Origin of the sequence: Mucilaginibacter sp. Mucisp86 (assembly GCF_047324315.1) — a bacterium.
GTDB lineage: Bacteria > Bacteroidota > Bacteroidia > Sphingobacteriales > Sphingobacteriaceae > Mucilaginibacter.
Window position 1 is genome coordinate 3,456,690 of the sequence record NZ_CP168503.1, and the last position, 57,671, is coordinate 3,514,360.

49 protein-coding genes and 1 tRNA gene (1 of these 50 only partly in view) are annotated in these 57,671 nt (G+C 44.7%); 23 read left to right on the forward strand and 27 right to left on the reverse strand.

Features of this window, described 5'->3' with window-relative positions; genetic code table 11:
- On the forward strand, positions 1 to 4 hold the 3' portion of the coding sequence (locus ACEN9X_RS14690) for a Y-family DNA polymerase (protein ID WP_413671063.1). 1,499 nt of this gene lie to the left of the window's left edge; the window shows 4 of its 1,503 coding nt (coding positions 1,500-1,503); its start codon lies off the left edge, out of view; it ends in the stop codon at positions 2 to 4.
- Positions 1 to 3,204 (forward strand): error-prone DNA polymerase, encoded by a 3,204-nt coding sequence (locus ACEN9X_RS14695; protein ID WP_413671064.1) that lies wholly within the window; start codon positions 1 to 3, stop codon positions 3,202 to 3,204. The genes ACEN9X_RS14690 and ACEN9X_RS14695 overlap by 4 nt, the downstream gene beginning before the upstream one ends.
- A 124-nt stretch (positions 3,205 to 3,328) precedes the next feature.
- Here ACEN9X_RS14695 and ACEN9X_RS14700 read toward each other — a convergent pair whose 3' ends face one another.
- Genes ACEN9X_RS14700 through ACEN9X_RS14710 form a run of 3 tightly spaced genes read right to left on the reverse strand, consistent with a single transcriptional unit; the run spans position 3,329 to position 5,366 of the window.
- On the reverse strand, positions 3,329 to 4,243 hold the full coding sequence (locus ACEN9X_RS14700; RefSeq protein ID WP_413671065.1) for a helix-turn-helix domain-containing protein: 915 nt from the start codon (positions 4,241 to 4,243) through the stop codon (positions 3,329 to 3,331).
- An 8-nt stretch (positions 4,244 to 4,251) separates the two neighbouring features.
- A complete protein-coding gene (locus ACEN9X_RS14705; protein ID WP_413671066.1) occupies positions 4,252 to 4,509 on the reverse strand; it encodes an Atu4866 domain-containing protein in 258 nt (85 codons plus the stop codon).
- Positions 4,509 to 5,366, reverse strand: a complete 858-nt coding sequence (locus ACEN9X_RS14710; RefSeq protein WP_413671067.1) for an SDR family oxidoreductase — start codon at positions 5,364 to 5,366, stop codon at positions 4,509 to 4,511. Before ACEN9X_RS14710 ends, ACEN9X_RS14705 begins: the two co-directional genes overlap by 1 nt.
- A 204-nt stretch (positions 5,367 to 5,570) precedes the next feature.
- Here ACEN9X_RS14710 and ACEN9X_RS14715 point away from each other — a divergent pair, with 204 nt between their 5' ends.
- The gene (locus ACEN9X_RS14715; RefSeq protein WP_413671068.1) at positions 5,571 to 5,927 is read left to right on the forward strand and encodes a hypothetical protein; all 357 of its coding nucleotides are present in this window, start codon (positions 5,571 to 5,573) and stop codon (positions 5,925 to 5,927) included.
- Positions 5,928 to 5,942: 15 nt separating this feature from the next.
- Complete coding sequence (locus ACEN9X_RS14720) at positions 5,943 to 6,518, forward strand: Crp/Fnr family transcriptional regulator (protein ID WP_413671069.1); 576 nt, start codon at positions 5,943 to 5,945, stop codon at positions 6,516 to 6,518.
- 169 nt (positions 6,519 to 6,687) lie between these two features.
- Here the strand turns inward: ACEN9X_RS14720 and ACEN9X_RS14725 are convergent, their stop codons facing one another.
- The gene (locus ACEN9X_RS14725) at positions 6,688 to 7,515 is read right to left on the reverse strand and encodes an SOS response-associated peptidase family protein (protein WP_413671070.1); all 828 of its coding nucleotides are present in this window, start codon (positions 7,513 to 7,515) and stop codon (positions 6,688 to 6,690) included.
- Positions 7,464 to 7,766: a hypothetical protein gene (locus tag ACEN9X_RS14730; protein WP_413671071.1), complete on the reverse strand. Its 303-nt coding sequence runs from the start codon at positions 7,764 to 7,766 to the stop codon at positions 7,464 to 7,466. The genes ACEN9X_RS14725 and ACEN9X_RS14730 overlap by 52 nt, the downstream gene beginning before the upstream one ends.
- A gap of 161 nt (positions 7,767 to 7,927) precedes the next feature.
- Between ACEN9X_RS14730 and ACEN9X_RS14735 the strand changes: the two genes are divergently transcribed.
- On the forward strand, positions 7,928 to 8,116 hold the full coding sequence (locus tag ACEN9X_RS14735) for a hypothetical protein (protein ID WP_413671072.1): 189 nt from the start codon (positions 7,928 to 7,930) through the stop codon (positions 8,114 to 8,116).
- A gap of 36 nt (positions 8,117 to 8,152) precedes the next feature.
- Here ACEN9X_RS14735 and ACEN9X_RS14740 read toward each other — a convergent pair whose 3' ends face one another.
- Together ACEN9X_RS14740 and ACEN9X_RS14745 are read right to left on the reverse strand one after the other, a co-directional pair.
- Positions 8,153 to 8,392, reverse strand: a complete 240-nt coding sequence (locus tag ACEN9X_RS14740; RefSeq protein WP_413671073.1) for a hypothetical protein — start codon at positions 8,390 to 8,392, stop codon at positions 8,153 to 8,155.
- A gap of 5 nt (positions 8,393 to 8,397) precedes the next feature.
- Positions 8,398 to 8,868, reverse strand: coding sequence for a hypothetical protein (locus tag ACEN9X_RS14745; protein WP_413671074.1), 471 nt, complete (start codon positions 8,866 to 8,868; stop codon positions 8,398 to 8,400).
- A gap of 463 nt (positions 8,869 to 9,331) precedes the next feature.
- Between ACEN9X_RS14745 and ACEN9X_RS14750 the strand changes: the two genes are divergently transcribed.
- Genes ACEN9X_RS14750 through ACEN9X_RS14760 form a run of 3 tightly spaced genes read left to right on the forward strand, consistent with a single transcriptional unit; the run spans position 9,332 to position 13,862 of the window.
- Complete coding sequence (locus tag ACEN9X_RS14750; protein WP_413671075.1) at positions 9,332 to 10,318, forward strand: AAA family ATPase; 987 nt, start codon at positions 9,332 to 9,334, stop codon at positions 10,316 to 10,318.
- Complete coding sequence (locus ACEN9X_RS14755) at positions 10,311 to 12,932, forward strand: S8 family peptidase (protein WP_413671076.1); 2,622 nt, start codon at positions 10,311 to 10,313, stop codon at positions 12,930 to 12,932. Before ACEN9X_RS14750 ends, ACEN9X_RS14755 begins: the two co-directional genes overlap by 8 nt.
- 12 nt (positions 12,933 to 12,944) lie before the next feature.
- On the forward strand, positions 12,945 to 13,862 hold the full coding sequence (locus ACEN9X_RS14760) for a restriction endonuclease (protein WP_413671077.1): 918 nt from the start codon (positions 12,945 to 12,947) through the stop codon (positions 13,860 to 13,862).
- A gap of 9 nt (positions 13,863 to 13,871) precedes the next feature.
- Here the strand turns inward: ACEN9X_RS14760 and ACEN9X_RS14765 are convergent, their stop codons facing one another.
- From ACEN9X_RS14765 to ACEN9X_RS14775, 3 genes are all read right to left on the reverse strand, one after another.
- Positions 13,872 to 14,372, reverse strand: a complete 501-nt coding sequence (locus ACEN9X_RS14765; RefSeq protein ID WP_413671078.1) for a hypothetical protein — start codon at positions 14,370 to 14,372, stop codon at positions 13,872 to 13,874.
- Entirely contained in the window at positions 14,372 to 16,393 is a 2,022-nt protein-coding gene (locus tag ACEN9X_RS14770) for an AAA family ATPase (RefSeq protein ID WP_413671079.1), read from the reverse strand. The genes ACEN9X_RS14765 and ACEN9X_RS14770 overlap by 1 nt, the downstream gene beginning before the upstream one ends.
- Before the next feature lie 660 nt (positions 16,394 to 17,053).
- Positions 17,054 to 17,287, reverse strand: a complete 234-nt coding sequence (locus ACEN9X_RS14775) for a helix-turn-helix domain-containing protein (protein WP_243482910.1) — start codon at positions 17,285 to 17,287, stop codon at positions 17,054 to 17,056.
- A 334-nt stretch (positions 17,288 to 17,621) separates the two neighbouring features.
- On the opposite strand from ACEN9X_RS14775, the gene ACEN9X_RS14780 reads away from it, so the two are divergent.
- The 4 genes from ACEN9X_RS14780 to ACEN9X_RS14795 all read left to right on the forward strand — a co-directional run bounded on the left by ACEN9X_RS14780 (position 17,622) and on the right by ACEN9X_RS14795 (position 24,144).
- Entirely contained in the window at positions 17,622 to 17,882 is a 261-nt protein-coding gene (locus ACEN9X_RS14780) for a hypothetical protein (protein WP_413671080.1), read from the forward strand.
- A gap of 171 nt (positions 17,883 to 18,053) precedes the next feature.
- Complete coding sequence (locus ACEN9X_RS14785; protein WP_413671081.1) at positions 18,054 to 21,323, forward strand: SusC/RagA family TonB-linked outer membrane protein; 3,270 nt, start codon at positions 18,054 to 18,056, stop codon at positions 21,321 to 21,323.
- A 6-nt stretch (positions 21,324 to 21,329) separates the two neighbouring features.
- Positions 21,330 to 22,715 (forward strand): RagB/SusD family nutrient uptake outer membrane protein, encoded by a 1,386-nt coding sequence (locus tag ACEN9X_RS14790; RefSeq protein ID WP_413671082.1) that lies wholly within the window; start codon positions 21,330 to 21,332, stop codon positions 22,713 to 22,715.
- A gap of 10 nt (positions 22,716 to 22,725) precedes the next feature.
- The gene (locus ACEN9X_RS14795; protein WP_413671083.1) at positions 22,726 to 24,144 is read left to right on the forward strand and encodes a TlpA family protein disulfide reductase; all 1,419 of its coding nucleotides are present in this window, start codon (positions 22,726 to 22,728) and stop codon (positions 24,142 to 24,144) included.
- A gap of 42 nt (positions 24,145 to 24,186) precedes the next feature.
- On the opposite strand, the gene ACEN9X_RS14800 is transcribed toward ACEN9X_RS14795, so the two are convergent.
- From ACEN9X_RS14800 to ACEN9X_RS14835, 8 genes are all read right to left on the reverse strand, one after another.
- A complete protein-coding gene (locus tag ACEN9X_RS14800; RefSeq protein WP_413671084.1) occupies positions 24,187 to 24,450 on the reverse strand; it encodes a hypothetical protein in 264 nt (87 codons plus the stop codon).
- Positions 24,451 to 24,539: 89 nt separating this feature from the next.
- Complete coding sequence (locus tag ACEN9X_RS14805) at positions 24,540 to 24,971, reverse strand: MauE/DoxX family redox-associated membrane protein (RefSeq protein ID WP_413671085.1); 432 nt, start codon at positions 24,969 to 24,971, stop codon at positions 24,540 to 24,542.
- A gap of 4 nt (positions 24,972 to 24,975) precedes the next feature.
- Entirely contained in the window at positions 24,976 to 27,579 is a 2,604-nt protein-coding gene (locus ACEN9X_RS14810) for a lanthionine synthetase LanC family protein (protein ID WP_413671086.1), read from the reverse strand.
- 233 nt (positions 27,580 to 27,812) lie between these two features.
- Positions 27,813 to 29,750 carry a conjugal transfer protein MobC gene (mobC, locus tag ACEN9X_RS14815; RefSeq protein WP_413671087.1) on the reverse strand — a complete coding sequence of 646 codons (1,938 nt, stop codon included), beginning with the start codon at positions 29,748 to 29,750 and terminating at the stop codon, positions 27,813 to 27,815.
- A 10-nt stretch (positions 29,751 to 29,760) separates the two neighbouring features.
- Positions 29,761 to 30,993 carry a relaxase/mobilization nuclease domain-containing protein gene (locus ACEN9X_RS14820; RefSeq protein WP_413671088.1) on the reverse strand — a complete coding sequence of 411 codons (1,233 nt, stop codon included), beginning with the start codon at positions 30,991 to 30,993 and terminating at the stop codon, positions 29,761 to 29,763.
- Positions 30,960 to 31,370 carry a plasmid mobilization protein gene (locus ACEN9X_RS14825; RefSeq protein ID WP_413671089.1) on the reverse strand — a complete coding sequence of 137 codons (411 nt, stop codon included), beginning with the start codon at positions 31,368 to 31,370 and terminating at the stop codon, positions 30,960 to 30,962. The genes ACEN9X_RS14820 and ACEN9X_RS14825 overlap by 34 nt, the downstream gene beginning before the upstream one ends.
- A gap of 166 nt (positions 31,371 to 31,536) precedes the next feature.
- The gene (locus ACEN9X_RS14830) at positions 31,537 to 31,794 is read right to left on the reverse strand and encodes a hypothetical protein (protein WP_143065315.1); all 258 of its coding nucleotides are present in this window, start codon (positions 31,792 to 31,794) and stop codon (positions 31,537 to 31,539) included.
- 201 nt (positions 31,795 to 31,995) lie between these two features.
- Entirely contained in the window at positions 31,996 to 32,601 is a 606-nt protein-coding gene (locus tag ACEN9X_RS14835; RefSeq protein WP_413671090.1) for an AAA family ATPase, read from the reverse strand.
- A 330-nt stretch (positions 32,602 to 32,931) separates the two neighbouring features.
- Here ACEN9X_RS14835 and ACEN9X_RS14840 point away from each other — a divergent pair, with 330 nt between their 5' ends.
- Positions 32,932 to 33,462 carry a hypothetical protein gene (locus tag ACEN9X_RS14840; RefSeq protein ID WP_091221020.1) on the forward strand — a complete coding sequence of 177 codons (531 nt, stop codon included), beginning with the start codon at positions 32,932 to 32,934 and terminating at the stop codon, positions 33,460 to 33,462.
- A 366-nt stretch (positions 33,463 to 33,828) separates the two neighbouring features.
- On the opposite strand, the gene ACEN9X_RS14845 is transcribed toward ACEN9X_RS14840, so the two are convergent.
- Positions 33,829 to 34,287 (reverse strand): DUF1003 domain-containing protein, encoded by a 459-nt coding sequence (locus tag ACEN9X_RS14845; RefSeq protein WP_413671091.1) that lies wholly within the window; start codon positions 34,285 to 34,287, stop codon positions 33,829 to 33,831.
- Positions 34,288 to 34,637: 350 nt separating this feature from the next.
- On the opposite strand from ACEN9X_RS14845, the gene ACEN9X_RS14850 reads away from it, so the two are divergent.
- Positions 34,638 to 36,281, forward strand: a complete 1,644-nt coding sequence (locus ACEN9X_RS14850) for a PAS domain-containing protein (RefSeq protein ID WP_413671092.1) — start codon at positions 34,638 to 34,640, stop codon at positions 36,279 to 36,281.
- A gap of 311 nt (positions 36,282 to 36,592) precedes the next feature.
- Here ACEN9X_RS14850 and ACEN9X_RS14855 read toward each other — a convergent pair whose 3' ends face one another.
- The gene (locus ACEN9X_RS14855) at positions 36,593 to 36,772 is read right to left on the reverse strand and encodes a histone H1 (protein WP_091221007.1); all 180 of its coding nucleotides are present in this window, start codon (positions 36,770 to 36,772) and stop codon (positions 36,593 to 36,595) included.
- Between the two features lie 283 nt (positions 36,773 to 37,055).
- On the opposite strand from ACEN9X_RS14855, the gene ACEN9X_RS14860 reads away from it, so the two are divergent.
- The 4 genes from ACEN9X_RS14860 to ACEN9X_RS14875 all read left to right on the forward strand — a co-directional run bounded on the left by ACEN9X_RS14860 (position 37,056) and on the right by ACEN9X_RS14875 (position 39,739).
- On the forward strand, positions 37,056 to 37,370 hold the full coding sequence (locus ACEN9X_RS14860; RefSeq protein WP_112575077.1) for a hypothetical protein: 315 nt from the start codon (positions 37,056 to 37,058) through the stop codon (positions 37,368 to 37,370).
- A gap of 254 nt (positions 37,371 to 37,624) precedes the next feature.
- Positions 37,625 to 38,017 carry a hypothetical protein gene (locus ACEN9X_RS14865; RefSeq protein WP_413671093.1) on the forward strand — a complete coding sequence of 131 codons (393 nt, stop codon included), beginning with the start codon at positions 37,625 to 37,627 and terminating at the stop codon, positions 38,015 to 38,017.
- A gap of 7 nt (positions 38,018 to 38,024) precedes the next feature.
- Positions 38,025 to 39,011: a cytochrome-c peroxidase gene (locus ACEN9X_RS14870; protein ID WP_413671094.1), complete on the forward strand. Its 987-nt coding sequence runs from the start codon at positions 38,025 to 38,027 to the stop codon at positions 39,009 to 39,011.
- 149 nt (positions 39,012 to 39,160) lie between these two features.
- Positions 39,161 to 39,739 carry a cupin domain-containing protein gene (locus ACEN9X_RS14875; protein WP_243482877.1) on the forward strand — a complete coding sequence of 193 codons (579 nt, stop codon included), beginning with the start codon at positions 39,161 to 39,163 and terminating at the stop codon, positions 39,737 to 39,739.
- Positions 39,740 to 40,494: 755 nt separating this feature from the next.
- Here ACEN9X_RS14875 and treY read toward each other — a convergent pair.
- The 3 genes from treY to glgX are packed head-to-tail and all read right to left on the reverse strand — an operon-like array spanning position 40,495 to position 48,578.
- Positions 40,495 to 44,628 (reverse strand): malto-oligosyltrehalose synthase, encoded by a 4,134-nt coding sequence (gene treY, locus ACEN9X_RS14880; RefSeq protein ID WP_413671095.1) that lies wholly within the window; start codon positions 44,626 to 44,628, stop codon positions 40,495 to 40,497.
- Positions 44,621 to 46,444, reverse strand: a complete 1,824-nt coding sequence (treZ, locus tag ACEN9X_RS14885) for a malto-oligosyltrehalose trehalohydrolase (RefSeq protein ID WP_413671096.1) — start codon at positions 46,442 to 46,444, stop codon at positions 44,621 to 44,623. The genes treY and treZ overlap by 8 nt, the downstream gene beginning before the upstream one ends.
- Complete coding sequence (gene glgX, locus ACEN9X_RS14890; protein WP_091220971.1) at positions 46,434 to 48,578, reverse strand: glycogen debranching protein GlgX; 2,145 nt, start codon at positions 48,576 to 48,578, stop codon at positions 46,434 to 46,436. Before glgX ends, treZ begins: the two co-directional genes overlap by 11 nt.
- An 896-nt stretch (positions 48,579 to 49,474) precedes the next feature.
- Between glgX and ACEN9X_RS14895 the strand changes: the two genes are divergently transcribed.
- Together ACEN9X_RS14895 and ACEN9X_RS14900 are read left to right on the forward strand one after the other, a co-directional pair.
- Positions 49,475 to 50,413: a DUF6624 domain-containing protein gene (locus ACEN9X_RS14895; RefSeq protein ID WP_413671097.1), complete on the forward strand. Its 939-nt coding sequence runs from the start codon at positions 49,475 to 49,477 to the stop codon at positions 50,411 to 50,413.
- Between the two features lie 6 nt (positions 50,414 to 50,419).
- Entirely contained in the window at positions 50,420 to 50,839 is a 420-nt protein-coding gene (locus ACEN9X_RS14900) for a hypothetical protein (protein WP_143065312.1), read from the forward strand.
- Positions 50,840 to 51,465: 626 nt separating this feature from the next.
- Here the strand turns inward: ACEN9X_RS14900 and ACEN9X_RS14905 are convergent.
- From ACEN9X_RS14905 to ACEN9X_RS14920, 4 genes are all read right to left on the reverse strand, one after another.
- On the reverse strand, positions 51,466 to 51,729 hold the full coding sequence (locus tag ACEN9X_RS14905) for a helix-turn-helix domain-containing protein (RefSeq protein ID WP_091220957.1): 264 nt from the start codon (positions 51,727 to 51,729) through the stop codon (positions 51,466 to 51,468).
- A 157-nt stretch (positions 51,730 to 51,886) separates the two neighbouring features.
- A complete protein-coding gene (locus ACEN9X_RS14910) occupies positions 51,887 to 52,894 on the reverse strand; it encodes a PDDEXK nuclease domain-containing protein (protein WP_413671098.1) in 1,008 nt (335 codons plus the stop codon).
- A gap of 45 nt (positions 52,895 to 52,939) precedes the next feature.
- Positions 52,940 to 54,154, reverse strand: a complete 1,215-nt coding sequence (locus tag ACEN9X_RS14915; protein WP_413671099.1) for a site-specific integrase — start codon at positions 54,152 to 54,154, stop codon at positions 52,940 to 52,942.
- A gap of 250 nt (positions 54,155 to 54,404) precedes the next feature.
- A tRNA-Ser gene (locus tag ACEN9X_RS14920) sits at positions 54,405 to 54,492 on the reverse strand.
- A gap of 261 nt (positions 54,493 to 54,753) precedes the next feature.
- On the opposite strand from ACEN9X_RS14920, the gene ACEN9X_RS14925 reads away from it, so the two are divergent.
- The 3 genes from ACEN9X_RS14925 (at position 54,754) to cdaA (ending at position 57,168) form a co-directional block, all read left to right on the forward strand.
- Entirely contained in the window at positions 54,754 to 55,725 is a 972-nt protein-coding gene (locus ACEN9X_RS14925) for a polyprenyl synthetase family protein (RefSeq protein ID WP_413671100.1), read from the forward strand.
- A gap of 77 nt (positions 55,726 to 55,802) precedes the next feature.
- Complete coding sequence (locus tag ACEN9X_RS14930) at positions 55,803 to 56,273, forward strand: group II truncated hemoglobin (protein ID WP_413671101.1); 471 nt, start codon at positions 55,803 to 55,805, stop codon at positions 56,271 to 56,273.
- Between the two features lie 103 nt (positions 56,274 to 56,376).
- The gene (cdaA, locus tag ACEN9X_RS14935; RefSeq protein WP_112575059.1) at positions 56,377 to 57,168 is read left to right on the forward strand and encodes a diadenylate cyclase CdaA; all 792 of its coding nucleotides are present in this window, start codon (positions 56,377 to 56,379) and stop codon (positions 57,166 to 57,168) included.
- Positions 57,169 to 57,671: the final 503 nt, after the last annotated feature.

The following is a 57,671-nucleotide window of genomic DNA, read 5'->3' on the forward strand; positions in this document are numbered from 1 at the left end:
ATGAGCTACGTCGAATTACAGGTAACCAGCAATTTCAGCTTCCGGCGTGGGGGGAGCCACCCGGAAGAGCTTGTCGACCAGGCGGCTGATCTGGGGTATGATGCGATTGGCATCACCGACCGCAATACTTTCGCGGGTTTAGTCCGCGCTTATGTGGTTGCCAGGGACAGGAATATCCGCTTGATACCGGGAGTCCGGCTTGACCTGGTTGACGGTCCTTCGCTTTTAGCTTACCCGAAAGACAAAGTAGCCTACGCCCGTTTATCAGCCCTGCTTACTAAGGGTAACCTGCGGGCGGAAAAGGAAAAGTGCTATCTCTATAAGAAAGATGTGTATGAACATAGTGAGAGCAGCATTTTTATCATTATTCCCCCGGGGAAACTGACCAATGACTTTGAATTTGAGCTCGTGTTTAAAACTCATGTAAAGGAATACCAGTCCAATTTGCAGGAGCTGTTTGTAGTGGCTACCCGGTCTTACCTCGGGGACGATATGAAAAGGCTGTTCCTGCTGTCGGAGCTGAATGTGCCCCTGGTCGCTACTAATGATGTCCATTATCACGCACCCGAGCGGCGGGAACTTCAGGATGTGCTCACCTGTGTTCGTGAAAAATGTACGATTTTCAATGCCGGTTACAAACTACATCAAAACGCGGAGCGTTTCCTGAAACCGGCAACAGAGATCGACCGGCTTTTCAACCAGTACCCCGAAGCTGTAGCCAATGCGCGAAAGATCGCCGATGCCTGTCATTTTGATCTGAAAACCTTAAAATACCAGTACCCGCATGAACTGACCACCGATGGCCGTACGCCCCAACAGCAGCTGGAATGGCTGACCTGGAAGGGGGCGGAAGAGATATACCCGGAGGGCATACCAAAAAAAGTTAAAGCATCGCTCATCGATGAACTGAATATCATTCAAGAAACGGATACGGCCAATTATTTCCTGACGGTGGAAGATTATGTCCGATGGGCGAGAAACAGGCGCATCCTGTGCCAGGGCAGGGGATCGGCAGCCAACTCAGCGGTATGCTTCGTACTGGGCATCACCTCGGTAGCACCGGATAAGTTCAACCTGCTGTTTGCCAGATTCCTTTCGATGGAGCGGAATGAACCGCCAGACATCGATGTGGATTTTGAGCATGAACGCCGGGAAGAAGTAATCCAATATGTTTTTGAGCGGTTCGGCCGTGACCGTGCCGCCATTTTACCCACCGTGACGATGCTGCACTTTAAAGGCGCGGTAAGGGATGTAGGCCGGGCGATGGGACTTTCGGTGGACGTTGTCGGCAAGCTCTCCGAAGCTTTTGGCGACTTTTCGGAAGAAGATATGAATACCGGCCAGTTGCGGTCCTTTGGCCTGAACGCCAAAGAACCGCTGTTGCTCAAAGTAATGCAGCTGACTTCCCAGATGATCGGGTTCCCCCGCCAGTTGGGACAGCACACCGGCGGTTTTGTAATTACGGACGGTAAGCTGAGCGACCTTTGCCCGATCTTTCATGCCCGCATGGAAAACCGTACCAATATCGAATGGAATAAGGATGATATCGATGCATTGGGTTTTATGAAGGTGGATATCCTGGCTTTGGGCATGCTAACCTGTATCCGTAAGGCCTTCGACCTCGTTGAAAAGCACTATGGCAAACAGCTTACCCTGGCTAATATCCCCCAGGATGACCCCGCTGTTTACGAGATGATCACCGAAGCTGATACGCTCGGTGTTTTTCAGATCGAAAGCCGGGCACAAATGTCCATGCTGCCGCGGATGAAACCCAACTGTTTTTATGACCTCGTCATCGAAGTTGCCATAGTCAGGCCCGGTCCGATCCAGGGCGATATGGTGCACCCGTATATCCGGAGACGAAACGGGGAGGAGGCGGTAGATTACCCGTCCGATGAGATCCGGTCAATCCTGGAGCGTACCCTGGGTGTCCCGCTCTTCCAGGAACAGGCGATGGAACTGGCCATCGTCGCAGCGGGCTTTACGCCGGGTGAGGCTGACCTGCTCAGACGGAGCATGGCGACCTTTAAATTCAACGGGCTTGTCACCAAATTTGAGCATAAGCTGATTAATGGCATGACCTCCCGCGGCTACAGTAAGGACTTTGCGCAACGGATCTTTAAGCAACTGGAAGGGTTCGGCAGCTACGGTTTTCCGGAAAGCCATGCGGCCAGCTTCGCGCTATTGGTCTACGTCTCCTGCTGGCTGAAGCACTATTATCCAGACGTTTTCGCGGCAGCGCTGCTGAACAGCCAACCGATGGGATTTTATCAGCCTGCTCAAATTGTACGGAACGCACAGGAACATGACGTTAAAATATTGGAGATCGATGTCAACCACTCGTACTGGGATAATACGCTTGAAGCGAAAAGCGGCCGCTATTGCCAGTTACGCCTCGGTTTCCGGCAGATCAAAGGCATCCGTGAGGAAGAAATGGAAAAACTGGTCAGGGGAAGAGTTAAACCATATACCGAAGTTCACCAGCTTTGTGACGCAGGCGTCAGCGTCGCTACCATGGAGAAATTGGCCAACGCGGATGCATTCCGGTCCATGGGGCTTGACCGCAGGCAGGCCCTATGGCAGGTCTCGGCTTTGCATGACCGTCCGGTTGCGCTGTATGAAGGACAGCCTTCGGAAAGTAATTATGAACCGCAGGTGGACCTTCCCCTGCTGCGTCAATCGGAGCATGTCGTGCAGGATTATGCCACAACCGGTTTATCGGTTAAGGGCCATCCTATTAGCTTCGTACGGGATAAACTGGAGCTATTACATATTATCACTGCCAGCCAGGCCAATAAAACAGAAAACAAAAAATTGATTAAAACTGCCGGCCTAATCCTGATCCGCCAGCGGCCCGGTACCGCCAAAGGCGTTTGTTTTATCACGCTGGAAGACGAAACCGGTACCACCAACCTGGTTGTCTTCCCAAAACTCTTTGATAAATACCGCAAAGAGATCCTTCACGCCCGGCTCCTGATGGTCGAAGGCGTGGTTGAACGCACCGAAGTAACGCACATCATTGTCAGGCGGGTTTTCGATATTACCAAATTGTTAGGGGACCTGACCGCAATCAGAAACGAAAAACAACCGGTGTTGACCTTATCAAGGGCCGATGAAAAAGCAAGCCCTTTTATTCCAATGGAAAAGCCACTAAAAACACAGCAACCAGAAGAGCATTTTCATAAAGGGCGAAATTTTAAATAATTCCATGCCGATCTGCAAAGCGATTGATATGTGAGTTTATGACATCCACAATAAATTCCTTCTTCAAACCTGCTTCGTCTGAATATGGAAATCAATTCAAACCTAATTAAATACGAATTCCTATTTAGTTATGGATTTGCCGGAATTCCATGGGTGTTAGATCAGTTTTTGCTTTGAAAAGTTTGCTAAAGGATTGGGAATGTTCGAACCCTAGTTGATAAGCGATCTCCGAAACCGAAAGATCAGTTTCCGATAACTTTTCTTTCGCTTTTTCTATCACCTTATCATGAATGAATTGCTGGGTGCTTTGACCGGTCAGGGTTTTGAGTAAGGTGCTTAAGTAGTTCGCGGAAATATTAAGTTCGTCCGCTACCTGCGTGACTGTCGGCATTCCAAGATCGATAAGCGAGTCCTCTGCAAAATAATTTTTCAACCATGTTTCCAGCTTATCAAGAATCTGATGATTCGTGATTTTTCGCGTCAGGAACTGCCTGTTATAAAAACGATCCGCGTGGATCAGCAGGTTTTCCAGTTGGTTTATGATCAGTGACTGACTGAAACGGTCCATGTTCGACCGGTATTCGGACTCAATCTTGTGAAAGATCTCTGCAATTGCCGTTTCTTCCTTTTCCGAGAGAAATAATGCTTCGTTCACTTTGTACTGAAAAAAATCGTAATTTTTGATCTGGGCGGCCAGGGAGGTGTTCCAAAGGAAATCCGGGTGCAGCAACAGAAGCCAACCTGTCTGGTTGACCCGAACATCCGGTTTGATCTCGACCCGGAGCAATTGCTGCGGCGAAAAGAATGACAGCACGCCGGAATTGAAATCATAAATCTGCTGTCCGTAATTAAATTTGGCCTGTACATTTCGCTTCAAGGCGATCATATAGAAATCCTGCAACCATTTCAGGTCGGCTACATCGTCCGGATATTTAACTTTACTGTAATCAATGACGCTGACCAGCGGATGCTCCGGTCCGGGCAAGCCGTAATAGTCGTGCAGGTCTGACAGCGTACGGAAGCGAAATGTATCGGCCATTTTTAAAATTAATTATTTTCTTTATAAAATACCATGCCGCCATGATACAAAACCCCGCCACTAAATTCGCCGTCGGCGTCAAATCCAGTGTCGTCTTTGTATGCGATGTGGTTTCCGGTTACCCGGTAAGCACCCCGGTAAGCACTTCGGCGATTGCCACGAGCTTCGTCATAACGGCCCTCAGGTAATAACTCCTGGCGCACATGACCATCTTTTGTCACCCACATGCCCAGGTATTCTCCGGTTTCTTCAATAGTTTTCGTCATTATTCGATAATCGCTGTTGATTCTGTAAGCTCCAAATTATCGGCCAGGGCCTGTTCAATGATGGCAATCTTTTCTTTTACCAATACAGCAGTATCGATACCCATAAAAAAATGTACCGGTGGCCTGGACTGATTGCTTAGTTCAATGAGCGCTTTCGCGGCTTTTTTTGGATCGTTAGGCTGACGGCCGCTGATCACGTTCAGGTGCTGCGCTTCGATCTCACGGGCATTAGCATAGGCGTCAATTACATGTGCAGGCAACATGACGGAGTCTTTTTCAAGGAAACTGGTGCGGAAATATCCCGGGTAAACGAGGGTTGTGTGGACGCCGAAAGGTTCCATTTCTACTGCCAGCGCCTCTGTATAACCGGCCATCGCAAATTTGGTAGAACAATAGATACCGAAGGCGGCGTAATTCCCAACATAACCGCCGATTGATGCAATGTTAAAAATATGTCCTGAGCGCTGCTCCCGCAAGTAAGGAGCTGCGTGACGGACCACATGCAGCGGGCCGAAAACATTGACATCGTAGTTCCTTTGCACCTCTTCTGCCGTCAGCTCTTCGATGGCACCGATCTGGCTGAACCCTGCGTTATTTACAATGATATCGATACGGCCGAATTTGTCAACCACTTGTTCGATCGCGCGCTTTACATCATTATTGTCGGTTATATCCATGTTGAGCGGCAGGAAATCATTCCGTTCTCCGATCAGGTCGATAAGCGCCTGCTTTGTTCTGGAGGTAGCAGCAACCTGGTAGCCTTCCGCCAATAATTGCTGAACAAGGTCCGCGCCTAACCCTTTGGAGGCCCCGGTCACGAACCATACTTTTTCTGTTTGTTTTGTTTCCTTTGTCATCGCGTAATATTTAATGACACAAAGGTCTGCGGTTGTGTATGAGGTATTGTGACCAATTCCTGGAAAATTGTAGTCATATCTCAGGTTATTTATTTGCCTGAATATGAATTCAGGTCTCTATTACATTGAAAAGACGGTCCCTGTTTTTGGAAACTCTTCAACTACATGAACTTTTTTCCGGAAAGGGCTGGCGACCTTTGTGGTATGGAAGAGATCAAATTTCCCGTAATTGAAGCAGGTCAAGGACCTGTCGTCATGCTGAACCTGATCGGGTTCAAAGACAAAAAAGTTTATTTCGACGAATATATACCTGCATTCGGGCAGGTGGTCAAACAATTGGGTATCGAGGGCGTAAATGTCAAGTTTGTTGGCGAGGTTGCGGCGAACATCATTGCTGGTGAGAACGAACAATGGGACGAGGTCTTTTTGGTAGAATACCCCAGCGCTGAAGCGTTCATGACCATTGCGAGTAGCGAGGTCTATCAAATGACCGCCAACCCGCTACGCATCGCCGGTACAGCAGAGCTGAAACTGATCATGACAAGGCAAATTGCGTTTTAAAAGTTAACTTGCACTATGTCTGAACTGATCCTGCGTAACTTCGCTTTGCATGTAATGCTTGATTCGGAAGAACAGGAGCAAATACTTGCTTTGTTACAACGAAAAAATGTTACCCGGCGAACCGTGTTGGTTCGGCCGGGGCAAACTGAAAGGCACATTTATTTTGTTGATCAGGGCTGTCTGCGTATGTACCACACCGATGAGAACGGCCAGGAGCATAACCTTTGCTTTTATCCGGAAAACTGCTGGGCCTGCGATAACGTAAGCTTCTTTAAGGCAAAGCCTGCGACGCATACCATACAGGCGCTGGAGGATTCAGCGCTCTGGTATTTTACTTTACCGGATCTGGAGGAACTTTTCGTCCGTGTTCCAAAACTGGAGCGTTTTTTCCGGATCCTGATCCAGAATGGATTTGATATGTTCCAGCGCCGGGTAACCTCTAATCTTTCTTTATCTGCCGAACAGCGTTATTTGGAATTCCGCCGGCATTACCCGGGACTTGAACAGCGTATAAATCAAAAGCTCATTGCCAGCTACCTGGGTATAACCGCCGTTTTTTTGAGTATGATGCGCAAAGAAAAAGATCTCTGATATATTTGATAAAGGTGATCTTAAATTATCATTATTTTCATTAGCGGGTATCAGAAAGTAAGGTTTTTCCGGGCGTTGCTGGCGTTTTTTGAAAGAGTCATCGAGTTTATCGGATAACGAAAGCAATCCGTTATAGACGTTGGTTAGCCTGATCGCCTTAGCACTTCAGCTATGCAGCCGGATACAGCAATTCCTCTGCGATATCCATATAAGCCATATCAATGGGAGGCAACGTATCGTATTGTGTAGGATTTGCTACGCGATCTGAAAGGTATTCCTTAGTGATTGTACAGTATTCCATGTCTTTAGATGGAACCTGTATCCGAGCAAGTTCCTGCATTCTTTCCACCGAGGGACTTCCTAATAACCATTCGTAAGCCTGGTCATCGTTAAGTATTGCCGGCATTCGCCACTTGTTATCTTTGTTATGGATTTGACGCATTAATGCATTTGCTTTTGTTGTCGCAAACGCGAAAGTGTAAACTAATTCACCTGTCTCTTTATCGAGCACCTGGTTATATAATCCGGCCATCCACCAGTATTCGCGGTCTTTCATGGTCACCATATACGGGAATGCATCAGTCGTTGTTAATTGCTGACCTTTTTTGCCGATCTTATTGATGTGCCTGTTTTCTATCATACCTGTGGATAACACCAGGCAGGTTTTCCCTTTTTCAACCGAACTGGCCCACATCGACCGCTCTTTTTTTTCATTGAGCAGCATATTCTCTGATTTGAAATTCATCGTCGTGTATCTCCTCAAGAACTCTTGTGCTTTTTCGTGCGAGTCGATGCCATACGGCATGAATCCCCACTGTGCCTGTACCAGCTCAAAATCAGTTTTGTCAGAATTGGCAATCGCTATAGCAGCGGGTTCGAACATGAATCCATTATGAACGCCTACATTTAGGAAGTTGTAGCGTCTCACCTCTTTTTCCAGGTTTTTCAGTCGAATAAACTCAGAACGGGTGACTTTTTGACCGTTGTAGTAGCACATATTTCTTTTTTCTTGTTTCTGATATAGCCGGCAACAAGTTTGCCAACCTCTTCAGCCAGCTCCTGGCGGCCTTCCGGAATTGACGTCCAAAATTTTTTATCATCGGAGTCATAAGCGACCGTGATCACCAGCGGCATCATTGTCGGTTGCGTGAAGTCAATATGAAAGACCCTGCCATGTTTCAGGCTGTGTTCCGCAACCGTCGCCGCTAAACCCTGATAAGTTATTTCAAATTCCTGTATCGCTGCCATGTTAAAGTTACACATTAACCAGAAAAAACAATAATGCTAAATTAATTAGTATTATTGTAAATTCAAAATGCTGTATCAAATTTTGATGTTCCTTCGTAAATTGTATACGAGAAAAATATCGAATAATCGAACTTATCCCAATCTACTAAAGATCAATTAACATGGAAGCCAATCTTGAAGCACAGATGATTTCAAAGCCCCGCTGCCCACGCTGCGGTAACAAGTTGGTTCATGAAGTGAAAATAGGATGGTTTTTTATCTTGCTCAGAAAGATTTTTGCAGTTCGTAAATTCTTTTGCGTAAACTGCATGTCAGGGAAGTATGTTTGGGGAAAAGATGTCAATCACTAACAGGAAGCCTACTTATTCTGCAAAACGCAAGAAAGACTAAAAACTGCTCAATTCTGCATCGATCTGCTCTCCGATCGCGTCTATATCATCCCTGCTCAATTCCGTGTGGCCAATGATGATGTAAACCCCTTCCACTGTTTTGCAGATCGTCCCCAAGACAACGCTGTCCTGAACCAGTTCGAAGCACGGACCTTTGTGTCCGGCACACTCCATTTCATTAGCATCGATATCGCAATACTGTGTGCCTATGATGCAGTTGATTCTGATCGTATCCATAGTTTTCAATCTCTGCGTCCTTCAATTTTTGATATGATCTTATTGAACAAATTAGCATTTAAAGGTTTGCCTTCAGTTTGTTTCCATTCTTCGAACTGTTCAATAACTGCGATGAATATGCCATCCCGTTCAATACCAAAATGACCTTCATTATCCGTTATGCGAAAATGATGCTCGACATTATCAATTTTTTCGGCAAACGTGAACGACTCAAACGGTTCTTTTTGCCTGATAAATTCTATGATTTGCTCCTGCTCGGCATCCGAGAAATAATCGCCTGTGAATTCCCATTGACTTGGATCTTCCAAGTGAAATGCAACTTCACCCAACTCTTTCCCGTTCATATCGGTTTCCAAAATCCGGTATACGCCTGTAAACTGCCTGACTTCGGGTAGGCCAATGAAAATTGGATCGATAGTAATCGTTTTATCACCATTATCTTCCTTCGAGACCGTAAAAGTTGTTAAGTCAATCATTTCCCAAGAGTTTTATTTATAATAAAAATTCAGTCAGAAATGTTTGCGGTGTACTCTGATGTCCCTCGTCCCAACTGCCTACATTGTTTGGCTTTATATAGTTAGTTAAGTCTCTGTCTATCCAAATTATTAATGATAATAAATAGTTATCTATTATTAAACAATCTTATTTGGTTCAGTGGATGAATATTTGGTCATCAATCTTACCGAAAGCATTGATTCCCATGCGTCAAATGCGTATCGAGTCCTTTTGTATGTGCGTACTGTTTCCAATAGAGTTAACGTTATAAATTATTTAATGATGTCGACTCTGTAATAAATGCTATTATTCGCTTTGTGTCAGTTTGTTGATAACATTTTACTTTTAAAGCCATTAAAATAATGTTAGTTTAACTGATTAAAATTTTAACATTTGCAGATTATTTACGACATTGGCTAAAGCCTAACACTCAATCAAACTTTCATGGCAAGAGCTGACTTATTATTAAAACTGGTTAAAGCCGGAAGTGTTGGAGATAAAAGCCTCTTTACGAAAGTTGTGGAATCTCTAATTGCCGAAGAACGCAACAAGCAACACCACATCGTCGCAGACCAGTTAACGGATATTCTCAAAAATCAGCAATTTTCAAAAGATCAAAGTTCTAAGGTCGTTCCCAAAACATTACTTGATGAAAAGCTGGAAAGCTTTCTTTTTAGGATTTATCCGAGCAAATCTCTTGATGATATTGTCTTAAAGCGAGAAAATCGAGGGATTATCGACGAAATGGTTCAAGAACACCATAGAGGCGACCTACTACGATCCTATAATTTAGAACCAAGAAACCGTGTTTTGTTGGCCGGCGCTCCTGGTAATGGCAAAACTTCATTAGCCGAAGGTATTGCACAATCTCTTATGGTACCGTTTTATGTAATCAGGTATGATGGTATAATTGGAAGTTACCTGGGGGAAACTGCGTCAAGACTAAAAGCCATGTTTGATTTTATCAGAACACAGGAATGTGTCCTGTTTTTTGATGAATTTGACGCTATTGGTAAAGAAAGAGGAGACACCCATGAAACGGGAGAGATCAAGCGTGTGGTAAGTTCGTTGCTATTGCAAATAGACCGTTTACCGAGCTATGTGGTAGTTGTTGCTGCAACTAATCATCCTGAACTATTGGATAGAGCGGTTTGGCGCCGTTTTCAAATCCGTATGGAACTTGAAAAACCAGATCGGTTAATGATTGAAAACTGGCTTAAAAAGTTTGAATCTCGCGTAAAATATAGCTTAGAGCACTCCCATAGGACTATATCGGGAAAATTGGAGGGTTTAAGTTTCTCTGAGATAGAGGAATTTGTATTGGATATTCAACGGAAATATATATTGTCGCTTCCAGAAGTTGACGTGAAAAAAATAGTTGACGAGTCCCTAAACCAGATATCCAATAAGTACCAACTTCGAAATGGCTAAAAAACCTCTCCTTATTTTCCCGCGCACTTCTGCGGGTTCGCGGGATACTTTACCCCCTTTTACAGGCAATATCAAATACCCTGGAAAAGAAACGCAAATCCAAAACCTCGAAAATCGAATTACCGAATTAGATCGTGTGCTTGAAAACCAAACGGCGTATTTAGGAGCTAATCCAGCCAACCTGATTGCAGAAATGATCTTAGTATTAGAGATAGCCGGAAACTTAGATGATTTTTTTCGGGCGGTGGCTGCCACGCCTGGAATGGAATTTTTAAGCGAATTGCAATCCGAAATTGAACCTGATGAGAATTTTTTTACAGTAAATCGCAGAGGCGAGCCTTCAAACAAACGATTTGGCGCGAGGTTATTTCTCACAATGACCAATCAAAGTGCTTTACGAGAATTTCGTTCTTATTGGGATGAATACAAGAAAGATCCTGATAATCAAAATTTCAGACGTAACACCGGCAAGTTTAAAACCTTATTTGATAAACTAAAGGACTTGCGGCCATACAGTATTGCAGACCGTATTTATGATACCGGTTTGGAAAATTATGTGGAGGAGATGCGGCAACTTAATATTAATCCTGTGAAGTTTGAAGTAGAATTGGCCTACAAAGATGATACGGTAAGAAACTCGGATGCCTTTAATGAAGTCGGAGCCTTACTTGCGCAGCATAATGGGAGCGTGATACTAGGTTCCCGTATTATTATCCCTGAAATAGGCTATCATGCCTTCATTGCCGAAGCACCTATAGAAAGTTTTGATGATCTTACTGAAAATACTAACATTACCTTTTTAAAGTCTCAGCAAATTTTGTTTTTCAGGCCTGTTGGACAAACTGTATTTAATGTTTCTGATGAACCTCAACTTTTGGATTACACTGAAGAAGTACATCAAGTCCAGCCCGGGATTAGCCCAGTAGTTGCATTATTAGATGGGTTACCTCTCGAAAACCATGTTTTATTAAATGGTAAATTAAACGTTGACGATCCTGATGATTTTGCCAATAACTATTTAGCTCAATATCGGGTCCATGGAACAGCAATGGCATCGTTGATTATCAATGGTGACCTAAGCGAACAATCAACACCTTTAAGCCGGCCGATATATGTTAGGCCGATTTTGAAACCCACCACAAATAATCAGGGAGGGGGCGAATTTTTACCTGACGATAAACTCCCGATTGATCTTATTCACCGGGCTGTCAAACGTATCTTTGAAGGCGAAAACGGAGGTGCGCCAACAGCGCCCAATATAAAACTGATCAATTTTTCTATTGGCGACCCTTTTCGACCATTCCATCATAACATCAGCACCTGGGCGAAACTCATTGATTGGTTATCTTATAAATACAATGTTCTCTTTATTATAAGCGCAGGTAATATAGTAGAGGATATTCATTTGGACATTCCGGAGGCGGATTTTGACCAAGCTACTTTACCAGATATTCAATTAGCCACACTCAGAAAAATAATTGAAGATAACATTAACAGGAAAATTCTGACCCCCGCGGAATCAATTAACTCAATAACTGTCGGTTCCGCACAGCATGATAGTCACGGGCCATTTAATTTTCCGCAAAGAAAAAATCTGATAACAAGTCCGTCGTTATTAAGCCCAGTTAGTAGAATCGGTTTCGGATACAATAATTCTATAAAACCGGAAATATTGATGGCAGGCGGTAGAAAATTATTTAGAAAATCTCTTCAGCAAACTGATCCGAATAAAACTCATTTAAGAATTGAAAGCGGCGAATCAATAATTCATCCGCCAGGAAATCTCGCCGCAATGCCCGGCGCACAAGGTGATTTGCAAAAAATCGGCTATTTATGTGGCACTAGTAATTCCGCGGCTTTAGCCTCAAATCTAGGGGCAAAACTCTATGAAATGCTGCTTGGGCTAAATGCAGAGTTACCAATCGAGCAAAAAATACCCGAAAGATATTTTACAGTAATTTTAAAAGCTTTATTGGTGCATGGTTCTGGTTGGGGTGAGGCTCAACAAATACTTACCAGCATCATAAGTAGATTACCTGGGGTGGCAGCACAGAACGTGAAAAGAAATATCTATCCATATTTAGGTTATGGCACGGTTGACAGTGAAAAAATACTTTACTGCACTGATCACAGAGTAACATTAATTGGTTTTGGCGATTTAACTACGCGTGATGGACAAGATGCTCATACGTATTCATTCCCATTGCCGCCATCTTTGGCATCGGTAGCTATTGACAAAAGATTAGCGATCTCTCTAGCATGGCTAAGTCCATTAAATTTTAAAACTGCACGATATCGGAAAGCGCATCTGTTTTTTGATAATTTGGAAGGCAACGGTCATTTAGCGATAGAAAGGAGTAGCCATGATTTTAGAATGGGTAGAAAAGGTACAGTGCAGCACGACGTTCTTACAGGCGAATATGCAGACGTTTTTCAGGACGGTGATACGATCAATATTAAGGTCAGTTGCCGGGAAGATGCTTCCGGGCTTTCTGTAAGGGAATCAATTAAATATGCTTTAACAGTCACACTTGAAGTCAGGGAAAATGTACATACAATGATCTATGATGAAGTAAGACTTCGGTTACAGGAACGTATCAGAGAAAGAATATAATAATGTTTATCGATGATTTTTCATGAAGATGACATAAACTTTGAGCGGCTTGATTGGAAACAATTCGAGGAATTGTGCTACGATTTATTAGTAAAATTTCAATTTCATTCAATGGCCTGGCGACAGGGTGGTTCTGATAATGGCAGGGATATCGAAGCTAAACGTTATATAACTGACTCAATAGTTAGTCCATATCAAGAAAAATGGTTTGTTGAATGTAAACGTCATAGTAACGGCCTGGCATTGGATCAGGTCGTGGAAAAAATAAACTGGACGCGAGTTGAAAAAGCAGATCATTTTTTGCTCATAGTATCTTCTTATGTTACTACACAAACCCGTGAATGGCTAGAAAAAGCAAGACAGACAGAATTTTTTACAATTCATATTATTGAAGGGAAGTTTCTTAAGCAGCAGCTATTACTTTTTCCAGATATAATTATTAAGTATTTTGCTGATGACCATGTGAGATTAGTAAGGAGTTTACTGATGCAGTGGGTATCACATGATATTTTACCCACGCCAAAAGCGCTGTATGATCTTCACAAAAATTTGGATTTTGGTCAATTAGACTATCAGGAATTGGGCTTTATGTGGCATGCTTACGTGCATTCCGAAGAAGCTATACAGCAGTACTGTTCGGATCAGGGTTTAGAACCTATAGTATGGGATGGAATTGTGCCCTTTGACTTTTTAATACCGTATCTTAAACTCGCTCAAAATTGGGAATATCCCGTTATGAAAGAGTTTGAAACAGCAAAATTCGGAATGATCAATGGGCTTGGCCAACAATGGATGGAACCACAGGGCGATGATTTTTCATTTTCTAACATCCACTATCAATTGCTCGACAAGGAAAGAGTTCAGGTCTGCTTAATAAAAGAAAACAAGATATTAGAGGTACGAATTGGAGTAGGATTTCGACAACAATAATAATCATAGTTAACCAACTAGATGTGCATCAATGCCTCTCCTTGATTTTTCTTCCCTGAATAAAATACCTAAATCTCTTCTTAACTGTTTTCTAAAATCTTTTGTTCCCGCTGAAATCTTTTCAACCTGCTCACTGGAATATGTGCCATTGTTAGCAGGGCTTTTCATACCAGCATCTCGAAGTACATAAAAACTCGTTAACGCTTCACTTGAAATGACAAGGTTTATAACGCCTTTTTTCCACTCAATCAACTCTTCTACAGCTTTTTTGATTTTAGCATGATCAAAACTGCCCCCTTTTTCTTTAAAAATCTTATCTGTGATTTCAAACGCTTTAGGATAGTGTTCTAACCTTAAATCCAATAACTTAGTTGTCAAATTCCTATCTAGCGTTTTATTAAATTGTTGCTGTTGAAATCTCTGGGTTCTAAAAAATTGATAAAGCGTAATTACAGAAATTACAAGCGATGTCAAAGAAGCAATTAGTGAAGGTGTTAAAATATCTTTCACTATTTTAACGCTTTATTTATGGCTTGTATTAATTTTTTCCATTGTTCAGTTTCATCCGCCGTCAATTTAGTGGCATCATTCGTTTTCGTCCATCTTATATATGCTTTTGCCAATTTGTATTTAGAAAAATCCTTGATTTCTTTGGCGAAAATATCAACTATCGGCCTGCTTGGACTTGCATCAGCAATTTTCTTTACGTCTTTACCGTATTCTGCTTTTACTATTTCTATAAGGGTTTCACGTAAGAGGTCTTCTATCTCCGGTTTAGCTATCCCAGTACAATAATCTTTTGTTCTGAGGATATTACTATTTCCCAAAGTATGCACCAAATTTTCTTGCTGTGCGGCCTGATCGCCCGCCGCGTCAGAATCTAACAACGCTGCAATCTTCAATTTGTGAGAGTGCAAAATCGTAGCGTAGTAAACTACTTTTCCTGCTGAATTTGCAAACACTAACGCAATTTTTTCATCCAGCTTTTCCATATTGCTTGCCCTTAGCAACGCAGCGGTTGCATCAAGATACCAATAGTCGGTCAACCCTTCTAAAATTAGGTTCTTCTGTTGAGTAAATAAACTTTGGGCTAAATCATAACCCAATGCTTCCTGCAGCGGAAGCAAGCCTGCCGGATCACTCGAAGAAATTGTGGTATGCACTTTTGTACCTTCATCCCTGTTTTTTAGTTCCACCACCCTTACAAGATCTAATTCATCAGGGCCTACTAGGAAAGGGGAATGCGTTGAATAAATGGTTTGGTTCTTTTCGGCAAGTTTAGAAATGGTTTGGCGAAAATCACGTTGTTTTAACCCATGCAAACTCATCCCTGGTTCATCAAGTAATAAAATCGCATTTTTATGCTTATCCATTGCTTCTGCAAAGAACACTACATAGAATGATACCAGCCATTGGAAACCTTCTGACCGTTGATCCAATTCGATTTTAACTCCGATATCGTCCTCAACGACAACTTTTAAGTATTGACCATCTGCATTTATGCTTAATTTATCCGCTTCAGCACGATTTGGATTAGGATTCCAAATGTTTCTAATTTCTTTTGTTAATTTTATGCTCGCAGCATCTAATTGGTAAGATCTTTTATCAAGAATGTCTCTATACGCTTTTAGCCCATCGAAGTCGTTCTTATCCGGATCAGGGGTTTTCCCAATGTCTGACAATTCTCTTGGAGAGAACCCAAGCATTTTCAAAAGGCACAAATTTCCATAGTCGTAATGTTTATCGTCATCCAATAATTTACGCTCTACACGATCTGCAAGATGTTCGAGATGAATCAAAGGTTTGACTTTGAAGTAATTATTAAATAGTACTAATACAGGCAAATTGGCCCTTAAAATATCTAATACATCATATTTGGTTTCATTAGATTCCATTTGAGCCAAGATCCTTGCGTAACGATCTTCTTCAGTTTTGTTATTTTCATCGACACTAGTGTATACGCTTTCAAACCATTTGAACAGATCTGGAGTGCCGCGTTTGGATGGCGCATGATTACTTCCGTATTTGTCGGTCATAAGCTTCATCGAGTCCGTTATTTTTGTTGGGGATGAAGTTGGCACAGCAATCATATTTTGTGCATCTAAATGAGCCGCAAGTCTTGCTAAATCATTTTTAAAAGAAGGATAGAGAAACCATTCCGGGGCATTATTCAAATAATGATTAAACGAATTATCGAGATGCAGGTACTTGACGTAAGTGCAGTTCTGATACTCTATAGGCACTAACTTTTTGTCGTTTTCGTCCAGTGTAAACCAACCTTTTACAACCTCAACCTTGTCAGCTGTCACTTGCTTGGTTGTTATATCATTGTATAAAGATCTCGGATAATCTCTAATTTCATCAAAACCATCTATATCTTCAGGTTTATTTAACTGTTGAAGAGCTTTTAGTACAACGGTTTTTCCCGCCTCATTTGGGCCGACCAAAATAGTTTTTAAACTTTCGATTTCAAATTCGCCGGTGTCCTTTATACTTCTGTAATTTTGTATCCTGGCTTTAATTAATTTCATGTAATTCGGTTATTTGGTTGTTTGAGAACGAAAGTTATTGGAGTCCTAATTTACAAAAATTACTTAAATAGTCTTAATTTAAGCGTTTGCGTCATTATTTAATTGTTTTAGGTACAAAAATCCATATCGACATATTCACGATTTTAAAAGGCATCTTTAAAACGCATTTTTCTCTTAAAAAGTGAATTTAAGACCTGAAGTAAGCAAAGGCTGGAAGTGAGATGTCGTTTTGTTCATCATCGACGGACTTGAACATCTAAAATAAAGATAGCGGCTATCGGTTGCTTTACATCCCAAGACTTGCGACATATCACTGATTACTTGACATAAATGTATTAATGTTAATTCAATAAAAGATAACTGAACATTATCCATTCTAACATATAGGAACATTATGAAGCTGGCTTTCGATCATTTCAAAACAACTTGTCGGGCGTCCGCGTCTAGAATTATGCTTTCATTTCAAATTTCATAGACGCAAATAGCTATTTAGCTGAAATCGTTATTAGCCTGTTTTATCGCTCAGTTGATTTTTGTTATAATGACATTCGCAACTTTATACACGATAGATCGAATTTTGCGTTAAAGATTGCAGTGGAAAGCCCGCAGCGCAGCGAGGACTTGTAACGGAAAGCCTGGGCCGAAGGCAACGCCCAAAACTTATTTAAAATCAAACAGATCTTTTACAGGAACTCCTAAGGCTGTGGCTATAGCTTCGATTGAACTAATACTGGGATTAGAGATTCCCCTTTCAATACGACCAATTTGTTTAATATCAAATCCAGTTCGTTCCACCAAATCTTCTTGAGTGATTTTTTTCGATTTTCTAATCTCAAGAATATTTGCGCGGACCTTATCAATTAAATCTTGGTTCCTATAGTGCTTATTTTTCACCTCTCGCAAGGTGTGCGTAAACTAAATTAAATATTAGGTGATGTATGCCCTATTTTGGATTTTTAGTTATATATTTGAATTAATAAATGAAATAAAGCGCTAATTGACGCTTAAATCATAAATTTGCGATACTTCAAAATATTAGAAGCATTCGCTTTGAATCTCGTAACTGAAACGTAGGAAATTTCATGACGGCGGGAAGATAAGTGGAATGCTCACGCTCCTGGCGTGGGCTCCCTTATTGTCGTCGGTTCTCCTACGTACCAAGTTGCAATAAGTCGGGTTCCACGCCTTCTTTGCTATCAGGCCGGTCCCTTCTTCAAAAAATACAGGGATGAACGCTAAACTCAAGACCATTAACCGCATGACACTGCTCACCGCCGAAGAAGCGATGAAGCGGATCTTTGCCATGGTCGATTCCCCGGCCTTAAAGGCACAGCTTAGTAAATGGCAGGATTTCGGCCTGTCCGAAGCCGCAGGAGACCTGCATACCCTAACCGCCGAGGAACTGGGTGATTTCATGGACAGGTTACCCGACCTGGTCCTGGCCCTGTATGCGTACCAAAAGGAAATTCAGAAAGGAGGAGACAAATGACCCTGATCCTTCAAAATCAATGGTTACTTGTCATTTGCCCACCGGAATGATAAGACGGTAGCGGCGGCCCCGTCAGTTAATAGTTAAATAAGGGCCGCCGTTATTGCCTGTTTTTCCCTGATGCCGCAACGGCGTCCTACCTGATTTTTAAACGTACTCCAAAATTAACACATGAAAAAAACGATATTTTTCGCTGTGCTGGCCACGCTTTGCCTTTTTTTTAAGCTGCCCGCCCAGGAAATCAGCCCCCGGAAACCTACGACGGTAATGGGCAGGGTGACCGACGAAAGGGGAAAACCCCTGCCCGGTGCCACGGTCCGCTACGGGCCAGATCAACAAATCACTTACACCGACCAGGAGGGCAGGTTCAGCCTGCGCCTGACCGTCAGGACCGCACTAATCATCAGCTTTACCGGCTACCAGCGGCTCACGATCACCGCCGATCCAGCCAAACCCGCATTACCCGACATCCGGATGCAGCCTGCTAAACTGGAGATCCAGGAAGTGATCGTATCCACGGGTTACCAGAACATCGCCCGGGAAAGGGCCACGGGTTCTTTTGTCCACCTGGACAGCGCGGTCATCAACCGGCGCACGGGTCCTGACGTGCTGAGCAGGCTGGAAGGCGTGGTCCCGGGCCTGTTGTTCAACCGGAACACGAGCACGGCAGCCGGCAATACCGCCGACCTGTCGATCCGGGGACACAGTACGCTGTTCTCCAATGACCAGCCGCTGGTGGTCATCGACAATTTCCCCTACGACGGCGACCTGAACAACATCAACCCCAATGATGTCGCATCCATTACCATCCTGAAAGACGCTGCCGCCGCTTCGATCTGGGGCGTCCGTTCCGGCAACGGGGTGATCGTGATCACCACGAAAAAGGGGAGGAGCGGACAGCCCACCGCTATCGAGTTCAATGCCAATGTCACCTCGGGCGACAAACCCAACCTGTCCTATGATCCCAATTACCTGAACGCGGGGGAATTTATCGGCCTCGAACAAAACCTGTTTAAAGCGGGCTATTACGACGGGGCATTAAAAACCCGCTACCAGGTCGTATCGCCTGTGGTCGCCCTGTTGAGCCAAGCCCGTTCCGGGGCTATCAGCCAAGCCAATGCCGATCAACAGATCGCTGCGATGAAAGGCTATGACATCCGGCGGGACGAAAGCGAATACCTGCTGCGCCGGTCCTTTACCCAGCAATACAACCTGAATTTCCGGGGCGGGGGACAGAACAGTGATTACTATTTCTCGGCAGGGTATGACCAGAACAACGCCGCTTTGCGGGGCAATACGAACGACCGCCTTACGATCAACAGCAATTATAATTTCTCCCCCTTCAAAAACCTCAAACTGTCCGCCGGGATCAACTACATCAAGAACACGGCGGCGCTGAACAGCACGCTCAGCGATTTGAGCAGTATCCGTGGCAAGAGCATGATCTACCCTTATGCCCGGCTCGCCGATGATGCAGGCAACCCTTTATCCACGGTCAAGGATTTCTCGCAGGCCTTTGTCGATAACCCCGGTAACACAGGTTTCCTGGATTGGAACTACCGGCCGCTGGACGAACTGCATAGCAGTAATCACCATTCCGGCAGTATCGATACCCGCCTGAACTTCGGGCTGAATTATAGATTTCTCCAACATTTCACGGCAGATATCAAATACCAGTATGAACGTGCCGAGTCTACCGACCGGACCATCTACAGCCAGGACAGCTATTATGCCCGGAACCTGATCAACCAGTATGCGCAGACTTCCGCTGACGGTAGTTTAAGCTTCCCCGTGCCGTTGGGCGGTATCCGTATGGATGGCAGTTCCGCACTGGCTTCGCACCGCATCCGTGGCCAGCTGAATTATAGCGGGAGGGTCGGCAAAGGCGGACAACTCAACGCCATCGCCGGAACGGAATGGAGTGGAGAAAATACGGAGAGCACTTCGGAAACTCCCGCTTACGGCTATAACCCGGCAACCGGTGCCTTCAGCGGCTCGGTCAATTACGCGGATTATTACGGCCTGAACCCGCGGCAGCTTGGGTCGGCGCAAATTCCGAACGGGCAGTTCTTCGGTAAGCGGACTGATAATTTCATTTCCTATTTCGGCAATGCCGCCTACAGTTTCCTGGGCCGGTATACCGTTTCCGCCAGCGGCAGGATTGACCGCTCCAACCTGTTCGGGGTCAATACGAACCAGAAGGCGGTCCCCCTGTATTCCGCCGGTTTCACCTGGAACATCGCCGAAGAAAAGTTTTACCACGTGGACTGGCTGGAGCAACTGCGGCTGCGCGGTACGTTCGGCTATAACGGCAATATCAATAAATCAGCGGCCGCGGTAACGACGATCCGGCAGCAAAGCAACTCCTATTTCTCCGGCTTGCCCTACGCGGTGATCGCCAATCCCGGCAACCCGGACCTCCGCTGGGAAAAGGACCGGATGATCAACCTGGGGCTGGACTTCGGGCTGAAGAACCAGGCCATTACAGGTACCGTGGAGTTTTATTTTAAAAAAGGCATCAACCTGTTCGGTAACGCCTCGGTCGCGCCGTCTACCGGGTTTTTGACCTTTTTCGGTAATACCGCCGAAACGAAGGGGCATGGTGCGGATGTCACGATCAACAGCCGGAACATCCAAACAGGAACATTCAGCTGGCAAACCAATTTCCAGTACAGCTATGCCATTGATAAGGTGACCCAATACAACGCGCAGTTGCGGACCCTGGCCTTCCTGCAGCAGGGGGCCGGTAATTCCGGTACGATCACGCCGCTGGTGGGACAACCCCTGTTCGGCATCTACAGCTTTCGCTCCGGCCCGCTGACCCATGAGACCGGTGACCCGCAGGGCTACTTGAACGGGGCACTGAGTACGGATTATGCCGCGGTCATTGCCGGTACGACGGTGAAAGATTTACATTATAACGGACCTTCCCGGCCGACAAGTTTCGGTTCCCTTCGTAATACCTTCAGTTATCATGAATTTTCGCTGTCTTTCAACCTGATCTATAAGCTGGGTTATTTTATACGCCGTTCCTCCGTACAATACGGTTCGCTGTACAGCAACTGGCTGGGCAACCAGGATTATACCGGGCGTTGGCAACAGCCGAGCGATGAGGCCAGGACCTTGATCCCTTCCATGCCGAAAACGCCTGTGAACCCCAACCGCGACCTGTTTTACACCTTTTCGGATGGGCTGGTCGATAAAGGCGACCATATCCGTTTGCAGGACATCAATATCAGTTATGACCTGACCAAGGTGTTCGGTCCTAAAAGCCCGTTCTCCCACATGAATGTTTACGCTTATGTCAACAACGTGGCGATCCTGTGGCGGGCTAATCCTGACCACCTCGATCCTGATGTATTCACGACCCCGGGCGGCGGCACCACCGCGCTGCCATTGCCGAGGACTTTCGCCGTCGGCCTTAAAACCAACTTAAAATAAACGACAATGAAAACGCTGATCAAATTAACGGCCGTTCGTGTCTGCCTGATATTATTTCCGCCGATCATGGCATTTTATGACGGCTGCAAGAAACAGGACGAACTCCTGAACGCACGGCCGGACGCGGCACTGAATGTGCCTTCGACGCTGGCGGATGTACAGTCGCTGCTGGCCAATGAAGATATCTTCAACCGCAACTATGCTACCCTGGGTGAACTCGCTACGGACGATTATTACGTGACCGACGGGTTTTACGCCAATATGAGTTCCACGGAACAGAACGCCTATCTCTGGGCCAAATCGCTTTATCCCGCAGGTGCCTATGTCGATGCCTGGTCCGTGCCCTATCAAGCCATTTACTATGCCAACCAGGTACAACAGATCCTGGCGACCGTTCCTCGAAAGGCGAGTGATGAAGCCGCCTTTAACCAGGCCAAAGGAAGCGCCCTGTTCTTTCGCGCGATGGCCTACTTTGACCTTGTTCAAACTTTTGCGTTGCCTTATGACGCTGCGACCGCAGCCAGTGAACCGGGTGTCCCGCTTCGTCCGGGCACCGATCTGACCGCTAAGGCCCCGCGCGCCTCGCAGCAGGCCTGTTATGCGCAGGTGCTGTCCGACCTCGATCAGGCCCTCCAGCTTCTGCAACCTGCGACCTCTTCCCCGACACAGCCCAATAAGGCTGCGGCGTACGGAATGACCGCCAGGGTCAACCTGTGTATAGGCCGGTACGATGAAGCCCTGAAAAATGCGACGGCTTCCCTGGCAGTCTACAACAAATTGCAGGATTTCAACGCGCTCGATCCATCAGCATATCCTGTTTTTCCCAACTATTCGCCGGAAGAGCTGTTCCATGCCTCGCTCAGCGGCTACTATAACCTGTACAGTTATGCCGATACGACGTTGCTGCGATCCTTCGACGGGCCGAATGATCTTCGTAAAGCCATTTTCTTTTACAAAGACGGCGATGGTTTGTATGAGTTTAACAGCCAGTATGGCAAACACGGGAGCGTGACCACCGGTATCTCTACCGCTGAAATGTACCTGACCAAAGCCGAATGCGAGGCGAGGGCGGGCAGCACTGCCCAGGCGCTGAGCGACCTGAACACCTTGCTGGTCACCCGCTGGAAAAAGGGCACGTTCGTCCCCTACAGCGCAAAGAATGCCGCGGACGCTCTAACCCTCATTCTGCAGGAACGTCGCAAGGAACTGGTCATGACCGGTGTCCGCTGGTACGATCTGCGGCGACTGAACCAAGAGGCGGCAAGGGCCGTTACCCTGATCAGGGACCTTAACGGCGAGCAATACAGCTTACCGCCTAAAGATCCCCGGTACGCGATGCCGATACCGGATACCGAAATCCAGTTGAACCCGATTCCCCAAAACCAGCGCTAATTTGTTTATTATGAAAACCACCAGATCAATTTTATTGACCATGATGCTGCTAACCACATGCCTCATAGCGAATGCTCAGCAGCCATTTGTTGAAGTCTACGGTACAGCCGATTTTCTGCATCAGGGCGATACCATCCTATTCCGCCTCTACCGTCACCCCAATACCGACCAGGAGCCCGCTTTGCAAACGGAACTTACCCACCGCGCGACCGGTAAAAACTTCCGGTTTCAAATCCCCTGTGATAACTTTCCGCATTATTTTAATTTAAGATTCAAAGGGCATTCGGGTAAAGGAATTTACAAATACTATGCTGTGCCAGGTCAGCCTTTACAGCTCCATTTTAATCAGGTTGGCATTGACCCGGAAGGGAGCAGTATCATAGCAAAAGTACAGGCAGAACTGATCAAAGCGCAGCAAGTAACCACTACCACGGAGGAAGACGATGCAGACGCGGCATTGTTGGTGCAGCATGGAAACAAGAAAACGTTATCCCTGCTTCATATTCTGGAGCATTACCGTGAAAGGCTACCGGCAGATTTTTACCAGTTTATGAAGGTTGACCTGATGGCTATAAATATGTCGGGTAAATACAGTAATGTTGAGCTGATCTCCCGACGATATGCAGATTCTACGTCTAACCCATACCTGGAAAAGTTCCTGCAAACACGTGATACCGTTAAATCGATGCTTGATGTAGCTTTAACGCACTACCCTGATGCGCTATATTCCGAAAGTTTTCTTTACACCATACTATTGAAATACCGCGTTGATTCCTGCGTTATTGCCAGAAAGCCCTATCATATCAGTAAGGTTTACGATTATCTCAAAGTAAAATACAATGGCAAGCTCCGGGAGGAATTGCTTGCGTACCTGATCCTGCAGCTTAACGATTACCCGCCGGAATTAACCTATTGCATTAAGGACGCTTTGACGATTGTCCGCGAAGACGATTACAGGACCTTGCTGAAAGCCATATCCGAAACGCGGGTCGACGGGGCTATGGCCTTCAACTTCCGGCTTGCAGATCAAAGGGGGGAAGTGCACCAACTTTCCGATTTTAGAAATAAAGTAGTTTTTATCGACTTTTGGTTTACCGGCTGCGGTTTTTGCCGGGTAGTCGCACCCTATATTCGTAAGCTGGAGGCGCGGTTTAAAGGGCAAGCTGTCGAATTTATTAGTATTAGTTCTGACGAATCCAAAACTCAATGGGAAAAGAGTGTTTCAGGCGGACAATATACTGCCCCTGAAAACCATAATTTTTTTACCGAAGGAAAGGGAAACGATCACCCGGCATTAACCAGCTACCGGATCAGGGAATACCCCGCCTTTGTCCTGGTTGACAAAAATGGATTCATCCATAACGTTCCCATCGACCCCCGCGATGACGACGGACGTTCTGTCGAGGCGCAGATCAAAGCCTTATTATAATAATAACAGCCTGCCGGATTAAGCCGGCAGGCTGTTTACGGTTTACTTGTAGTTTTGGAAAGTAACCGCGTGGCCCGCAGGAACCACCCCATCGGTTGGCTGAACCGCGGTAGTAATGGTGCAGGTAGCACTTACAGCCGTGTTTAAACAATGCCCGGCAGGAGAGGTCCTCCATACGAACGAGGACCCGCTTTTGATTGCGTAATAAGTCGTCGCGTTTTTAGCATGCCTTGGTGCAGAGGCGAACGCGCTTCCCACTCCGGTCAGTGCGGCCAGGGCCATCAGGCCCATTTTTACTTTTTTCATGATGATATAATTTAGAAATGAATAATTGACCGGTTTTACACAGGACCAGCATTAACCTGATTTCGCGCGTGAAATATTTTGAAACCTTTTCAGGTAATTTTATCAGCAAGTATTGCCTGTCTTTCCAGCCGCATGCCCCATAGTGCTGCCGTGAGAAAGGACAGGTTGAAAATCAAATGTTGTCCCCAGCCCAGTTGACTGATGACTCCGCCGCAGGAGCAGGGCACCCAGGGGAATATGTGCAGCAGGATAGCCGCGATATAAATCGTAAAGGATAGCATCAGCACACCCGAGCAGAGAAAACCCAGCAACCGGGTCCGGTCACGAAAGAGCAGCAGGGACACGACGACTTCCAGAGGCGGGATACTATAGATCAAAGTTTCCGCCATCCAATCCGGAAAGGGCTGGTTGTGCATGGCGCGCTCATAGGTTTGAAAGTCCATCAGCTTACTGGTCGCTGCATACAGGAACATCAGGATCAGGAGGGATGCAAGTATCCCGGAAATCAGGTTCTTTTTCATTGGTTTAGTTAAATTTGAATGGGAAGCCGGTTCGTTCCGGCTGTTCTAAACGTACCAGGAAATCAACGACACCGGCACTGCCGTTCATCCAGGATGCCGTCGGACGGCTATCGCTGCCTTCCAGCCAGTACATATGGCCGTCGGTCTCGCGGAACGCGCTGTTCAGCAGGTTACCGGCAATGTTGATCGCTTTATCCAGCCAGGTCACATCTTTAAAGACGACACAGGCATCCAGCATCACCTGCCCGATTCCGGCAACCCCGGAGGCTGCCGATAGGTAATTACTGTGCAAGCCATCAGGATAGCTGCCGAGTATTTCCTCCGCGGCCAGCCGGTACGGCGGATGCCGGAACACTTGCCATGCCCGGATCAGGCAGGCTGCGATCCCGGCATAGCCGATACCGAACCATGGATCAGTCAATTTGCTTTTCGCTTTTACCGGCCACACGCCGACGCCATTCGCGGTGTATCGTTGCCCCAGCAGCCAATCGGCACCTTTCCGCGCCGCGTGTGCAGCAATCCCATCGTCAAACCTGTTGACGTAGCGGAGCAGCGTGTAAACGATCCCGGCAATGCCGGAAAAAAATCCTGTAGGGCGGGCTGTCTCTATACCATCAGGCCCGGTGATTACCCAGGAGCCGTCTTTTTGCTGCCGGTTGATGATCGCGGTGATGGTTTGGTGTAGCTCTTTTTCTAAATCCGCCAGCTGCGGAATCTCCAATGCGGTAAGCAGGCACAGGGCTTTTCCGGCGAGACCGGATTCGACATTGATTTCTTCACTCGTTTTACTTAATTCTCTCCGGATTACAGCAACATGATCCGGGTTGATAAATACGGTTCCTGCACTGATGCTCTGTACTAAAATCGTCGCGAGGCCCCAACCGCCATTAGCCAGGCCTGCGGGCAAATCATGGTGATTCGAAAAATCCAGGGTATGAGCGAGGTTCCTGTTGAAAATATTCACGAGGCCGGCATTGGCATGACCGGAGGCCAGTGCATTTGATAACACCAGCAGTGTACCGGGTATTCCATTGAACAGGCTATGGTTATATTGCAACATTCTGACCGGGTTCGCGACACCGGAAGCACCGGGGCCGGGATGGTATAGCCAGTAGCCCTGACCATCGACCATTGGCGGTGATAGCAAACTGACAAGGGCCTTGCCGATGGTTTCATTTAATACAGGTTTCGCACTATGCCTGGCAGGCCCGTCTGTTGCTCCTCCCGTCAGTAACAACGCCTCGTACAATTTGACAGCGGAGACCACTTCGATCAAAACCGGGCGCAATCGACCATCCGGGTTCAAACAGGCCGAGATCAACTCGCCCAGCTTCCTGCTGCCGGTCAAAGCTGAAATGGAATCATTTAGTGCCGGCCGGTTTTCCGGGTTGAACTTGGTCGGCGCCAGTCCCGTAAATGCCCGGAGCAGAAATGCGCCGAAACCGTAGATGTCATCAGCCATTTCCGGTTTTTTTGAGGCGGCTTGCGACGGGGACATATAACCCGGTGTTCCGAGTGAGAATGCCGGAGAAGGGAAATCATGGATGAAGTCGTAGGCCAGCTCCAGGTCGAGGGGCACGATCTGGCCGGCACAGACCTGAAAATTTTCCGGATTGAGGTCACGATGGAGGAAACCACGGGAATGAAATTGGCCTAATATCCGGCCGACGGCCAATAAATAACTTGTCACCTTTAGTTTCACCTCAATTTCGAGGTTTTTCCAGGAGCGCCCGTTGTACAAGCGCTTTAACTCTTCGTGCAGCGACATGCCTTCCATAAATTGCATCACCAAATAGTGATTGCCTTCAGCCTCGAAAACCTGATGAACCACAGGTAAGGCCACGTCATTTTTCAATTGTTCATACGCAGCCTGCTGCCAGATCAGTCTATCGCGGACAGTGCGACCATGGTCGTCGCTGCATTGGTTACGCTTGCCTTCTTTGAGGACACACCAGTTGATTTTCCAAAATGGGTACAGGGACAGGCATTTGATCACATCACCTTTCGTATCGCGCTTCAGCCGAGCCATGATGAGATAGCTCTTGCCGATAAGTTTCCTGGGCTTAACCGTCGGATAGGGGCAGATGCTGTTGAAAGGCCATTGCGGGATTGCTAGGCTAAGACCGGTTGGTAGGCCGGTCAACTCCTGATGTTGAACATATTCCACATACAGGCAGTCACTGAGCCGTTGCGCTCCGGGGACAGCTACCCCTTTCAGATCGCCGATGGCGTTGATCAATGAGGCGGCAAGCGCCGAAAGATTTTCGGCCGATCGCGGATATACAGACAAGACCTTGCCCGTCTCGTGATGGCCCAGCCCTCCTTCCAGGATCAGGGCATGTACGTTGGCGCTCGCCGGGATGCGAAATGCCAGGGATAATGCTGACAGCAACGGGAACAAATGCCCGGCGAGTTCAGGCATTTGCTGCCTGATCACCGGTACGTGAAACACCCAGAGCGCGGCAGGGTCCGGCTGACCCGTCGTCAAATAATGACCAGTGCTCTGGAATGCCAAGCCGTGTTCGGTAAAAAATGACTCGTAGCCTTTTGTTACAGGCAGCTGATCGTCAGGGTGCACCACATTGATAGTTTCGCCTTGTTTTTTCATCGGTTCTGGTTCTAAGCCAAAATAACGGTGGAATCGAATGCGAAAACAGTAGCTAATGGGTTGTAGCAGTTGTCGTTAAAATACGGGATAGAACTTTTGGGAATGTTTTAATTAAGGGCAAAATCACGGCTGGGGACTACACAACTCAGGGAAATAACTCGCCCGCCCAGGTGCAAGGCCAGCAACCCTTTGCCACTCCATTTTTTACTCCCAGTAATTAGTCTGGGCTTGGTTTATTCCGCTTTCAGTATATTTTCGACGTCGAGTTTGATCTGGAGAAAATTTTTCCTGACCATTTCTTCAGTCACTTCTTTGATCAAAGGCAGTTCTTCGTAATCCTGTTCCTCATTCTTAATGGCCTCGTGATCATTGATAATCTCGTTGTGGAACACTTTGAGCTCGATTTTATTTTGCGGGTCATCGGCGACCATACCCACGAACTGACCGGAAGATAACGCGGAGATTTTGGCGGCAGGAACGGCAAAATCCAATTGGGTTGATTTACTGACAGAGGTATCCTGGCTGTTGATGGTCAGGCTTTGTTTTTCCTGGTTGATCTTTCCGAAGCGATCGCTCAGTTGTTTCGCGGTATCCCCGGTAACCTGGCCGGATACTATATTACCGACCATATTCATGATCACATCAGCCTGCTCTTTCCCGTAATCTTTCTTTAACTGATCGAAGGTCTGCACTGCCAGGGTAGTGGCTACCCTGTTACTTCTCGCGGTGGCGAGCAATCCGTCGATGCCCGATCCGCCGCCTACATAGATCGTAGGAAATTCATCGAAGATCAGGCTGCTTTTGAGTTTGTCTTTTTGATTGACCAGCTTGATCATCCTGGAAATGTATAAGCTTAGCACCGCGCCATAAACCTGCTGTTTCTGAGGATTGTTACCCATACAAACAATTTTAGGTTCGAGCGGATTGTTGATATCAAGGCTAAAGTCGTTACCCGAAAGTACATAGTAAAGTTGAGGGGAAGACAACCTGGCCAGGCTGATCTTGGCGCTCGCAACCTGACCTTCCAGCTGATCGAATGCTTCGTTCTTCCAGGCGGAAATGAATGGATTGATCAGTACCTCGATTTCTGGTTCTTTAGCCAACAACGGGAAGAGGACACCGTATTCAGCCTGCGAAAGTTCGATCGCATGCGGAACGGAGCAGTATTTTCCACCTGCGTGTTTTTTCAGGAACCATATCAGTGCTGTCAGGAAATTGATTGGTGATTCCACAAAGAAATCGCCCTGGCGTTTGATCCATTCACGGTTCAGCCCGAGCATGAATGTCCGGGCTGATTCCATGGCATCGGTAATATCCTTCATATCGAAAGGTATGATCGGGTTGCACCGATGGGTCCTGCTCAGGTCGTCGAAGTTGATGATCCAGAGCTTCGGCTTAACTGCATATTGCTTATGATTTTTCTTCAACGTATTAAAGGCTATTTTGGTCAGGTCATCAAATTTGAAGTCATAGATGAACATGCTGAAGCCCTTTTTGATGTGCTGGGTGATGATGTGCCTGATGACGAAATACGATTTTCCCGCTCCCGGTGTGCCGGGAACAAGTATGCCTCGAAACGGATTGATGATATTGATCCAGCTATCTCTTATTTTATTTTTTAACTGGTACCGCGCCGGGAGGTTAATGCTGTATTCGTTTTCCAAGCATCGTTCCTCCTGGGGAAATGTTTCGTTTTCCCTGTTAAAAATATCCCGGGTGAGGTTGACATTGATCAGCTTAAAAGCGATGCCGGCCCCTGATAGGAAAAGGAGGTATCCGGAAGCCGTTGCCGTTATGTAAGCCGTAGCGATCTCCTGCACACCACCGCGAAGCTTTAACAGGAATGCGCTCATAAAGTAGATGAGTAGGCCGGCAGTGCTGCGCAAAAGTGCATCTTTAAGCCGGGCTTTTTCGTCCTTTTTTCCACGCGTACCTATCAACGAAACGACCAGCAACAGCAGGGCTGTTATCTTGGTCATGGTGACCGTTTTGAATATGGGTAGCTTATAGATGGCCTGAAACAGCCGGTTCAGGATTTCGTAATGCCATTGCCAGAAAGTAAATGCCCGATAACATATGAAGTAAAAATGAAGGATCAATACGACAATGCCCAGAAACCTGGTGAAGTCGATGATCTTCCGGAACGCCTGTTCATTTTCCCCTGTTTGCATGGTTTCTCAATTAAAGATTCAAATGCCTTCGCTTTTTCTTTTTTCTCAAAGGATAGGGTACCGTCTCCTGCTGCGCAGTTGCGCTTAACAGTTCTTCCAGGAGCGTTTTGCTTTGACCAACATGGCTGCTATCCCCAACTTCTTTGATATGCCAGAGCTGGCCATGGCCTGCCTGTTGTGTGTTTGCAGCTCGTTGCTGGTCGCCAAACTGCTGAATGATAGCGGCTGCGCTGTACTTTTTACCCAGGTCACTGCCGTTAAAAACCACCTTGTTCACTTCATCGATGAAGGTCAGCCCGTAAACCCTGCCCTCGGTGTTTTTCCGGATGATAACTCTAATGTTTTTCTGATGCAGCTCTTTTTCAAAGCGGCTCAACGAATCGGAAGGAAATGAGGCCTGGTCGATCTTCGACTTCAGCTGCTCCCTGAATGGTCTCCGCAATAATTCATTCAGTTGGAACCGCTTCTCCAGAAGCCTGATCGTCGGTTTTTTAGGCAGCGCGCTCGCTTTAACCGGCACGCCCATTTTTGCACTCCGGCTATCTGTTATCCAATAACGCAGGCCGTTTTGTTGGTACATGACCGACGCTTTCGACCCCCGGTCCGCTAAAACATTAAAACTGCCCAGGATGGCATTGAACTCCGGGAGACTTGTGAACTTGTAATCCCGGATTACCCGGCTGACGACCCCGCTTAATGCTTTTTTGGTTTCATCCTCCCCATACCTTAAAGGTTTCAGCGCCGCCTCTTTTTCCAAAGCCGCTTCCTGCTGTTGAGCCTCTGCCTGAACCAGCCCGAATTCGATTTCTATCGCTTTTCGCGCCGGTTCCGATCTTTCTTTGCCGATGTTATGCATGCTGATGCGTTCGCCACCCGGTTGAATGTTCGTAGCAAGAATATGGATGTGGGGATGACCGGCATCCTCATGCCGGTAAACCAGGTAAGGCTGATCCCCGAAGCCGATTTTTTGCATGTAGGAATCTGCGATCGCATTCAGCGCCGGCACGTCCAACTTTTCCCCGGGGCTAAAGTTGAGTGATACATGCAGCGTATTTGTTTTCGTCAGCTGGTTCCTTGAAGCAAGATCGGTCAGCCGCAACAGTTTATCATGGAACGACAATTTTTCCAGGTCTTTGGCATAGCCGCTTGCCCCGATAAAACGGGCATTCCCTTTCCTGACCTTGTTTTCGTTGTAATTCAAGGCGTTGATCAGGCTTTTTCCGCTTCTAATTTTCGCGACCATAAATCGGAGTATGTGTTCATCTGCACCTTGATCTGTTCAATTGCCGGTTCGATCTGCCCTTTGATGATGGTCATCAGGTTCATCCATAGCCGGGCGTCGGCGAAGCCGTGGGCCGTATTAATGTTCTTTACGGACTGATTCAAATTATTTCCAACGGCGTTCAATTCGCGCCTCAGCAGTACCAGTTCCTCTAATATTTCGTCCATCGACCTGTCCCGGTAGAAAACCGTCACCGGCTTGCCTAATAGCACAGCCCTGCCGTAATCGCTCATTTTCCTGAAACGGGAGCGTTCATATTGTTTTTTGAACTGGTTAAACTCCTCCTGGTTGAGTCGCAGGTTCAGCCAGGAGGACCTGTTGTTATTTTGTTCGCCCATATTACATCTTCATTAAACCGACTTCGGAGAGTTTAAATCCATGTCCCCAAACCGACTCCGGAGGGTGGGCAAGATCCGTTTGTGTAACAAACGTACATCTTGCTAACCGCAAAAAGACAGCGGTTTCATTCCAATGATCCTCGTTTTGAAGGCATTTCATTTTCCACTATCGGCTTCGTTTCTCTTCCAGGAATTTCTCCAGGGCCTGTATCGTGATTTCCTTTTGAGATAGATCGTGCTGCACGCCATAAGCCTTGATTTTCCTCTTCAGCTCCCTGGGAATCCAGTTGTTAAACCGCGCCTCTTCTGCTTTTGCCGGCTGTGTTATTGGCTTTACAGGCAGTACCTGTTGGATCGGTGTCTGTGGTTTTTCGTTTTTGATCTTATCGGCCAGGGAACCCAGCTTTTTTTTGTAGTCATCCATCGCTTTGTTTTTAGTAACCGCCCAGCGAGCTATCAACCTTTATGAACAATGGAACATTTGAACAATGCGATATTTTTTCATTTGAACAAAGGGAGGTTTGCATAAAAGCATCCATGTACAAATGAATATTTCGGCAAAGCTTCAATGCCGCATTTGCAGCATTATTCATCAATAGCATTGTTCCTTTATTCAATTCTACATCTATTCACTGAGCAGATTGATGATTTCCTCCGCTAGAAAAGTCACCTCTTCAATTGCTTTTTGGTCGGCGCTTTTGAGAATCCCGGAGGTCATCGACGACCTTGCAAGGCTAACCCGATCAAAGACACGGGACTTTAAAAGCGGCGTTCCCAATGAACTGAGTAAATCCACCACTTCTGCAGTTATGCCTGACCTCGGCTTGATCATGTTGAGGACAATCCCCGCCTTCAGATTTCGATTGAGGGCCTGGGCAAATTTGACCAATGTCAGGGTGGATTTGACCGCCATGACATCAAAAAAACCGGCCTTGGTCGGGATCAACACGAAATCCGAATGAATAAATAGTTCATTCAGGCGGTTAGATAAATAAGGTGGGGTATCCACAATAATCAGGTCATAATTCAGGTCCGGAAGCTCACTTATTTTATCGGGGGACAGGATTTCCATGTCGGGGAAATCTTCCTTCAGGTGGTATATACTTCCCTGAAGATCGGAGTCAATAAGGGCAACCCTTAACTGGTCCTGGAAGCACAGGGCCAGGTTCAATGCCAAAGTGCTTTTCCCGACGCCGCCTTTCTGGTGTGCCAATGTGATGATCTTTGCCATATTATTTCAATTTTGCTGCAAATGCACAATTGTTCAAATGCAATAGTGAATATTTGTTCAGCAAAAGTCGTCAGATCCTGTCCACCATATGTCCGAGTTGCTCCGACTCGGAGGAAGCTTTTTTCCCAGGCATAAGACTATCAGATAGCATTAAACAACATTGCGGGCTATCGGTGAGTTGGCTTGAAAGCGAAAAAAAGTAAGGGAAATAAATCAACTGCATCGTAATCATAAACCAATACTTAGTAAAAAAAATTTCTACCGGCGTTCTGGTTTAATTATTGTATTTGACAGGTGCAAGCCAAATATCTAAATTTGTCAGTAAGCCTTATGAATGACCTGCCAACAATCAGCTTTAATAGATTTACAAGCAAGCATTATTTTTACTTGTCACCGGAAATTTGTGATACCCTTTCGATACCACACCACGAAGGCCGCGGCTTAACAATATGTCATGAGCAAATTCAAAAACTCAATGAGATACGATATTCAGTGTGTAAAATGAATAAATCCATTCAGGTGGTCAGGAAAGGAAGGACTCTAAAGCGCTGGGTACACGCGTCGATTGCCGTGACCCTGCTCTTATTAGCTGTCGCAATGGTTGTTGCCAATGCATTTGTTTTGCAATACTTTCTCTTTCTTGACGCGTATTATGATATGACTGTTATAACCTTCGGTATAACGTCCGGCATTTTTCTTTTCATGACATCATTTTCATCAGCGCAGGACGTCGATGTGCTAAGAAATGCGCTTACCATTATGGAGGTCAGAAACCACATAGAAACGGAATTTCTATGTTTTGAATCCGTGGGAGTTCGTCAACAAGGGGCTGATATATCTGAGTCAGAAAGGTTCGCCTGAATCGGAAGCGGTCCATGCACCACATTTCGAAACCAGCAAATGATCGTCAAAACATTAATTTTCAATTATGAATAAAGCATTTAAAGTCGCATTATCAGCAACAACCGGCACCTCCTTTTATGACAGCAGACAGTTATATCTTGTCAATGATTTTTAACGAGGAGTTTCGCGAGCCGAAGCACCTCGCTACTATGATTGCAGGTCGTCATCCGGGCTTTCAGACCGAGCGAAGCAGGTTACAGGTTGGGGAGCCATTACGCATGGGATTCGTGTTTACAGCGATATATGTTGAATTATCGGAATGCTCGATAGCCTGCAAAATTATTCTGGGGCTGATTAGCAACTTGAACGGTTCGGTTGCACGCTTTAGTCGCTTTTTTTGATACGTTCGTGCAATTTGCGAATGTCAAGTTTTTTCTTCATCTGTTCCAGGTCTTCGTCCGAAGTGTTGATTCCCAGTTTCTGCTGTACCTGTTCAAGCATCTCCAATATTTTGGTAATTTCAGTTTCCGCTCTGACATTGACTTCAAATTCCACTTGTTCCCGGACTTTTTCCATTTGTCGCTGTCGTTTTTGACTGATCAGGACGGTTATTGACAATATGATGGCGAATACCGATAGGATGGTGTCCAATATATTAAATGGCGATGGATCAAAAGGATGCAGCCACGGGATGAATCCGGCATTCCAGATGATATAAAGAATGATCAATATCAGGATTATGCCAAGGAACCAGACGCTGCCAAGAAAGTCCGATACGAACGGTGTTTCTAAATTTCCACGTTCAACCTGGTTATTGGATTTTATTTTTGCTTTTCGCGGCATATGGTCTAAAGTCAACAATAGCAGGTTATAATGGTTTTCCCTTGAAGTACATTATGTAAATAGATTAGTACAGCAGTCGCTTTTATTCTAAATGTGCGATGCTAAGATAAATTTGAGCACTGCAAAATCAACAGCGGAATTCAAGAGCCTGATCGAATAACCTATGAATTGAGCCAATGGGACTGAAACAAGTTGGTCAACGATTAGGGAATCTTTTCCATGTAGACATAGAGAGGCGGCGAGCATTGGAAACTGCGCGATCTGTTTATTTTTAATAAACATTGTGTAACTTATAAAAAAGTTTTTACCTTTCTAAGAAACTCCCTTTTATAAAAATTAAGCCTACTTTTATGGACGCCGGCCAATACATTTTAAAAAAATGGCTTATCAAATATGAACAGTTTGTTAAAAGCAGACTGACGCCCCTTGCGGCCGAAGATGAATCGTCCATCGAGTATTGGAAAACGCAGCTTTTTTTTACCTTATTGCTCTATGGCCTGCCAATCAGCTTCGTTGCGGCATTTCCAGGCATTTATCTTTCAATCGCAAACCGCGATATAACCATGGGTGTTATCGATATCACCACATTTCTTGGCTTCGCAATAATTACATTTTCCGGCAGGTTAGCCCTGTTCGCCCGTAAACTATTGTTGATCGGATTATTTTACCCACTGGCGATATACCTGATCATCGCCTTCGGCTATATTGGACCAGGCATATTTTACCTTTTCGGTTTAACTGTAATCACGACGCTGATCCTTCCTGTTTATTTCGCCTATTGGTCGGTTTTGTTGAGCTCGGCGATCTTAATATCTATTGCTGTTCTGCTTCCGCAAGGTGCCGGCCAATACGGCCCTCAGCAAGTCACTGGTTCAGGAAGCTGGGTTGCTTTTACTTCCAACCTCCTTTTCCTAAGCGGAATTGCGGTTATACTGATCCATCGCATTATTGACCGGCTCGGGGAAACCTTGCTTAACAAGCAGCAATTGACACAGCGATATCAGATGTTATTTGAAAAGAGTCCATTGCCCATGTGGCTTTTTGATACTGAAACACTTCAATTTAAAGATGTCAACGAAGCCGCGACAAGGCATTACGGATATTCTCATAGAGAATTTCTCGATAAAAAGATAACTGATATTCGACCTGCTGCTGATAATTTCGCGTTGGCAGAAACGGTACAGGCGAATCGCAAATCGGGCATACCTTATGAGCAATACGCCCGTCACTATAAAAAAAACGGGGAATTGATAGATGTGCGAATAGAAAGCAGTTTATTGGAAGTGGAAGGCAAGCTGCTAAGGTTGGTTCTTGCTACGGATATAACCGAGATAATTAGGAATGAAAAGGAAATGGCCGCTGCTAATGAGCGTACCCGAAGATCTGAGTCTGACTTAAGAGCGATCTTTGAAAGCACGGTCGACGGGATCGTATTAATTGACGAACACAACCGAGTAAAGCAATTTAACGCCAAAGCGGCAGATTATATCCGATTTCAGCAAATGCCCAAACAATTTGAAATTGGTCGGGATATTTTCTGCTATGTATCAAGTTTGCTGCACGATGATTTTGCACAGTTGCTATTAAGATCGCAGTCCGGTGAAACCGTACAATATGACCGGCAGTACCGGCTATCGGAGGCTATGATGTGGGTACATTATTCTTTAAGTCCCGTATACACCGATGATAAAGTTACGGGTGTTTGCATCACAGGTCGCGATATTACTCCGGTAAAAACTTATGTTACAAAGATCGAACAGCAGAATGACCTTTTCCGTGAGATTGCCTGGACGCAATCTCACGTTGTCCGGGCTCCGATCGCACGATTACTAGGTTTATTGCCATTAATCCGAAACCCTGACACCGATGAGGATTACCAGGCCTCGCTTAAATACCTGGAGGAATCGATAACAGAACTTGACAAAATCGTTAGTTCAGTCATACATCAATCTCACCGGGCGGGGCAAATGCCAAAAATTGTTGAGAAAGATTGACAATTGGTGCAGTCATTAATTTCCAAGCATTGAGCTGCAGCATCAAACAAATCATATTGCCAAAGATATTAATAAGATTAAACAGGTGAATGGCAACCAATAACTGCTTCTCCGGATCTACAATTGCCCAACAATCGTAAACATCCCTGTGTTTGCTGGTTATTTACAGTAGAAGAGCAAACCTAAACGTAGAGCGTTTTTTCAGATCTACTCAAATTCTGCCTTCATACCACTTACAATCTCAGCGCTGAGGTAAAACCAATTAACTGAATAATGACTAATAAAAAAAGCGCGCCTATGCGGGCCTATTGCTAATGTGCGGCGTTTTTCTTGTCGGTAACATCTTTACGCAAATCCGTTGCAATGACCTTGATTTGCTGTAACGCGTTGCGAAGGCGTGTTCCTGCTGCTTTGTTGTTTTTCTCATAAAACGCAGTTCCCTCTTTTTCCGCGGTCTCTATGAATGCTTTCAGTTCAGCTAATTTTTCCATTTCTATGTTTTAATTGGTGAAGCGCAGTGCGCAGGCTTCAAATATAGTATTTTGTTTAAACCCAGCATTCTTAGCAAAAACATATTCGCTGTTACAGGATTTCTAAAGTTCTCTTTGAAAATGCCAATACTCCGTTGCTCAAGCAATTTACTGAAGTCTAATTTCGTTTAATGGTTATTTTATTGCCAATATATATAACTGAGTCGAATAATTATCTGGTGATAGATATTGGCTTGTTTTTCTGATAGTTAATGTCGAAATTTAATAAGTAAAGCCATTTGCTATGAAAACGATCCTCCGCTTTGAGTTTGATTTCCAATTCTTCTATCCCGAATATAATGGGCCTCGGAATATTATTATGGAAAATCCATTACATATTCCCCAAACAGGCGATCCCGTTAATTTTAAAATCAAAGATTATTTTGAGGATAAAAAGGTGATCAGGAAGTTTGAAGACCTGGAGGACGGCAATGTTTTCTATGCGCAACGCCTGCAAACAACATATGGTAAAGAGACCATTGAGGTTATTGTGGTAATTTATGAAGAGAAAATATTCAAAGAAATTTTTCCGCAATATATCCGGGATAGCCTGTTTTGATTTGAAAGCAATTTTCTTATATGGGCTAATCGCTGTTGCCAACGTGTTTAAATTATAAGAAAGCTTACAAATTTTGCATCCACGATGGACGCCGGGCTTTCTCAAACCGAGTTTCAGCACGATGTACATATTATCCTGCGTAAGTACCTGAAAGATCAAATGTTACAAACTCTAAAGTATATGCAACATTCCCGAAAGTATCATAAAATAAAAAATGTTTGTTTTGTGAGAAACTGACAATCTAAACCATGATTATGAAAAAAAATCTCTGCCTTAGCATATTTGTTGCTGTACTACTGCCCGTTACGGCCTTTACCATTGATGATAATCCGCTTCTGGGAAAATGGGAGCATTCCGGCAAATCTCAGGGACAGCCTTTTAATTTAATGGCCATTTTCAGGGCTAACGGAACGTATGATGGTTTTATCAATAAAAAAGAATTTGTAAGTGGTGTTTATCATATGAACCATGATACCTTATACATTGCCGATGCCACCTGTAATGACAAATACAATGGGACTTATAAAATGGAGTTTTTCGGCAAGCTTGATTCCCTCAAATTCCATGTTATTCAGGACACGTGCGTAGGCCGCCGGCAGGCTACAGACGGAAAGGTGTTTAAAAAACTGGTTACAGCAGGTAAATGATCATCAAATGAAAAAGCTTTGCATGATTATCCTGGCGCTTGGCGTTGTCCTCGTTATCTCGCAAAGCGCATTTAAATCCCCCGAGACTTTAACGCCTGTAACACTTGGCCAAAAATTGTTTTCTGATCCGATCTTGTCCCGTACTAAAAAGATCAGCTGCGCATCATGCCATAAAGAAGAGTTCGCCTTTGCTGATACCTCTGCCGTTAGTTTAGGAGTGCACAGGCGGAAAGGTGTGCGCAATACCCCATCAGCCATGAATATGAGCTTACAGGTCGCATTTTTTTGGGATGGGCGCGCTACCTCGCTGGAACAGCAAGCCCTGATCCCGCTTCAAAATCCTATCGAAATGGATTTACCGGTAGCGACAGCCGTATGGCGGTTGCAACACAATGCTTTTTATAAGGCAGCTTTTCAAACTGTTTTCCATGAGGCAGCCAATAGTGCTAATTTAGCCAAAGCATTATCCGCATTTGAAAGAACGTTAGAAACCGGTGATTCTCCATTTGATGACTGGCGCTTAAATGATAATGAGGCGGCCGTCAGCGAATCGGCAAAACGTGGTTTTGCTATCTTCAATACCAAAGGACGTTGTATCCAATGTCATTTTGGCCCCGACTTCAACGATGTAGAATTTCGTTCCATTGGCCTCTATGATGGCAAGGCATTACGAGATAGCGGCCGCGCCTGTGTAACTAAAAAAGAGAGTGACGTAGGCAGGTTTAAGATAGGGGCTTTGCGTAACGTGGCGATTACGGCGCCCTATATGCATAACGGTATGTTCAAAACATTACGGCAGGTGATTGACTACTATAATGATCCGGATAAAATAGTTTCCCGCTCCATTAACCGTGATACGCTGCTCAATACGCCAATGGGTTTAACAGAGCAGGAGAAAACCGACCTGGAAAATTTCCTGGTTTCCTTAACAGATAAACGTTTCGCAGGGAAATTGAAAAAAAAGGGAGTGTCAAACCATTTAAATAGATTATGAGAGTTTCTGTCTTTTAGGGGGGCCTGATCCGGCAGCATATCAAAAAGTTCGCTATCTGGCCCGCTTTGAAATGCATTTACTATTGTCATATAGGCAATGAGCTAAGCATTGCGACCAGTTTTGAAACTATTTATGCTTAAATAACAACAATGAAACGAGATGCCTTTTTACGGATTTTATCCCTAAGCGGTGCTGTTTTGGCCAGCCCTCTTAGTTTAACTGCCAAGATCCATTCCAAGTTCAGGGAGAAAACAGGTTTTAAAACCGATGCGGGAGCAGACCGTTTTGAAAAACCGATCAGCTTATTTGATGGGGACACTTTTTATACCAAAGTATCAACAAACGATACAGACGGCGATTTGTATGTATACGAATCGTCGCGGGTAAAAAAAGGTGGCCCCAACCTGCACGTACACCATGCGCAAGACGAATGGTGGTACATTTTGGAGGGTGAGTTCATAATTAAAGTAGGCGACAAAATGCACCACGTTAAAACAGGTGATAGTGTTTTCGGTCCGCGGGGTGTACCACACGCGTTTTCAAAAATAGGCGAAGGCGTTGGCCGGATGCTCACAACATTTCAACCAGCAGGCAAAATGGAAGAGTGTTTTATAGCGATTAGTAAAGGGCAAATGAAAGGCAAACCCGAGGCGGAGCAGGATGAGTTTAGAAAACAACATGGTTTTGAACGCGTGGGACCGCCAATCGATATATTAAAGGCCTTTTAAGGATAAAAAAAAGTTCGCCAGATAGCAGGTTATGGAAACTGGCAGTTTTATATAGATAGTTATTCTGCGCATGCTATATATCGGTAATATTAAAAATTATTAATAGTTCAATTTTGAAATATCAGGATTCTAATTCCGTAAAGTGCGGAAAAAGCAGCTGACGTAGTCCTTATCCGAGGTTACAAATAATAACGCTGAATTTGCCTTCGCACATATCATAGAATTATGATAGACAGCCGACCGGTAACTTATTCAGATGAGAAAAATGTGGACATCGTAAATTAGACTCCTGTCCGGGCGAGTTGTCTTAATTGATTAATGACGGTTTCGTCTCCCCATAGGAAAACGCTTTCGGCATTGTAGGAATAACCTACTTTGAAGGATCTGTTACTGATCATTGATTTAAGGCGATCTTCGTATTGCTGCCGTTTGACTTGTATTCGTTTTTGAAGTTCCATCTGTAAACCACTTTTGTTATCAGACACTTATGGGGATGATATTGTTTTGTAATCATATAAATATTTGTTTATCAGGTTAATTTAAAAAAAATTAAAGAAAATTTATTGGGATATTACCAGCGTTTTAGATTTGCAAAAAAAGTTTTCATAGGAGCAAGTGGTCTGCAGATTGACCGGCTAAAACGGAAATTTCCACAGTCTATGCTTAAAAATTTATCAGTTCTGTGTACAGACTTGTATGAATGCACTCTAAATGCCGTTTCCTCCGGCAACATCTTGATTGATCGCGATAGCTAACTACCGGTTATACTTTTTGGCCAGCAATCTAAGTAATGCTGCCGTTTGATCAGACAGCATATCACTAGCTACCCTCCACCGCCAGTTACCGGTTTTTGACGCAGGAACGTTGATCCGGCTTTTTTCGTCAAGGCCCAGGATGTCCTGTAAAGGGCTAATGGCTACGGCTGCCACAGAGGCATAACAGGTTTCCAGCATCAGCCGTTTGATATTTCTCCTAGTTACCTTGGTCCTGAAATAATCGTTGAGGTGCCGGCGTTCCTCTGCCGTAGCGTCGTTTTTTAACCAGCCAAGTAATGTATTATTATCATGGGTGCCGGTATAGGTGATGCTGTTTAACACGTGATTGTGGGGCGCGTGTACGGAGACCGGCATATCTCTTCCGAAAGCGTACTGTAAAATATTCATTCCCGGAAAAGCAAATTCGTCACGAAGCTCATAAACGTGTTGGTCGATATCTCCGAGATCTTCGGCAATAAAGGGGATATCTCCGAGTGCTTTCTTCAAAGCCTGAAAGATCTTTGCCCCGGGACCGAATTTCCAAGTACCGTGAATGGCATTTTTTTCGGCAGCCGGAACTTCCCAAAAACGCTGGAATCCCCGGAAATGATCTAACCTGATCAAATCGAAGAATTCCATATTCTTTTTTATTCTTGCGAGCCACCAGGCATATCCGGTTGCCCGGTGTTCCGGCCATTTATAAACCGGCATATTCCACAATTGCCCGCCTGCATTAAAATAGTCGGGAGGTACGCCGGCTACGCCGGCCAGGTTTTCATCCTGATCCAGTTTAAACAGTTCAGGATGAGACCACACATCGACGGAATCATAACTAACATAAAAGGGAAGGTCACCTATAAACTTTAGCCCGGTTTGATGTCCCAATAATTTCAATGCCTGCCATTGGCGAAAAAAAATAAATTGCCGCCACTTCGAATGATCGATCTCGTGCACATGCTGGCCTTGAAATAATTCAATAGCCTTCTTTTTACGATATTTAAGCTCATCAGGCCATTCATACCATGGGCTATCGTTATAACGCTGTTTGATGGATTCAAACAATGCGAAGTCATGTAGCCAGGCCCGTTCCCTAACCTTAAAATCTTCAAATTGCTTTTGCAAAGGATTGTCTTTGGTCCGGTTAAAACGTGTATAAGCTAAGTTGAGCAATTCGTTTTTTATCATAGCAGCCCGATCGTAATTAACCATGGAATTACCCGATCGCCTGAACTTTGCTGTCTCCTCTGCAGTTAACCAGCCATCGTTCACCAAATCGTCCGGGCTGATCAGCAAAGTGTTGCCAGCCATACTCGCTATCGAACTATAGGGAGAATTGCCGGAAGCTTGACTCGTAGCGTTTACCGGAAGCAACTGCCAGTAACGTTGATGCGAATGCCCAAGGAATTTTACAAATCTTCGTGCTTCAGGGCCCATGTCTCCGATACTGTAAGGAGATGGGAGTGAGGTGATATGCAGGATAATGCCCGCACCTCGTTTTTCTGAAGCAGGCTCTGATCTTAATAAAAGCAAAGGCAAGGTTTGCAAATTTTCATTCAGAGCAATCGCAGTGTCCAACAATACCTTTTCATTTGTCAAGACAGAAGTCCACTGTAAAGGCGCATCGGGCGGCAGCATGACTTTGTTATCTGCCCAACCTTCATCCTCCCAACTTATCGCCGCGGTATGGAGGGCTGAAATGCTGATAATCCATTGCCGCTGATAAACCCGTGCAAATGCGACGAAATGGGATTTAAATCTACCCTCCACTTGGAGTGGAATGTAACTGCCGAGGTTAAATAGCGATGGGTTACGCTTCCGCTCTGCTAAAAGCTTTTGTGTCAGCCATAATTTCAGTAAGCCATTTTCTTTGTTTTGGCAAAGTGCTTCGTATTTAAAGCTTTTGATCTTGCGGAGTGAAGATGAGCGCAGCTCATAGTCAACGGGCCTCCGGTTATCGGGGTCAACGAGGCTGAAATCCCAAAGTTCACAGCCCTGGTAAGTGTCCGGGACACCCGGTGATGTGAATTTTAATAATACCTGTGTGAGTGAATTGTTGATGAATGCGTCGGATATCGTGTGCTGGAACTTCCTCAGGCTTTTCAAAAATTCCGCGCTGCCAAGTAATTTGCGTGCAAATAGCAGAGTCCCTTGTTCATATTGTTCGTCCGGTTCTGCCCACTGGGTGTGCAATTTGGCTTCCCTAAGTGCCTTCGTAAGATATTCCTCGAGCCTGGTGACCGTCTGATCATCCGGCTCATTGTTGAGGCCGATAAAACCGACCAGGGTTTGATAGATCAGATATTCATCGTTGCTATCTGGAATGTTCCCTGTTTTATACTGCTGGTTTGCAATCTGCCAGGCATTAACCTGTTCAACCCATTTTTCGGGAATATCGGTTAAAACGTTCAGCCTGGCCCGTACATCTTCGCCTCGTTTAGTGTCGTGTGTGGCAGTTCCATTCATCGAAAGTGGCCAACCCCCCTGTCTCTCGATCATGCAGGCATGAAATTGCTTAATGTTTATTCCAAACTCCTCCGGGGAATCGCCGACCTCGTTATGCCCGATAAATCTGTCATAAGTGTACATCAGCGTATCTTCAACACCCTTAGCCATCAAAGGCCCAGTAAACTGCATGCAACGCTGGAAGAAGAACGAGATATCAGCCTGTGCCTTGATGGGATGAACGGCCGTAAACAGTTCGTTCAGGTAAAACGCTGGTTCTTCAAGTTCCGGGTTGGCCGCCGCTACCTGCCGAAATATTCCCTTCAAAAGTTCAGCCTCTGCAAAATGGAGTGGAAATTGGTTGCTGTAGTAACGATATACCGGACAGTGGATCAGAAAAGCTCCGATTGTCGCTTTCCACTTTTCCTCTTTAATATTTTGCAGGTTTTGGTGCGTTATTGGGATTTTACTGAATAGCCGGTACAGGTTGTCGAGTTCTCCTGCCATGTGGCGGTAAAGTATATCGCTTTTCTTTTCGATTATCGACCGGCTGACCGGTTTTCTGTCGGTCGCGAAGCTCTTGTAAAAATCGGTAAACAATTTTTTACTTCGGGTCTCGGTGAGGAGATTATTGACAACACCCAGGAAGTCATAACCCGTATTGCCCTGTGCTGGCCAGTGCTGCGGAAACTGTTCACCCTGTTCAAGGATCTTTTCTACCACGATATATACCTGATCGCCTGCCAGTGCCCTCAGCTTTTCCAGATAAGTTGTCGGATCGAACAAGCCGTCAATATGATCGACGCGCAAACCCTGGATCAGGTCGTGTTCAAGCAAAGTTTTCAAAAAACTATGATAGGTATCGAAAACATTTTCATCCTGTATATTAAGGCATATCAAACCGTTAACCGTAAAAAAGCGTCTGTAGTTAATTTTGTGGTCAGTATCCTGCCAGAAGCTTAGCAAATAATGCTGTTGATCAATGACTTTTCTCAGCTTTTCAGGATCGAGATTGATCTTTGCTGCAACGGATTCAACATAGGCTCGCAAGTCATTATTTAATTCCCGTAATGCATTTCCCAATGGCTTGACCGAATCTCTGCTGTTAATATCGGACAGCAATCGTACCAATTCAACGGGTTTAGCATTTTCCGATTCCAGTATTTTTAGAACCGATTCCTGATTCAACGGATAGCCTTGCCCGAGATAATCGATCGTAAAATTCCCGGCTGCGTATTTAATTTGGATCGTATTGCTATTAATCGCCTCATCAAGCGGTTCGCCCAGAAAAGGCACCATCAGTTTACCGTCAAAAGCGGGGTTTTCCCAGTCAATATCAAAAAAGCTAACGTAATCGGAGGATTGACCTTTTTCCAATACGTCCGCAAGCCAGGGGTTACCGGGATCAAAAGCCATATGATTAGGTACTATGTCCTGCAGCCAATTCATGCCGAAACTTTTCAGCTTCGAGCGTATTGCCTGAAGTTCTTCCAATGTTCCTATTTCCGGATTGATCCGGTGAGGATTAATTACATCATAGCCGTGCATACTGCCTTTTGTCGCCTCAAAAATCGGCGAGGCGTAAATGGTCACCACACCTAACTCATGTAAGTAGGGGATGATCTCCATGAAATTTTTAAAGTTGAAATCCTTGTGGAATTGTATGCGGTATGTGGAAACAGGATTAAACATATTCTTCAAATATTAAAATGCTTTGAGCTGGAATGACAATCAGGGAAGATGATAGAAACGCATCATTGTTAATGACTGGCCCGCCCCATTCTGCAGAAGCTGAATTAAAAATGATCGAGACGTTCTCCTTGAATGCAGGCAGCATACATTCCCTGTCCCGTGTTGAGAAGTTGAGCAGACAGTGGATTTTTTTTTCGTTGCTCCACCTGGTTAAAAGCAGCGTATTGTTGATTTTATTGGAGATAACCTCCATATTTCGCCTGTCCGGAACACGCAAAACAGGATGGGATTTCCGAAGGTTGAGGAGTGCCTGGTAATAGTTAAACATGGTCCGATGGGTTCCTGAACCGATTTTTTCCCATTGCAGCTTAGATCGATGGAAGGTGTTTTCATCTTGCGGATCGGGCGCTTCGCCTTCCGTATGGAAAGCTTCAAATTCAGCTTTTCGCCCCTTTTGTACTGCTGTGATCAGTTCCGGATCCGTGTGACTAACAAAATATAGAAAGGGATTGGATTCAGCATATTCTTCGCCCATGAACAGCATCGGCAAAAAAGGGCTGACCATGACCGACGCGGCCATTAGTTTCTGCATTTCAAAGTTGAATAAAGCGGATGACCTTTCCCCAAGCATGCGGTTACCCACCTGGTCGTGATTTTGCGAGAATACCACGAATTGCTGACCTTGATTTTCAACAGGATTGGTGCCAAAAGTTTTTTGGCGATGTTCAGAATAGCGGCCGTGGTATACGTAAGCATGTTCAAATGCGGCGCCGAGATCTTCAATGCCATGAAAGTCACCATAATAGCCCTCTCGCTTACCTCCTGCACTAATCCGCAACGCGTGATGGAACTCATCGATCCATTGACTGTCCAGTCCGTACCCCCCCTCTTTGAGCGGATCGATAAAACGGTGATCGTTCAAGTCGCATTCCGCGATCAGGTAATGTGACTTCCCGGTACATTGCTTCAAATCATTGAGCGCAAGTGTTAATTCTTTCAGCACGTGTACAGGGCTGAAATCTTTAATGGCATGAACAGCATCCAATCTCAAGGCATCGACATGGAAATCACGGCACCACATCAGTGCGTTTTCAATGAAATAGCGCCTAACCTCGTCACAGCCTGCATCATCGAAATTGATGGCATTTCCCCAGGGCGTTTTGTATTTTTCTGTAAAAAAGGGACCATATTTTCCGAAGTAATTGCCCTCAGGACCTATATGGTTATAGACTACATCCAAAATCACGGCAAGGCCTTTCCTGTGACATTGATCAACGAGTTGCTGCAGCGCAGCCGGGCCGCCATAGGAATTATGTACGGCATAAGGAAAAACGCCATCATAACCCCAGTTGCGATCACCGGGAAACTGTGCGACAGGCATGAGCTCGATGGCTGTGATACCCAGGGCAGCCAAATAATCTAATTTTTTCGCGATGCCATCAAATGTGCCCTCAGGTGTAAATGTCCCGGTATGCAGCTCATAGATCAGGTAGTTTTGTAGCGGGATATTCTCCCAGCGCTGATCCGTCCATTTCATACCCGATACATCGAACGCGGACGAGGCTCCGTGTACACCGTCCGGCTGGTACAGAGAATGAATGTCAGGCCATGTTTCACCGTCGATGACCACGTGATAATTCATTCCGGGGCGAAGTTCTCCGGTACGCATTTGCCAATAGCCGCGCGTTTTTTGCTCAAGTAACAGATCGTTGCCGGTATCCGGGCGAATTGATACCTGCTCTGCCTGCGGCACCCATAGCAAAATCTCGGCTATGCCGGCTTCAAAATTTACGCCTAAAGTCCTTCTATTCATCATCACCCTGATTTTGTCTTATTGTATCGTCTTTTAACAATACCACAGACCGGCCTTCAACATGAACCGTTTCCTGCGGTTTATAAATCCGGTCCGGGGCTGTATCGGAAGTGCTCGTGTCGAGGACGACTTTCCATTGCCTGCCATAAGTTTCATGAGGAAGTTTATAATCTAATCCCAGGTCATGCGCGTTAAAGACCAGGTAAAAAGTATCGTCCACAACCTGTTTGCCATCTGAACCGACGCCATGAATTCCATTGCCGTTGAGATATATGGCCACAGACTTTGCGTAGTTCTGTTGCCAGTGGCTTTCTTCCATCTGTGTTCCGTCCGGAAGGAACCAGGCTATATCTTCTATGTTCGATTCATTAACAGCAACGCCTTTGAACCATTCTTTTCTGGAAAAGACGGAGTGGCTGTTCCGTAAGCTGATCAGTTTTCTGGTGAATTCCAGGAGTTCATGATCTGCAGATTCCCAGTTGATCCAGGAAATTTCGTTGTCTTGGCAATAAGCATTGTTATTGCCTTGCTGGGTACGGCTGATTTCGTCACCCGCGACGAGCATGGGCACGCCCTGGGACAGGAAGAGCGTAGTCAAGAGATTTCTTTTTTGACGCTGCCTTAAACTGATAATGTCCGGATCGTCAGTTGGTCCCTCGGCGCCGCAATTCCAGGACCTGTTGTGGCTTTCCCCATCTTTATTACCTTCCCCGTTAGCCTCGTTGTGTTTTTCATTATAGGATACAAGGTCGTTAAGCGTAAAGCCATCATGCGCGGTGATGAAATTGATACTGGCCGTAGGGCGGCGGTAATCTTTATAAAGGTCAGCGCTGCCTGTTACGCGGTCCGCGAACTCTGGTAGGGTATTCTCCGAGCCGCTCCAGTAGTCCCTTATGCAATCGCGGTACTTTCCGTTCCATTCCGCCCAGCCCGGAGGAAACTTACCTACCTGGTAACCGCCTTCACCAACGTCCCATGGCTCGGCTATCAGTTTGACTTGTGATATTACCGGATCCTGGTGAATGATGTCGAAAAATGCGCCCAGGCGGTTTACTTCATGTAGCTCGCGTGCGAGGGTGGCCGCCAGATCGAACCTGAAACCGTCGACGTGCATTTCTGTAATCCAATAGCGCAGGCTATCCATCATCAGGCGCAGAACGTTTGGCAGGTAGGCATTCAAGGTATTGCCCGTTCCTGTATAATCATTGTAATAACGTTTATCATCAGTGAGCCGGTAATAGGAAGCATTGTCAATACCTTTAAAAGATAAAGTTGGGCCTAACTGGTTGCCTTCTGCAGTATGGTTGTATACCACATCCAGGATGACCTGGATGCCTGCCTTATGTAATTCCTTTACCATCGTTTTGAACTCAGTAACCTGCTCGCCTTTGGTGCCCGAGCCTGAATATCTCGAGTCAGGAGCGAAAAAACCAATGGTGTTATATCCCCAGTAATTACTCAATCCATTCTCTTTCAGATGCCGATCGGAAATGAACTGATGTACAGGCATCAGTTCGATCGCCGTAATTCCCAGATCTTGTAAATATTTGATACTCGCAGGGTGGGCGATTCCGGCATAGGTCCCACGTAAGTTTTCCGGTATTTCAGGATTAAGCTGCGTAAACCCTTTGACGTGGGCTTCATAAATGACTGTATTATAATATTGGTAACTTGGAGAAGTGTCACCCTCCCAGTCGAAGTGCTGATCGATGACTACAGATTTTGGAATAAACGGCGCACTGTCGCTATCGCTGAAACTCAGGTCTTGCGCCTCATCTCCCACTTTATAGCTGTATAAGGCATCATTCCATTTTATACTACCTGAAATTGCCTTGGCGTAGGGATCAATCAGCAGTTTATTGGGGTTGAAACGATGGCCGTTTTCAGGTTCGTACGGCCCGTGCACGCGAAAACCGTATAGCTGGCCGGGAGCAATTCCTTCAATATAGATGTGCCAGATGAAATTTGTTTTTTCCGTTACGGAAATTTTGGCTGTTTCATGCTGATCATTCTCCGAATCAAACAGGCATAGTTCTACTGCAGTTGCGTTTTCTGAGTATAGGGTAAAGTTAACTCCGTTGCCGTCCCAGGTGGGACCGAGCGGGAAAGGTTTTCCGGGTAGTATATTAGATTCCATTAATTGTTATTCAAATTGTTGAATACTAAATTAATTAGAGGAAAAAAAGTTTTTATTTGAAGAACAATTATTCTACAAAACTTACGGGCTGCGAGCTGTGACATCGCCGTAAATAAGATTAGCGTGAAACAGGTAGAAATGCTATTGATGCCGCAGGAATATTTTTCAAAATTGATTTTCTATAAATTTTCCCCATTTAGAGGAGTGGTCATTGACAGTTAGCAGTGAGAGCAAGTTATGCGAAGGGTTTGTGGACATTCCGGAGTCACTGATCACCCCGTTACGGACTAGCAAACAGCTAATTCCGTAACACTCTGACCATAATACTTTATTAATTACTAATTTCAATTTTCTTAATTGCTTATACAACCCGGTTCTCAAAGTCGCACTGAATAGCCTGATCCAGAATATCGACATAATAGATTTGTGAGACAGCCTCTTGTACTAATTTGCGGCGTTTTTCTTTTAGGTAACATCTTGACGAAGATCCTCTCAGGTCGTATAAATTTCCCTAAAGATCAGAGTCAATAAGGGTAATCTTTAACTTATCCTCGAAGCACAAGGCCAGGTTCAAAGCTAACTTGCTTTTCACACCGCCACTTTTCTGATGTGCTAACGTGACGATGTTTCCCATCATACATTTCAGTTTGCTGCACGTGAATATTTGTTCAAATGCAGAAGTGAAAATTTGTTCAGGAAAAGTGGTCTGAGCGCGCGCAAAACATCTCCGAGTTGGACTCGTCTTTACGATATGTTTTGCATTTCATGGCTAAAAAGAATTGTTAAAAAATGTTAAAACTGTTGACATGAATTTCTATTGAAATATTTTTGACTTATTAATTATTCGTCGATAAAAAATAATATTCTTTATTTAGTTAAATTTTAGGGTTTGTCATATGAAGTATAAATTATATCTCATTGGCCTGGCTTTATTAATTTCCGGCGATATTTTGGCTCAGACCGGCCCTCCGCCAGCATATTTTCAATTGGTAAAAAAAGCAAACACCTTATTTCAAAAAAAGGAATATCAACAATCAGCATCAGCTTACAGTGCAGCTTTCAATACATTTAACGGACGCGCGATCCTGAATGACCGTTATAATGCAGCCTGCGCCTGGGCGAGATCCGGTAAGGCGGACAGCGCGTTTTTTCATTTATTTAAAGTTGCCAATGCCGGAAAATATGCCGATGACCAGCACCTCGCTATCGATTCTGATCTGGCATCCATTCATAAGGATTCCCGATGGGCAGATTTAATGACTATCGTTCGTAATAATAAAACTGCATTGGAAGCACAATACAACCTACCGGTCAAAAAACAATTAGAAGATATTTTCGCGTCCGATCAGTATTACCGTCGGAAAGCGGACAGCATGCAGAACAGATTCGGTTTCAAATCACCTCAAATGCAGTCGTTGTTAGACAGCATGAAAACGCAAGACAAGATCAACCTGCAGAAAACAACAGCAATCCTGGACAAATATGGCTGGCTGGGCCCCGATAAAGTAGGAAACATCGCCAACCTGGCACTTTTTGCGGTGATCGTCCATGCAGATCTTCCTACCATGGAGAAATATTTCCCTTTGCTTAAAGATGCGGCAGATAAGAACGCAACATCAAAAGGTAACCTCGCTTTGTTACAGGACAAGATCGAATCTGCCAGATACCACTATCAAACCTACGGTACACAGTTAGATAAGGATGAAAAGACTAACAAATTTTCATTCGTACCGATAAAAGATAAGGAGCATGTGAATGAGCGCCGTGATGCCGTTGGCCTGCCGCCGATCGAGGCGTATGCTAAGCAGTGGGGTATAACGAGTTTATTAAATTAATTTATTATGAAAACGATATTGATGTTTTGCTTTTTGGCAATTTCAGGCATGTCTTTATACGGCAACGATTATAACAACAAGGATGGTGTAATGAATAAGGTTAATTCAATATATGGGGAATGGAGGGAAAAGAAAAATGAAACCGATTCCGCCGGGACATTTAGAATGATTTTCTTTCCGGGCGGAAAAGTTAATGTAATCCGTAAATTAAATAATTATATCGGTTTTTTTAAAATTCATAATGATAAAATTGATTATGTAGACGGCTCCATCACTATTGCTGATAAATACCCGTTTACCGCCACCTTCATTGAGCCAAATGAAATAAAGTTAGTCATCAACTACCGGGACAAATCTGAAACCAAATACTTAATCAAAACCAAGGACATTAAATCAGGATTTCAACTAATAGATAAGAACTTGTAAAGGGGAGCCGAAAAGCTGTAAGAGCAAGCATAATTTTAATTCATATTTATTCATGGAAGCATTAAATTCTAAAAAGTTTAAGACTTTAGAAAAGCAGAATTAAAAAATGTTATGAGGAGCCTTGAGCAACCAACAAACCAGTCCATCTGGACATATGGTTACGATGAAGTACCTTCACATTGGGACTACTCCGTGTCGGAAGACGCGCCTCCCGGTCCTATCTACACTTAAAAAGAAGGTACTGCTTTCTTTATTTCAAAGATTTAAATATAACATTATCAAAAGTACCAACACTCGCTATAAAGGTATCCCTCAAAATTGTATTTCAATTTGGTTGCACCGTTAGAGCAGCAGGCGGATTTCAGAGCCTTTATAAGAATTGAAAGAAGGGCGATATTCGAAGTATCCGAAGTCAGTTAAATCTTTTATGCATTTATGATACGTTACAATTGAGTTGATATGTGAAAGTACCATGAGTTCCTTCCTTGCTATCTTTAATTTTGGTGAAAATTCATTGATGCTCCAAAGCCATATCAGTCCGAAATATAAACTGATATGGCTTGGCAGAAGGCGACTGTCCCGGTTGGCCCTGTCATAAAAACGCTGCAATTGCCTGAATGCTTGACTCAATTCTCGCCCTCCAATAATTTCAGAATATCGTCATTTTTATAATACATGATCTTGCCGACACGTGAAAACCGGATAGTTCCGTTAATGCGAAGGGTTTGCAATGTGCTTGAAGATATACTGAGCAATTTACGGACTTCCGCGCTTTTAAGCCATTGCTTTGCTTGTACTTTTGGTGCCGAGATGATGGATTTAATATCCTCTAACAATTGCAGCCGAAATTGCTGCAAGTCGTCTCTGGTAAGTAACTCGATTGCCGCCATAATATTTAATTAAGAATTATGAAGCAAAAATCGCAGCAGTGACCGTTCCTGTTATCCGATGTTATCCGAGTCGGATGTGATTTCTTTAAAGTATATTTTAGGTTTAAACATTTGATGCCGCAAACAACCACATCAAATTCGAGGGATTACATAGCATTTATTGATCATTTAATCTTTGCTGCTTCTTCAATTCCTTTTGAACTTCTGTCAGTAACTGATCCGCAGTAGGCAGATATAATTGATAACGGGTCGCGAAAATGTTGCTGTTTTCCGGCAAAGAAAATTTGACGACAGTATCGTTTTTTTCCAGGCATAAAAGTATACCGACCGTAGGCGTTTCATGTGCCAGCTTTTCAACCCGGTCAAAATAATTTACATACATCTGTAGCTGCCCTATGTCCTGATGTGTAATTTTATGTGTCTTCAGTTCAACGATCACGAAACATTGAAGCAGCCTGTTGTAAAAAACCAGATCGATAAAAAAATCATCACCGTCCAGATGTATCCGTTTTTGACGCGCTACAAAAGAATATCCATTTCCGAGTTCAAGCATAAATTCCTGAAGATGCGTGATCAGCGCGGACTCGATGTCCCTTTCAAAGTAAGCTGCTTCCTGTTTGAGGCCCAGGAACTCTAAAACCATCGGGTCTTTGATGATCTCCTGTGGGGCTTCGGATTGCTTTTCATTTCGGGCTACCGAGAGGACTCTGTCTTGATCCGTGCTTAATAGCAGACGTTCATACAACTGGCTATTGATCTGACGCTCCATTTGCCTTGATGTCCAGTTGTTCTTAACTGTTTCACCTATGTAGAAATCTCTTTTTTCCGCTGTTTCCATACTTAATAGGGAGCGGTAATGCGTCCATGTCAATTGTGTACGCAGTGCGTTCACAATTGGAAAGCTCCTGTAAAATTGCCTGAAGTGATTAAGGTTCCTCGCAGAGAACGCCGTCCCGAATTGAGGCATGAGTTTTTCGGAAAGGTATGGGATCAGGCGTTCGCCATAAATGGCGCGTTCCTGACCATCTTGCTCTTCTTCGAAGATACGTCGGCCAATGTACCAGTACATCCTGACACGTTCAAAATCTACAGAGCGAATTGCCGATTCTCTCGCCGTACTTATAATTGATTGTATATCACCGATGATCGATTTCGATGCTTCCATATAATATTTTGTATTTTTAAGTTGTTGGTAGACAGGCATCAATTTTTATGAGCCAATTTTTGATCGAAGGGCGCTCATGTCCCTGCTTAGTTTCAGATTTAGCACTTTAGCATACTCCTGTGTGGTTTTGATACTCGCATGGCCCAGCATAACAGACACGCTTTCTATAGGCACATCGTTGGCCAGCGTTATCGTAGTAGCAAAAGTATGTCGTGCGATATGAAAGGTCAGGGTCTGCTTGATCTTACAGAGTTCAGCGATCTCCTTCAGGTAGTCGTTGACCTTTTGATTGGAGGGTACCGGGAAGAGCAGCCCGGTATTGGCGCACTTCGGATGATACTCATATTTTCGTATGAGCTCAATTGCTTGCGGTAAAAGCGGGACCCGGGTTGGGATATCGGTTTTTTGGCGATTGGTCATGATCCATATTTCGCCGTCGTAACGGTTAGTCAGGTGCTCACGGTGCAGATTCTTAATGTCAATGTACGCCAGGCCTGTGTAGCAGCTGAACAGGAAAATATCCCTGATCTGTTCAAGTCGTGCAGACGAAAAGTTCTTTTCGGCAATACGTTTCAGGTCGTCTTGTTCCAGGCATATCCGGTTAACCCGTTTCGTTTTGCCTTTGTATTTCAGGAATGGGTTGCGGTCAATCCAGCCGTTATCCAGGCAGATGGTGATGATCTTTTTAAAGTTCCTCATGTACTTAACGGCCGAATTATTGCCGCAGTTGCGCTCTGATCTTAGCCAGAAATCATAATCCGTAATGAATTGGTGATCTACTTTTTTGACAGGAATATCTGAAAGATTAAAACGCCACTTGAGAAAGCGCTGTGTATGGCTCAACGATATTTTATACCGGCTTAGTGTACCTTTTGAATTTTCTTTGCCGACGAGCTTACCGAATTTCTCGTTGTGATTTTCAAAGATTTCGATGAGCATTTTCGGGTTCTCTTCTTTGCCCAGGAAACGACATTTCAAACTCTCTGCGGTAATGTCATCTCCCGCTTTGATCATTGCTGAATGCGCGTCATCGATCTTCGCGCGTAGGGTGTCGAGGTAATTATTGAGCGATTTTACGGTTTCTTTCGTTCCCTTCATTCGCCCTGCTGATGGTATCCACTGCGAAGGTTCGCATTCACGGCCGGTGGTGATTTCTGTGCGCTTACTGTCAATCGTAATACGCATGTAGATAGGCATAGGACCTGTCTGATAGCTCTTTGGTCTCTTCAAATAAAAGAGCACACTGAAAATTGTCTTCATAATGACTCACTAAATGGTTAAACAAATATCCGTTTGCGGCCATTTTCTGACAAGATGTTCATTTTTTGAACTGGCTGTCAATCAGTGTTTTAAACCATTTCTGGTGAGTTAATCAATTGATTAACTTTACTCACCGAATTACTCACCAGAATCATGCGAAACGGCGTATAAAACAGCTTGTTGGTTTAAAGCAAAAAGCCTGTTTTCGTGCGAAAAACAGGCTTTCAGTCATTTTTGGTATGAAAATCAGCGGAGAGGGAGGGATTCGAACCCTCGATACCCTTTTGGAGTATACACACTTTCCAGGCGTGCTCTTTCGACCACTCAGACACCTCTCCGTGTAAATGTGGAGTGCAAAGGTAAAATATTTGCCCTTACAATCAATAAAAAAGCGAAGCCCGTTTAAACCGGGCCCCGCTTTCACAAAAACTTAACTCTACTTACAAAAATTGCACTCGCATTGGTATGACTATTATGATATGCTTTGGTTTAATTTGAGTAAAAAATAGTAGGCTGTAATGCAGATACATAATTTTAGCTTATGTTTGCTCCGCACTGTCACAAGGCGGTGGTTAACATAAAATACTGTTTTGGTTGCAATGCTGAGCATCAACGACATTAAAAAACCTATTGCTGCTGATATTGATGCGTTTGAGGAGAAATTCAGGAACTCGATGAAGAGTTCTGTTCCGCTGCTTGACCGCATTACACATTATATTGTAAAGCGTAAAGGCAAGCAGATCCGCCCTATGTTCGTGTTCTTTTCGGCCAGTATTTGCGGGGGCATCAATGAGGCAACGCACCGTGGGGCTGCATTAGTTGAACTGTTGCATACGGCATCACTTGTGCATGATGATGTGGTTGACAACTCCTATCAGCGCCGCGGCTTTTTCTCTATCAATGCTTTATGGAAAAACAAGATAGCCGTTTTGGTAGGAGATTACCTGCTTTCAAAAGGCTTACTGCTTTCTATCGATAATAATGATTTCCAACTGTTGCGTATCGTATCCGACGCTGTTAAGCAAATGAGCGAAGGTGAACTTATGCAGATTGAAAAGGTGCGCCGTATGGATATTGGCGAACCGGTTTATTATGATGTAATCAGGCAGAAAACAGCATCGCTTATCGCATCATGCTGCGCCTGTGGGGCTGCATCTGCCGGAGCCAGCGATGAGATTATCGAAAAAATGCGCCTCTTTGGCGAGAAGATTGGCATAGCTTTCCAGATTAAGGATGATATGTTTGACTTTGGTACTGATGATGTGGGGAAACCATTAGGAATCGATATCAAGGAGAAAAAAGTTACTTTGCCGCTTATTTATGCGCTGGCCAATTGCAGCAGTTCAGAAAAAAAGAGGGTGATCAACCTGGTGAAGAACCATAATGAAGACCCTAAAAAAATAGCCGAGATCATCAAATTCGTAAAGGATACCGGCGGCCTTCAATATGCCGAAACGCAAATGAAGCGTTTCCAGGATGAGGCTTTCGAAATCCTGAATACTTTTCCTGACAGTGATTCGCACCGCGGGTTGGAGCAACTGGTAAAGTTCACTACCGAGCGAAACAAATAATTAATTTATGGCTTTTGTAAATTACTGACTTTTTAAAGATGTACTGTTTATCTTTATCATAACCGGTATTTACAATTATGACAACAACAGTCCCTACGTTGTTTGAGTGGGCGGGTGGTACACCTGCTTTTGAACAGCTTTTCAATCAATTTTATGATAAGGTTTTGGCCGATGAACTGCTGGAGCCCGTATTTAAGCATATGTCGCCTCAGCATCGGATGCATGTGGCTCATTTTGTAAGCGAAGTTTTTGGCGGACCTAAAACTTACAGCGAAACCGAAGGCAGCCACTATGCCATGATCAATAAACATTTGCAAAAGCATTTAACAGAAGCGCACCGCAAACGCTGGATTGAACTGTTGCTGCAAACTGCGGATGAGCTATCGCTGCCAGATGATCCTGAGTTTCGTTCGGCTTTTATGGCTTACCTGGAATGGGGTACTCGGATAGCGGTATTAAATTCTCAAACGGATAATACAACAGAAAGCCCGGATACGCCGATGCCGCAATGGGGCTGGGGCGTGCCAGGAGGCCCTTACAATCCCTGAAAAGATAAACACGGGTATGTAAAATGGTTATTGCTGTTAACAGGTTGATCATATTTACCCGCTTTCCGGCGTTTATGTTCGGGTAAACTTATTAACTTCGTAAATGCAGTCCTTACAATCTCTCTTTCCCAAAATAGGTTTCTTCTCTATCCTTGATGTATTGCTGGTGGCATTGATTATTTACCAGTTGTACAACCTCATCAGGGGGACTATTGCGGCCAATATCTTTATCGGTTTTGCGGTGATCTTTGCCCTAAACTTTGTAGTGAAGGCATTGGATATGAAGCTGCTTACCATTATCCTGGGTAAGTTTGTTGATGTGGGGATCATTGCCATTATCGTAGTGTTTCAGCAGGAGGTGAGGCGGTTTTTATTATTGGTAGGCAAGAATGCTTCACTACAGCGTAATAAAGCCTGGTGGCAGTATTTCTTCGGAAAATCCGAAGTTGAGAAAAACAACTATGCCCGAATCAAGCCCATTATTGATGCCTGCAAAAGCCTAAAGCAAACCCGTACCGGGGCGCTTATCGTTTTTGCCAAGTATTATGATGAGCAGTTTTACCAAAACAGCTGTGAGGTTGTGGAGGCTAAAATTTCAAAACGCTTGCTGGAAAGTATCTTTCAAAAAACCAGTCCGCTGCATGATGGGGCGGTAGTAATTTCGGAGAATAAAATTAAATCGGCCAGTTGTATTTTGCCGCTTACCGAAAAAACAGACCTGCCGGCACAGTTTGGTTTGCGTCACAGGGCAGGTATAGGTGTAACAGAGGCTAATGAGGCAACTGCCATCATCGTATCTGAAGAAACCGGCGAGATTTCATACGCTAAGCAGGGCCGGGTTAAAATGAATATCAGCTTTGCGGAGCTGGAGAAGGTTTTGAATAAGGATTTTTGAAGCTGAAGAAAGTCCAACATCTCAAGTGGCGCAAGTCTTGTGTGGAGGATAGTGCTGGGCCGACTTGTGACGCTGCAATTAATGTACCGTCAATCAACTATATATGAAACCTGTAAGGTCTTATTGTTTAAGGATCTGGTTTACCTCTTTCTTAATTGCTCCTGTTATTATATTGGTAGCGCAGTTGCCATTTGGCGGTGAGGGCAATTTTTTTTCTGAACCTCTGTGGTCAATGCTGCAATTAATGTCATATATGCTTTATATGGTATTCTTCGGATTGTTGCTATCTGTGCCTGGCTTTATATTGTTTTATTTAATAACAAGCTTGCTTAGTAAGATCATCTTAAACAGAAACTTAGTGAAGCTAACATTATCTGTGATTGGTATAGCACTTTTTGTACTTTTATTTTTCTTATTGTTCCATACACGGTCATTTTTAAACAAAAGGGGCTTTATTGCTTATTCAGCATATCCACTTCTCTTTTTGTCTGGAATATGGTTTT

Coding starts and splice junctions, on each gene's coding strand:
- ACEN9X_RS14825 (WP_413671089.1), bottom strand. CDS start 31,370: ATGGGCGAACAAAATAACAACAGGTCCTCCTGGCTGAACCTGCGACTC.
- ACEN9X_RS14925 (WP_413671100.1), top strand. CDS start 54,754: ATGCTGAGCATCAACGACATTAAAAAACCTATTGCTGCTGATATTGAT.
- ACEN9X_RS14865 (WP_413671093.1), top strand. CDS start 37,625: ATGAAAAAAAATCTCTGCCTTAGCATATTTGTTGCTGTACTACTGCCC.
- ACEN9X_RS14695 (WP_413671064.1), top strand. CDS start 1: ATGAGCTACGTCGAATTACAGGTAACCAGCAATTTCAGCTTCCGGCGT.
- ACEN9X_RS14760 (WP_413671077.1), top strand. CDS start 12,945: ATGATTTTTCATGAAGATGACATAAACTTTGAGCGGCTTGATTGGAAA.
- ACEN9X_RS14735 (WP_413671072.1), top strand. CDS start 7,928: ATGGAAGCCAATCTTGAAGCACAGATGATTTCAAAGCCCCGCTGCCCA.
- ACEN9X_RS14755 (WP_413671076.1), top strand. CDS start 10,311: ATGGCTAAAAAACCTCTCCTTATTTTCCCGCGCACTTCTGCGGGTTCG.
- ACEN9X_RS14875 (WP_243482877.1), top strand. CDS start 39,161: ATGAAACGAGATGCCTTTTTACGGATTTTATCCCTAAGCGGTGCTGTT.
- ACEN9X_RS14720 (WP_413671069.1), top strand. CDS start 5,943: ATGTCTGAACTGATCCTGCGTAACTTCGCTTTGCATGTAATGCTTGAT.
- ACEN9X_RS14715 (WP_413671068.1), top strand. CDS start 5,571: ATGGAAGAGATCAAATTTCCCGTAATTGAAGCAGGTCAAGGACCTGTC.
- ACEN9X_RS14810 (WP_413671086.1), bottom strand. CDS start 27,579: ATGAAAAAACAAGGCGAAACTATCAATGTGGTGCACCCTGACGATCAG.
- ACEN9X_RS14900 (WP_143065312.1), top strand. CDS start 50,420: ATGAAAACGATATTGATGTTTTGCTTTTTGGCAATTTCAGGCATGTCT.
- ACEN9X_RS14860 (WP_112575077.1), top strand. CDS start 37,056: ATGAAAACGATCCTCCGCTTTGAGTTTGATTTCCAATTCTTCTATCCC.
- ACEN9X_RS14835 (WP_413671090.1), bottom strand. CDS start 32,601: ATGGCAAAGATCATCACATTGGCACACCAGAAAGGCGGCGTCGGGAAA.
- ACEN9X_RS14830 (WP_143065315.1), bottom strand. CDS start 31,794: ATGGATGACTACAAAAAAAAGCTGGGTTCCCTGGCCGATAAGATCAAA.
- ACEN9X_RS14780 (WP_413671080.1), top strand. CDS start 17,622: ATGAACGCTAAACTCAAGACCATTAACCGCATGACACTGCTCACCGCC.
- ACEN9X_RS14750 (WP_413671075.1), top strand. CDS start 9,332: ATGGCAAGAGCTGACTTATTATTAAAACTGGTTAAAGCCGGAAGTGTT.
- ACEN9X_RS14895 (WP_413671097.1), top strand. CDS start 49,475: ATGAAGTATAAATTATATCTCATTGGCCTGGCTTTATTAATTTCCGGC.
- ACEN9X_RS14905 (WP_091220957.1), bottom strand. CDS start 51,729: ATGGCGGCAATCGAGTTACTTACCAGAGACGACTTGCAGCAATTTCGG.
- ACEN9X_RS14910 (WP_413671098.1), bottom strand. CDS start 52,894: ATGGAAGCATCGAAATCGATCATCGGTGATATACAATCAATTATAAGT.
- treY (WP_413671095.1), bottom strand. CDS start 44,628: ATGTTTAATCCTGTTTCCACATACCGCATACAATTCCACAAGGATTTC.
- ACEN9X_RS14800 (WP_413671084.1), bottom strand. CDS start 24,450: ATGAAAAAAGTAAAAATGGGCCTGATGGCCCTGGCCGCACTGACCGGA.
- ACEN9X_RS14930 (WP_413671101.1), top strand. CDS start 55,803: ATGACAACAACAGTCCCTACGTTGTTTGAGTGGGCGGGTGGTACACCT.
- ACEN9X_RS14850 (WP_413671092.1), top strand. CDS start 34,638: ATGGACGCCGGCCAATACATTTTAAAAAAATGGCTTATCAAATATGAA.
- glgX (WP_091220971.1), bottom strand. CDS start 48,578: ATGGAATCTAATATACTACCCGGAAAACCTTTCCCGCTCGGTCCCACC.
- ACEN9X_RS14740 (WP_413671073.1), bottom strand. CDS start 8,392: ATGGATACGATCAGAATCAACTGCATCATAGGCACACAGTATTGCGAT.
- ACEN9X_RS14795 (WP_413671083.1), top strand. CDS start 22,726: ATGAAAACCACCAGATCAATTTTATTGACCATGATGCTGCTAACCACA.
- ACEN9X_RS14820 (WP_413671088.1), bottom strand. CDS start 30,993: ATGGTCGCGAAAATTAGAAGCGGAAAAAGCCTGATCAACGCCTTGAAT.
- ACEN9X_RS14730 (WP_413671071.1), bottom strand. CDS start 7,766: ATGGCAGCGATACAGGAATTTGAAATAACTTATCAGGGTTTAGCGGCG.
- ACEN9X_RS14725 (WP_413671070.1), bottom strand. CDS start 7,515: ATGTGCTACTACAACGGTCAAAAAGTCACCCGTTCTGAGTTTATTCGA.
- ACEN9X_RS14770 (WP_413671079.1), bottom strand. CDS start 16,393: ATGAAATTAATTAAAGCCAGGATACAAAATTACAGAAGTATAAAGGAC.
- ACEN9X_RS14710 (WP_413671067.1), bottom strand. CDS start 5,366: ATGACAAAGGAAACAAAACAAACAGAAAAAGTATGGTTCGTGACCGGG.
- ACEN9X_RS14855 (WP_091221007.1), bottom strand. CDS start 36,772: ATGGAAAAATTAGCTGAACTGAAAGCATTCATAGAGACCGCGGAAAAA.
- ACEN9X_RS14805 (WP_413671085.1), bottom strand. CDS start 24,971: ATGAAAAAGAACCTGATTTCCGGGATACTTGCATCCCTCCTGATCCTG.
- treZ (WP_413671096.1), bottom strand. CDS start 46,444: ATGATGAATAGAAGGACTTTAGGCGTAAATTTTGAAGCCGGCATAGCC.
- ACEN9X_RS14705 (WP_413671066.1), bottom strand. CDS start 4,509: ATGACGAAAACTATTGAAGAAACCGGAGAATACCTGGGCATGTGGGTG.
- ACEN9X_RS14915 (WP_413671099.1), bottom strand. CDS start 54,154: ATGAAGACAATTTTCAGTGTGCTCTTTTATTTGAAGAGACCAAAGAGC.
- ACEN9X_RS14845 (WP_413671091.1), bottom strand. CDS start 34,287: ATGCCGCGAAAAGCAAAAATAAAATCCAATAACCAGGTTGAACGTGGA.
- ACEN9X_RS14840 (WP_091221020.1), top strand. CDS start 32,932: ATGAATGACCTGCCAACAATCAGCTTTAATAGATTTACAAGCAAGCAT.
- ACEN9X_RS14785 (WP_413671081.1), top strand. CDS start 18,054: ATGAAAAAAACGATATTTTTCGCTGTGCTGGCCACGCTTTGCCTTTTT.
- ACEN9X_RS14870 (WP_413671094.1), top strand. CDS start 38,025: ATGAAAAAGCTTTGCATGATTATCCTGGCGCTTGGCGTTGTCCTCGTT.
- mobC (WP_413671087.1), bottom strand. CDS start 29,750: ATGCAAACAGGGGAAAATGAACAGGCGTTCCGGAAGATCATCGACTTC.
- cdaA (WP_112575059.1), top strand. CDS start 56,377: ATGCAGTCCTTACAATCTCTCTTTCCCAAAATAGGTTTCTTCTCTATC.
- ACEN9X_RS14700 (WP_413671065.1), bottom strand. CDS start 4,243: ATGGCCGATACATTTCGCTTCCGTACGCTGTCAGACCTGCACGACTAT.
- ACEN9X_RS14745 (WP_413671074.1), bottom strand. CDS start 8,868: ATGATTGACTTAACAACTTTTACGGTCTCGAAGGAAGATAATGGTGAT.
- ACEN9X_RS14790 (WP_413671082.1), top strand. CDS start 21,330: ATGAAAACGCTGATCAAATTAACGGCCGTTCGTGTCTGCCTGATATTA.